Origin of the sequence: Bradyrhizobium murdochi (genome assembly GCF_000472965.1) — a bacterium.
Taxonomy (GTDB): domain Bacteria; phylum Pseudomonadota; class Alphaproteobacteria; order Rhizobiales; family Xanthobacteraceae; genus Bradyrhizobium; species Bradyrhizobium murdochi.
The window spans coordinates 57,672-113,132 of the sequence record NZ_AXAU01000014.1; the positions used below are offsets into that span (position 1 = coordinate 57,672).

Annotated in this window: 54 protein-coding genes, 3 pseudogenes and 1 riboswitch (1 of these 58 cut by a window edge); of the genes and pseudogenes, 19 read left to right on the plus strand and 38 right to left on the minus strand. The window is 63.6% G+C overall.

Annotation, left to right across the window (positions count from 1 at the left end; translation table 11 throughout):
* Window positions 1-50: 50 nt before the first annotated feature.
* The gene (locus YUO_RS0124350; RefSeq protein WP_028349627.1) at window positions 51-623 is read left to right on the plus strand and encodes a histidine phosphatase family protein; all 573 of its coding nucleotides are present in this window, start codon (window positions 51-53) and stop codon (window positions 621-623) included.
* A 10-nt stretch (window positions 624-633) separates the two neighbouring features.
* On the opposite strand, the gene cobT is transcribed toward YUO_RS0124350, so the two are convergent.
* The 8 genes from cobT to YUO_RS0124390 all read right to left on the minus strand — a co-directional run bounded on the left by cobT (window position 634) and on the right by YUO_RS0124390 (window position 7,650).
* Window positions 634-1,686 carry a nicotinate-nucleotide--dimethylbenzimidazole phosphoribosyltransferase gene (cobT, locus tag YUO_RS0124355; protein ID WP_028349628.1) on the minus strand — a complete coding sequence of 351 codons (1,053 nt, stop codon included), beginning with the start codon at window positions 1,684-1,686 and terminating at the stop codon, window positions 634-636.
* A 27-nt stretch (window positions 1,687-1,713) separates the two neighbouring features.
* Complete coding sequence (cobF, locus tag YUO_RS0124360; protein WP_028349629.1) at window positions 1,714-2,463, minus strand: precorrin-6A synthase (deacetylating); 750 nt, start codon at window positions 2,461-2,463, stop codon at window positions 1,714-1,716.
* A gap of 39 nt (window positions 2,464-2,502) precedes the next feature.
* A complete protein-coding gene (locus YUO_RS0124365; protein WP_028349630.1) occupies window positions 2,503-3,186 on the minus strand; it encodes an energy-coupling factor ABC transporter permease in 684 nt (227 codons plus the stop codon).
* Between the two features lie 106 nt (window positions 3,187-3,292).
* Window positions 3,293-4,018 carry a uroporphyrinogen-III C-methyltransferase gene (gene cobA / locus YUO_RS0124370; protein ID WP_028349631.1) on the minus strand — a complete coding sequence of 242 codons (726 nt, stop codon included), beginning with the start codon at window positions 4,016-4,018 and terminating at the stop codon, window positions 3,293-3,295.
* Window positions 4,015-5,325: a cobyrinic acid a,c-diamide synthase CobB gene (locus YUO_RS0124375; RefSeq protein WP_028349632.1), complete on the minus strand. Its 1,311-nt coding sequence runs from the start codon at window positions 5,323-5,325 to the stop codon at window positions 4,015-4,017. Before YUO_RS0124375 ends, cobA begins: the two co-directional genes overlap by 4 nt.
* Window positions 5,325-6,107, minus strand: a complete 783-nt coding sequence (cobM, locus tag YUO_RS0124380) for a precorrin-4 C(11)-methyltransferase (protein ID WP_028349633.1) — start codon at window positions 6,105-6,107, stop codon at window positions 5,325-5,327. Before cobM ends, YUO_RS0124375 begins: the two co-directional genes overlap by 1 nt.
* Window positions 6,104-6,472 carry a cobalamin biosynthesis protein gene (locus YUO_RS0124385; protein ID WP_028349634.1) on the minus strand — a complete coding sequence of 123 codons (369 nt, stop codon included), beginning with the start codon at window positions 6,470-6,472 and terminating at the stop codon, window positions 6,104-6,106. Before YUO_RS0124385 ends, cobM begins: the two co-directional genes overlap by 4 nt.
* Entirely contained in the window at window positions 6,469-7,650 is a 1,182-nt protein-coding gene (locus YUO_RS0124390) for a bifunctional cobalt-precorrin-7 (C(5))-methyltransferase/cobalt-precorrin-6B (C(15))-methyltransferase (protein ID WP_028349635.1), read from the minus strand. Before YUO_RS0124390 ends, YUO_RS0124385 begins: the two co-directional genes overlap by 4 nt.
* Between YUO_RS0124390 and YUO_RS0124395 the strand changes: the two genes are divergently transcribed.
* The gene (locus YUO_RS0124395) at window positions 7,649-8,395 is read left to right on the plus strand and encodes a cobalt-precorrin-6A reductase (RefSeq protein WP_028349636.1); all 747 of its coding nucleotides are present in this window, start codon (window positions 7,649-7,651) and stop codon (window positions 8,393-8,395) included. The genes YUO_RS0124390 and YUO_RS0124395 overlap by 2 nt on opposite strands.
* Here the strand turns inward: YUO_RS0124395 and cobJ are convergent.
* Genes cobJ through YUO_RS0124430 form a run of 7 tightly spaced genes read right to left on the minus strand, consistent with a single transcriptional unit; the run spans window position 8,371 to window position 16,276 of the window.
* Window positions 8,371-9,105 carry a precorrin-3B C(17)-methyltransferase gene (cobJ, locus tag YUO_RS0124400; protein ID WP_028349637.1) on the minus strand — a complete coding sequence of 245 codons (735 nt, stop codon included), beginning with the start codon at window positions 9,103-9,105 and terminating at the stop codon, window positions 8,371-8,373. The genes YUO_RS0124395 and cobJ overlap by 25 nt on opposite strands.
* Window positions 9,102-9,833: a precorrin-2 C(20)-methyltransferase gene (locus YUO_RS0124405; protein ID WP_028349638.1), complete on the minus strand. Its 732-nt coding sequence runs from the start codon at window positions 9,831-9,833 to the stop codon at window positions 9,102-9,104. Before YUO_RS0124405 ends, cobJ begins: the two co-directional genes overlap by 4 nt.
* A 2-nt stretch (window positions 9,834-9,835) precedes the next feature.
* Window positions 9,836-10,465 (minus strand): precorrin-8X methylmutase, encoded by a 630-nt coding sequence (locus YUO_RS0124410; RefSeq protein ID WP_028349639.1) that lies wholly within the window; start codon window positions 10,463-10,465, stop codon window positions 9,836-9,838.
* The gene (cobG, locus tag YUO_RS0124415) at window positions 10,466-11,629 is read right to left on the minus strand and encodes a precorrin-3B synthase (RefSeq protein ID WP_028349640.1); all 1,164 of its coding nucleotides are present in this window, start codon (window positions 11,627-11,629) and stop codon (window positions 10,466-10,468) included. It abuts the gene before it with no gap.
* Window positions 11,626-14,871, minus strand: a complete 3,246-nt coding sequence (gene cobN / locus YUO_RS0124420) for a cobaltochelatase subunit CobN (RefSeq protein WP_028349641.1) — start codon at window positions 14,869-14,871, stop codon at window positions 11,626-11,628. The genes cobG and cobN overlap by 4 nt, the downstream gene beginning before the upstream one ends.
* Window positions 14,871-15,905, minus strand: coding sequence for a cobalamin biosynthesis protein CobW (cobW, locus tag YUO_RS0124425; RefSeq protein ID WP_028349642.1), 1,035 nt, complete (start codon window positions 15,903-15,905; stop codon window positions 14,871-14,873). The genes cobN and cobW overlap by 1 nt, the downstream gene beginning before the upstream one ends.
* Window positions 15,902-16,276: a DUF1636 family protein gene (locus YUO_RS0124430; protein ID WP_028349643.1), complete on the minus strand. Its 375-nt coding sequence runs from the start codon at window positions 16,274-16,276 to the stop codon at window positions 15,902-15,904. The genes cobW and YUO_RS0124430 overlap by 4 nt, the downstream gene beginning before the upstream one ends.
* A gap of 93 nt (window positions 16,277-16,369) precedes the next feature.
* Window positions 16,370-16,587, minus strand: a riboswitch (cobalamin riboswitch).
* A 43-nt stretch (window positions 16,588-16,630) separates the two neighbouring features.
* Between YUO_RS0124430 and cobO the strand changes: the two genes are divergently transcribed.
* Together cobO and YUO_RS0124440 are read left to right on the plus strand one after the other, a co-directional pair.
* Window positions 16,631-17,284: a cob(I)yrinic acid a,c-diamide adenosyltransferase gene (gene cobO, locus YUO_RS0124435; protein WP_035727529.1), complete on the plus strand. Its 654-nt coding sequence runs from the start codon at window positions 16,631-16,633 to the stop codon at window positions 17,282-17,284.
* A 4-nt stretch (window positions 17,285-17,288) separates the two neighbouring features.
* Entirely contained in the window at window positions 17,289-18,737 is a 1,449-nt protein-coding gene (locus YUO_RS0124440; RefSeq protein ID WP_028349645.1) for a cobyric acid synthase, read from the plus strand.
* A 10-nt stretch (window positions 18,738-18,747) separates the two neighbouring features.
* On the opposite strand, the gene cobD is transcribed toward YUO_RS0124440, so the two are convergent.
* Window positions 18,748-19,713 (minus strand): threonine-phosphate decarboxylase CobD, encoded by a 966-nt coding sequence (cobD, locus tag YUO_RS0124445; RefSeq protein ID WP_028349646.1) that lies wholly within the window; start codon window positions 19,711-19,713, stop codon window positions 18,748-18,750.
* A gap of 11 nt (window positions 19,714-19,724) precedes the next feature.
* The gene (gene cbiB, locus YUO_RS0124450; protein ID WP_028349647.1) at window positions 19,725-20,666 is read right to left on the minus strand and encodes an adenosylcobinamide-phosphate synthase CbiB; all 942 of its coding nucleotides are present in this window, start codon (window positions 20,664-20,666) and stop codon (window positions 19,725-19,727) included.
* Window positions 20,667-20,793: 127 nt separating this feature from the next.
* Between cbiB and cobU the strand changes: the two genes are divergently transcribed.
* From cobU to YUO_RS0124480, 5 genes and pseudogenes are all read left to right on the plus strand, one after another.
* Window positions 20,794-21,297, plus strand: coding sequence for a bifunctional adenosylcobinamide kinase/adenosylcobinamide-phosphate guanylyltransferase (gene cobU, locus YUO_RS0124455; RefSeq protein WP_028349648.1), 504 nt, complete (start codon window positions 20,794-20,796; stop codon window positions 21,295-21,297).
* A complete protein-coding gene (gene cobS, locus YUO_RS0124460) occupies window positions 21,294-22,085 on the plus strand; it encodes an adenosylcobinamide-GDP ribazoletransferase (protein WP_028349649.1) in 792 nt (263 codons plus the stop codon). The genes cobU and cobS overlap by 4 nt, the downstream gene beginning before the upstream one ends.
* On the plus strand, window positions 22,085-22,717 hold the full coding sequence (gene bluB, locus YUO_RS0124465; RefSeq protein WP_028349650.1) for a 5,6-dimethylbenzimidazole synthase: 633 nt from the start codon (window positions 22,085-22,087) through the stop codon (window positions 22,715-22,717). The genes cobS and bluB overlap by 1 nt, the downstream gene beginning before the upstream one ends.
* 124 nt (window positions 22,718-22,841) lie before the next feature.
* A pseudogene (locus tag YUO_RS44995) lies at window positions 22,842-23,485 on the plus strand (3'-5' exonuclease); the annotation flags it as partial.
* Window positions 23,486-23,583: 98 nt separating this feature from the next.
* On the plus strand, window positions 23,584-23,850 hold the full coding sequence (locus YUO_RS0124480; RefSeq protein WP_028349653.1) for a hypothetical protein: 267 nt from the start codon (window positions 23,584-23,586) through the stop codon (window positions 23,848-23,850).
* 38 nt (window positions 23,851-23,888) lie between these two features.
* Here YUO_RS0124480 and YUO_RS0124485 read toward each other — a convergent pair whose 3' ends face one another.
* On the minus strand, window positions 23,889-24,071 hold the full coding sequence (locus YUO_RS0124485; protein WP_028349654.1) for a DUF3606 domain-containing protein: 183 nt from the start codon (window positions 24,069-24,071) through the stop codon (window positions 23,889-23,891).
* 110 nt (window positions 24,072-24,181) lie between these two features.
* Between YUO_RS0124485 and ligD (YUO_RS41560) the strand changes: the two are divergent.
* Window positions 24,182-25,104, plus strand: a pseudogene (gene ligD / locus YUO_RS41560) (non-homologous end-joining DNA ligase).
* Complete coding sequence (locus YUO_RS46460) at window positions 25,104-25,271, plus strand: hypothetical protein (RefSeq protein WP_156908750.1); 168 nt, start codon at window positions 25,104-25,106, stop codon at window positions 25,269-25,271. Before ligD (YUO_RS41560) ends, YUO_RS46460 begins: the two are co-directional and overlap by 1 nt.
* 49 nt (window positions 25,272-25,320) lie before the next feature.
* Here YUO_RS46460 and YUO_RS0124500 read toward each other — a convergent pair whose 3' ends face one another.
* A complete protein-coding gene (locus YUO_RS0124500) occupies window positions 25,321-25,935 on the minus strand; it encodes a hypothetical protein (protein ID WP_028349655.1) in 615 nt (204 codons plus the stop codon).
* A 153-nt stretch (window positions 25,936-26,088) separates the two neighbouring features.
* On the opposite strand from YUO_RS0124500, the pseudogene ligD (YUO_RS41565) reads away from it, so the two are divergent.
* A pseudogene (gene ligD / locus YUO_RS41565) lies at window positions 26,089-27,027 on the plus strand (non-homologous end-joining DNA ligase).
* Between the two features lie 36 nt (window positions 27,028-27,063).
* Here the strand turns inward: ligD (YUO_RS41565) and YUO_RS0124510 are convergent.
* Genes YUO_RS0124510 through YUO_RS43925 form a run of 3 tightly spaced genes read right to left on the minus strand, consistent with a single transcriptional unit; the run spans window position 27,064 to window position 28,745 of the window.
* A complete protein-coding gene (locus tag YUO_RS0124510) occupies window positions 27,064-27,576 on the minus strand; it encodes a metallophosphoesterase family protein (protein WP_028349656.1) in 513 nt (170 codons plus the stop codon).
* A complete protein-coding gene (locus YUO_RS45000) occupies window positions 27,573-27,980 on the minus strand; it encodes an NUDIX domain-containing protein (protein WP_083754698.1) in 408 nt (135 codons plus the stop codon). The genes YUO_RS0124510 and YUO_RS45000 overlap by 4 nt, the downstream gene beginning before the upstream one ends.
* Before the next feature lie 48 nt (window positions 27,981-28,028).
* Window positions 28,029-28,745 (minus strand): hypothetical protein, encoded by a 717-nt coding sequence (locus YUO_RS43925; RefSeq protein ID WP_051379614.1) that lies wholly within the window; start codon window positions 28,743-28,745, stop codon window positions 28,029-28,031.
* A gap of 143 nt (window positions 28,746-28,888) precedes the next feature.
* Here YUO_RS43925 and YUO_RS43930 point away from each other — a divergent pair, with 143 nt between their 5' ends.
* Window positions 28,889-29,476, plus strand: a complete 588-nt coding sequence (locus YUO_RS43930; RefSeq protein WP_051379615.1) for a TetR/AcrR family transcriptional regulator — start codon at window positions 28,889-28,891, stop codon at window positions 29,474-29,476.
* Between the two features lie 2 nt (window positions 29,477-29,478).
* On the opposite strand, the gene YUO_RS46465 is transcribed toward YUO_RS43930, so the two are convergent.
* Window positions 29,479-29,622, minus strand: a complete 144-nt coding sequence (locus YUO_RS46465) for a hypothetical protein (RefSeq protein WP_156908751.1) — start codon at window positions 29,620-29,622, stop codon at window positions 29,479-29,481.
* Between the two features lie 391 nt (window positions 29,623-30,013).
* Complete coding sequence (locus YUO_RS0124535) at window positions 30,014-30,616, minus strand: TetR/AcrR family transcriptional regulator (RefSeq protein ID WP_028349658.1); 603 nt, start codon at window positions 30,614-30,616, stop codon at window positions 30,014-30,016.
* Window positions 30,617-30,811: 195 nt separating this feature from the next.
* Here YUO_RS0124535 and YUO_RS0124540 point away from each other — a divergent pair, with 195 nt between their 5' ends.
* Window positions 30,812-32,053 carry an efflux RND transporter periplasmic adaptor subunit gene (locus YUO_RS0124540; RefSeq protein WP_028349659.1) on the plus strand — a complete coding sequence of 414 codons (1,242 nt, stop codon included), beginning with the start codon at window positions 30,812-30,814 and terminating at the stop codon, window positions 32,051-32,053.
* 26 nt (window positions 32,054-32,079) lie between these two features.
* Window positions 32,080-35,268, plus strand: coding sequence for an efflux RND transporter permease subunit (locus YUO_RS0124545; RefSeq protein ID WP_028349660.1), 3,189 nt, complete (start codon window positions 32,080-32,082; stop codon window positions 35,266-35,268).
* A gap of 326 nt (window positions 35,269-35,594) precedes the next feature.
* On the opposite strand, the gene YUO_RS41580 is transcribed toward YUO_RS0124545, so the two are convergent.
* On the minus strand, window positions 35,595-36,596 hold the full coding sequence (locus YUO_RS41580; protein ID WP_051379616.1) for an NmrA/HSCARG family protein: 1,002 nt from the start codon (window positions 36,594-36,596) through the stop codon (window positions 35,595-35,597).
* 119 nt (window positions 36,597-36,715) lie between these two features.
* Here YUO_RS41580 and YUO_RS0124560 point away from each other — a divergent pair, with 119 nt between their 5' ends.
* Complete coding sequence (locus YUO_RS0124560; RefSeq protein ID WP_347335942.1) at window positions 36,716-37,651, plus strand: LysR family transcriptional regulator; 936 nt, start codon at window positions 36,716-36,718, stop codon at window positions 37,649-37,651.
* Between the two features lie 418 nt (window positions 37,652-38,069).
* Here YUO_RS0124560 and YUO_RS47885 read toward each other — a convergent pair whose 3' ends face one another.
* Window positions 38,070-38,417 carry a DUF3313 family protein gene (locus tag YUO_RS47885; RefSeq protein WP_235782815.1) on the minus strand — a complete coding sequence of 116 codons (348 nt, stop codon included), beginning with the start codon at window positions 38,415-38,417 and terminating at the stop codon, window positions 38,070-38,072.
* Window positions 38,418-39,277: 860 nt separating this feature from the next.
* Between YUO_RS47885 and YUO_RS0124570 the strand changes: the two genes are divergently transcribed.
* Both YUO_RS0124570 and YUO_RS0124575 read left to right on the plus strand, forming a co-directional pair.
* Window positions 39,278-39,991, plus strand: a complete 714-nt coding sequence (locus YUO_RS0124570) for a response regulator (protein WP_051379618.1) — start codon at window positions 39,278-39,280, stop codon at window positions 39,989-39,991.
* A gap of 587 nt (window positions 39,992-40,578) precedes the next feature.
* Entirely contained in the window at window positions 40,579-41,427 is an 849-nt protein-coding gene (locus YUO_RS0124575; RefSeq protein WP_035727470.1) for an alpha/beta hydrolase, read from the plus strand.
* Here the strand turns inward: YUO_RS0124575 and YUO_RS45015 are convergent.
* From YUO_RS45015 to YUO_RS0124620, 10 genes are all read right to left on the minus strand, one after another.
* Window positions 41,357-41,755 carry a Rieske (2Fe-2S) protein gene (locus YUO_RS45015; RefSeq protein WP_083754699.1) on the minus strand — a complete coding sequence of 133 codons (399 nt, stop codon included), beginning with the start codon at window positions 41,753-41,755 and terminating at the stop codon, window positions 41,357-41,359. The genes YUO_RS0124575 and YUO_RS45015 overlap by 71 nt on opposite strands.
* A 40-nt stretch (window positions 41,756-41,795) precedes the next feature.
* Complete coding sequence (locus tag YUO_RS0124580) at window positions 41,796-42,500, minus strand: ABC transporter ATP-binding protein (protein WP_028349664.1); 705 nt, start codon at window positions 42,498-42,500, stop codon at window positions 41,796-41,798.
* Window positions 42,493-43,269 carry an ABC transporter ATP-binding protein gene (locus tag YUO_RS0124585; protein WP_035727472.1) on the minus strand — a complete coding sequence of 259 codons (777 nt, stop codon included), beginning with the start codon at window positions 43,267-43,269 and terminating at the stop codon, window positions 42,493-42,495. The genes YUO_RS0124580 and YUO_RS0124585 overlap by 8 nt, the downstream gene beginning before the upstream one ends.
* Window positions 43,269-44,318, minus strand: a complete 1,050-nt coding sequence (locus YUO_RS0124590; protein ID WP_028349666.1) for a branched-chain amino acid ABC transporter permease — start codon at window positions 44,316-44,318, stop codon at window positions 43,269-43,271. The genes YUO_RS0124585 and YUO_RS0124590 overlap by 1 nt, the downstream gene beginning before the upstream one ends.
* On the minus strand, window positions 44,315-45,187 hold the full coding sequence (locus YUO_RS0124595; RefSeq protein ID WP_028349667.1) for a branched-chain amino acid ABC transporter permease: 873 nt from the start codon (window positions 45,185-45,187) through the stop codon (window positions 44,315-44,317). The genes YUO_RS0124590 and YUO_RS0124595 overlap by 4 nt, the downstream gene beginning before the upstream one ends.
* A gap of 74 nt (window positions 45,188-45,261) precedes the next feature.
* On the minus strand, window positions 45,262-46,416 hold the full coding sequence (locus YUO_RS0124600; protein WP_028349668.1) for an ABC transporter substrate-binding protein: 1,155 nt from the start codon (window positions 46,414-46,416) through the stop codon (window positions 45,262-45,264).
* 80 nt (window positions 46,417-46,496) lie between these two features.
* Complete coding sequence (locus tag YUO_RS0124605) at window positions 46,497-47,702, minus strand: xanthine dehydrogenase family Fe-S subunit (protein WP_028349669.1); 1,206 nt, start codon at window positions 47,700-47,702, stop codon at window positions 46,497-46,499.
* Window positions 47,699-48,535: an FAD binding domain-containing protein gene (locus tag YUO_RS0124610; RefSeq protein WP_028349670.1), complete on the minus strand. Its 837-nt coding sequence runs from the start codon at window positions 48,533-48,535 to the stop codon at window positions 47,699-47,701. Before YUO_RS0124610 ends, YUO_RS0124605 begins: the two co-directional genes overlap by 4 nt.
* Window positions 48,532-50,850 carry a xanthine dehydrogenase family protein molybdopterin-binding subunit gene (locus tag YUO_RS0124615; RefSeq protein ID WP_430649561.1) on the minus strand — a complete coding sequence of 773 codons (2,319 nt, stop codon included), beginning with the start codon at window positions 50,848-50,850 and terminating at the stop codon, window positions 48,532-48,534. The genes YUO_RS0124610 and YUO_RS0124615 overlap by 4 nt, the downstream gene beginning before the upstream one ends.
* 99 nt (window positions 50,851-50,949) lie before the next feature.
* Window positions 50,950-52,227 carry an amidohydrolase/deacetylase family metallohydrolase gene (locus YUO_RS0124620; RefSeq protein WP_028349672.1) on the minus strand — a complete coding sequence of 426 codons (1,278 nt, stop codon included), beginning with the start codon at window positions 52,225-52,227 and terminating at the stop codon, window positions 50,950-50,952.
* Here YUO_RS0124620 and YUO_RS41590 point away from each other — a divergent pair.
* Window positions 52,211-52,882, plus strand: coding sequence for a MarR family winged helix-turn-helix transcriptional regulator (locus tag YUO_RS41590; RefSeq protein WP_235782816.1), 672 nt, complete (start codon window positions 52,211-52,213; stop codon window positions 52,880-52,882). The genes YUO_RS0124620 and YUO_RS41590 overlap by 17 nt on opposite strands.
* A 148-nt stretch (window positions 52,883-53,030) precedes the next feature.
* On the opposite strand, the gene nikE is transcribed toward YUO_RS41590, so the two are convergent.
* Both nikE and YUO_RS0124635 read right to left on the minus strand, forming a co-directional pair.
* Complete coding sequence (gene nikE / locus YUO_RS0124630) at window positions 53,031-54,698, minus strand: nickel ABC transporter ATP-binding protein NikE (RefSeq protein WP_028349673.1); 1,668 nt, start codon at window positions 54,696-54,698, stop codon at window positions 53,031-53,033.
* On the minus strand, window positions 54,695-55,461 hold the 3' portion of the coding sequence (locus tag YUO_RS0124635) for an ABC transporter permease (protein WP_028349674.1). Its footprint extends 82 nt past the window's final position; 767 of the gene's 849 nt are visible here — the last part of the coding sequence; its start codon lies off the right edge, out of view; the stop codon is at window positions 54,695-54,697. The genes nikE and YUO_RS0124635 overlap by 4 nt, the downstream gene beginning before the upstream one ends.

Below are 55,461 nucleotides of genomic sequence, written 5' to 3' on the forward strand. Positions count from 1 at the left end.
CACCGGAGCGTGCTATCGCGTTACTGCTCTGACGTAGGTGGAGACGTTGAATGGAAGGGGACACCTTCCTCTGGCTGGTCCGGCATGCGATTGTTAATGGCGTCGCAGGGACGATCCATGCCTCGGACGCCCCCGCGGATCTCAACGACCGGACGCAACTTGAAGCGCTGCGACGGCAACTGCCGCAGGACGCCAGAAGCTACGCAAGCCCGTCGCGACGGACCGTCGACACGGCGCGTGCGCTGGGGCGTGACCCGATTCTGGTGCCCGAATTCCGCGAGCAGGATTTTGGCGACTGGACCGGGCAGCGCCACGACGATCTCGCCGCTGCCGGCGGCGAAAGCTATGCAAAGTTTTGGAGCGATCCGGCTCGCTCCCGGCCGCCGGGCGGCGAAAGCTTTGAGGATCAGATTGTCAGGGTTCGGCAGGGCCTCGATCAGATCGAGACCGGACCGGCAAGCCTCGTCGTCCATTCCGGCACCATCCGCGCTGCGCTGTGCATCGCACTTGACCTCACCCCGCAGGCTGCCCTCCGCTTCGTCATCAACCCGCTTTCCCTCACTCGCATCGATCGGCTGTCGAATGGCTGGCGAGTGCTGTCGGTCAATCAGTGCGTTGCTTGAAGCGCCCTCATCATGCCGGCCGATCCGGCACGTTGGCTTGCGCAAAGGTCGCCATGCCGTTGTGCAGGGCGCATGCGAGCCGCACCAGCGGCAGTGCGATCGCGGCACCCGATCCCTCGCCGAGCCTCAGGTCCAGGCTGACCAGAGGATGGACGTTGAGCGCGCGAAGAACCAGGCGATGTCCCTGCTCCGCCGATTGATGCGAGGGCAAGAGATATGGCTGACACGACGGATTGAGACGCACCGCCGCGAGCGCCGCAGCTGACACGATGAAGCCGTCGATCAGGACAGGAATGCGCCGCTGCGCCGCTGCGATGATCGCACCGCAGACAGCGGCGATCTCGAGACCTCCAACTGCACACAGGATCTTTTCGGCAGAAGCCCCGGCAAGCTTGTGCAGGGCCAGCGCAGCATCAACCAGCCGCGCCTTGCGGGCCCGGCCGGCGGTATCGACACCGGTTCCGCTGCCTGCGATCTCCTCGGCGCTCACGCCGAGCAGGGCCGATGCGATTGCTGCCGAGGTCGTGGTGTTGCCGATTCCCATTTCTCCTAAGATGAGTAGATCAGGATGCCCGGCCTCCGCGCGCAGCACCGCGCGCCAGCCGCATTCAAAAGCGAATGCCAGCTCGCTCGGGTCAAGCGCCGCCTCCACGCTGAAATCGCGGCTGCCGCAGCGCGGCTTGTCGGTGACGACCCCCGCCAGCGGCGCTTCCGCCAACGTGCCGGCGTCGACGACTTCGAGACCCGAACCCAATTCGCGTGCCAAGACCGATATCGCAGCGCCGCCCGCGGCGAAATTCGACAGCATCGCGATCGTCACCTCCTGCGGATAGGCCGACACGCCCTGCGCGACGATGCCGTGATCGCCGGCAAAGACGACGATCGGCACGCGGTCAGCGCGAGGTTGCTCCGTCTGCTGGAGGCCAGCGAGTTCGACCGCAATCTGCTCGAGCCGGCCGAGCGCACCCGTCGGCTTTGTCAGTTGCCCCTGCCGCGCAAGCGCCGCCTCGCGATGGGCGGCCGAGACATCAGGGCATTTCTGGGAGACCCACTCGGGGAGCATGTTGTTCTGCCTCTGCATGCGGCCGCCTCACGGCCTGCGCTTGAGAATGTAGCTGTCCATGATCCAGCCATGCCGTTCGCGCGCCTCTTGCCGCGTCGCGACGATGCGAGGACCAGCCTCGGCAAGCTCACCGGACATGATGATCTGATCGGACATGCCGAGATAGGCGCCCCACCAGATATGCAGGCCTTTCGGCTCCAGCGATTGAAAGGCGGTGCCGCCATCAAGCATCACGACCACGGTGTCGGTGCCGTCAGGCCAGCCGCCTTCGCGCAACCGCCGCCCCGTCGTAACGAGAAAGGGCTCGCCGATGCCGTTGAGCGGCAGCGCATGCGCCGCGCACAGCGCCTGGATCGACGTGATGCCCGGGATCACCTCGATCGCCGGCAAGGGGTCCAGCCTTCGCGCGATGCGCAGGCTGGAATCGTAGAGCGACGGGTCGCCCCAGATCAGCAGGGCCACGCGGCCGTCGCTGCCAAGGTGGCTCGCGATCTCCTGTGACCAAGTTGCAGCGACAGCGTCGTGCCAATCGTCAACGCCCCGGCGGTAATCCGCCTCGCCGGCATTGCGCACGGGCAGATCGAATTCCGCGATACGCGTCTTGTCGCTCGTGAGCACATCAGCGCAAATCGCCTGCCGCAGTTCGGCGAGATCGGACTTCGCCGCGCCCTTGTGCGGGATGAGGACGAGATCGGCAGCGTTGATCGCGCGGATCGCTGCGAGCGTGAGCTGCTCGGGATCGCCGCAGCCGATGCCTATCAGGGAGAGCGTCAGCATAACCTGTGCGAAGGGCGGCCGTGGCGGCCGCCCCTCACATTATCTCTGCGCAGCGTTGTGCAGGCGCGGGGTGACGAAGCCGTCGGCCGTAACGCCACGCAGCGATTTTGCCAGCGCGAGCACAGCAAGATCCGCCAGCGGCTCGATCACAATGACCATCGCATAGGATCCTGCAAACATCGCGATGTTGGCGAGATTCGTCGCGCCAAAGCCCGCACCGTAGAGCGCCCAGAATGCAACCCACGCGACGATGGCGGACTGGTACGCCGTCGAAAGCCCCAGCGCCTGGCGATACTGCAGGTCAACATAGGCGGTGTTGCGGGGAATGATGCGCTGGGCCAGCGCGTGGATCGCGAACAGCGGCACCAGCAGCGTCGTCACGTTCATGCCGTATTGCGGCAGATCCGTCGGCGCGAAGAACAGGCCCTGCAGCAGAAGACCCAATGCGAGTGCGAACGCGGCGGGTGCGGCACCGAACAGCAGGAACAATGTCGAACCGAGGATGAAGTGCACCTCGGAGACTCCGACGCGGAAGTGCGGCAGGATCTCGAAGAACGAGAACACCAGCGCTGTCGTAGCAACCGTGCGCACAGCGAATGAAACGATGCCTTGCTCGCGCACGCTATCGGCCGCGAGCTTGAGGGCGACGCCGCCTGCGGCAATGCCGGTAGCATAGCTCAGCACGAGTTTTGCACCCGTCACAATTCCCGGTTCGATATGCATGGCCTCAAGTCCTTCCTGCCGTCACACCGACGGCTTTGGCGTCAAAAATTGACTCTTTCGAAGAGCACGCGTCAAGGGGCGAGCGAGGGTCGGCGACGGCGTCATCTCACGTCATCTCCGCCAATGCGCCGAACAGGATCACGGCGGCGGTCGTCGCCGCACCGCCTCGCGCGATCTGTTCGGCGAGCTCTGCGATCGTGGTGCGAACCAGCCGCTCATCGGTGCGACCCAAGGATTCGGCAAACAGCGCCGGCGTGCTCGGGGCGAGGCCATGCTCGATCAGTTTCGCGGCCAGGGCCGGGAACGTGCGCCGGCCCATATAGACGACGGTCGTCGCCTCCGGATCGGCCAGCGCCGCCCAGTTCAGGTTCGCGGGCAATTCACCGGTGACATCGGCGCCGGTCACGAACTGGACCCGGCGCGACGTATGCCGTCGGGTCAGGGGAATGCCGGTCTGCGCCGCCGCGACGCAGGCCGCGGTGACGCCTGGAACGATCTCGTAGCCGATGCCTGCCGCGCGGAGCGTCTCGATCTCCTCTTCCAGACGACCGAAGATGCCCGCATCGCCCGATTTCAACCGCACCACGCGTGCGCCCGTTCCCGCGTAATCGACCAGCAACCGGTTGACATGCTGCTGCTTGGTCGAGGGGCGACCGGCGCGTTTTCCCACCGCGACGAGATTGGCGGCTGGACCGGCCAGATCGAGGATCGCCCCCGAGGCGAGATCGTCATAGAGCACCACGTCAGCTTCGCGCAACCGCGCCGCCCCTTTCAGCGTCAGGAGCTCGGGATCGCCGGGACCGGCGGAGATGAAGGAGACGAAGCCGCTCACCGGTCCTCCGCAATCAGATGAAAGAAGGTACCGGAGGTGTTGTCGCGCCGCGAGCCGGTCTCTGCAACCACGACGCCCGTTGCATCACACACGACCGCGAGCGGCGTATCAGGCTGCGCGACGATCGTCGAATAGTGAAACTCATGGCCCCTTAGCCGTGCGCCGGCCTTGTGTCCCGGTATCGGTGCAGCAAGCGCCGCTAGGCGATAGCCCAGATGCATGCGACGCTTGGCATAGCTCGTCTCCAGGCCAAGCAAGCCGACCATCTGGTGGCGTGCGCCTTCGGCATCCGTCAGAGCCGTGCCCAGCACCATATAGCCCCCGCATTCGCCATGCACGGGGCGCGTCTCGGCGAAGGCGCGCAACGCGCCACCAAACCGCGTGTTGCCAGCAAGCCGGCCCGCGTGCAGTTCCGGATAGCCGCCGGGCAACCAGCACACGTCGGCGCTCGCGTCAGGCCCTTCATCGGCAAGCGGCGAGAAGGGCGATATCTCGGCCCCGGCGGCGCGCCAGGCTTCGAGCATGTGCGGATAGATGAAGGAGAACGCCGCGTCGCGCGCCAGCGCAATCCGCTGCCCGGGTGGCGTGACGGCGAGACCGAGCGGGGCCGATGGCGGCAGCCAGGCAGAGGCCGATTGCAGCACGGAGTCGAGATCGACATGCTCGGTGATGAAGCGTGAGGACTCGGCGATCAGCCCGCCGACCTCCGTCTGCTCTTCGGCTTGCACCAGGCCAAGGTGCCGCTTCGGCAAGGAAATCTCGGCATGGCGCGGCAGCGCACCGAATACGGCAATGCCGGCGTCTGCCATGGCGCGGCGCACCAGATCCTCGTGCCGTGGGCTCGCGACGCGATTGAGAACGACGCCTGCAAGCCGGACACCCGCGCGGAAATCGCGCAGTCCGGCGGCAACCGCCGCGGCCGTCTGTGCCTGGCCGGATGGATCGATCACCAGCAGAACCGGCCAGCCCATCATCTCCGCGATGTCGGCCGTCGCGCCGGTGCCCGCCACGCCGCGCGCAGCGACGCCGTCGAACAGGCCCATCGAGCCCTCGGCGAGCACGAGATCGGCGTCCGCGCCGCGGCCGACCAGCCGCGTGATCGTCTCGCGATCCATGGCCCAGCTATCGATATTGACCGAGGCGCGTCCCGTCGCGGCCGCGTGGAAGGCGGGATCGATATAGTCGGGCCCGCTCTTGAAGCACTGCACGGTCAGCCCGCGATCGCGATAGGCGCGCGCGAGCGCCAGCGTCAGCGTCGTCTTGCCAACGCCGGAGGCCGGCGCCGAGATGACGAGGCCTGCCGCCATCACGACGCCTCCGGGAAACGCGGTGCCTGCCCGACCGGGCGGTAACGGCGGTCATAGTCGGCAGCGTAAAGGCGACTCTCGGCGAACTCCTCCGAGCCCAGCGTCTTGCCGACCAGAATGAGCGCGGTCCGCTCGAGCTCGACACCGACTGCGGCGTCGAGCGTGGCAAGCGTGGCGCGCACGATGCGCTGGTCCGGCCAGCTTGCGCGCCAGACAATCGCGACCGGACAGTCCGTGCCGTAATGCTGCGTCAGCTCGGCGATCACCTTGTCCAGGAGATGGATCGACAGATGGATGGCGAGCACCGCACCGGTCGCGGCGAAAGCGGCGAGCTTCTCGCCGTCCGGCATCGTGCTCGCCCGGCCGGGCGTGCGCGTCAACACCACGGACTGGGCAAGGCCCGGCAGCGTCAGCTCGGCCTCGAGCGCCGCGGCGGCGGCGGAGAAGGACGGCACGCCGGGCGTGATCGAATAGGGAATCTTCAGCGCGCGCAGCCGCCGTAGCTGCTCGCCCATCGCTGACCAGATCGAGAGATCACCCGAATGCAGCCGCGCGACGTCCTTGCCTTCCGCATGCGCGGCGGCGATCTCCGCAATGATCTCGTCGAGCGACAGCGGCGCGGTGTTGACGATCCGCACGCCCGGCGGGCAATGCGCAAGCACGCCTTCCGGCACGAGCGAGCCGGCATAGAGGCAGACCGGCGAGGCAGCGATCAGATCGCGCCCGCGCAAGGTCAAGAGATCGGCAGCGCCGGGGCCGGCGCCAATGAAATGTACGGTCATTCGCCGTCTCCTTCGGCAATCGCCGCCGTTACGGTACGGTCTTGCGAAACCACGCGCGTCGCAATCAGGCGCGCGCGACGACCGGCCGCCACCAGTGCGGCGGCTTCCGCGACCGACCCCGTGCCGAATTTTTCCCGGATGAGTTTTGACTGAGTCAGCGTCGCGGCTCCGGCCAGCACGTTGGCTGGAACAGCCTTGATCGGCACGTTGAGCTGGCGCGCCAACGATATCAGCGCGGCGGTCTCCGCCTTGTCGCTAACCGTGGCGACGACCGCGAGGCCTTCGCAGCCGCCGGCCGCGATCAGCGCTTCGCGCAGCGAGGCAAGCGTCGCGGTACGCCTGAAGCCCAAACCTGCGACCTTCATTTGACGGCACTCCATTGCACGACCGGCCGCACCGGCTCCCAGGATCGGTACCGGCCCAACGGGGCGGCATGAGAGATCTCGACCCGCACCAATTCCCCGCCATGGCGCTGATGCAGGTCCGCGAGAAACGCCTCCGTTTCTAGCGTCACGGCATGCGCGACCAATCGCGTCCCCGCTTCACTACGCAGCCAGACGGCATCAAACAGCGTGGCATTGAGCCCCCCGCCGACGAATACGGCATCGGGCGCCTCCAGGTCCGCGAGAGCATCGGGCGCGGCTCCTTCAACGACGGTGATCCGATGTGTCAGACCGAACGCCGCGACATTGCGGCGGATGTTCGCAGCGCGTTCCTCGCGAGCCTCAACCGCAATCGCCGTTCCCCCCGCCAAAGCCCATTCAACGGAGATTGAGCCTGAGCCGGCGCCAATGTCCCACAATCTTTCGCCAGGCCGCGGTGAAAGGGCCGACAGCGCCAGCGCGCGTACCGGCCGCTTGGTGATCCGGCCGTCATGCACAAAGAGATCGTCCGCAAGACCCGAGCTGCGCGCGATGCCCTGCGATCCCCTCGCCTCCAGCGCCAGCGCGACGAGATTGTCGCGGGGCTCGGCCGAGTAACTGTCGGCACGATGTTGTCTGACGCGTTCGCCGGGGCCACCAAGGGCCGCAAGGCTCCAGATCAACGACCCGCCCCAGCCGCGTTCCGTGAGCCATTTTGCGAGATCGCCGCCTGCCTTGCCGTCGCGCACCAGGCAAACGATCCGCGCGCCGTGCGCCAGATGCGGGACCAGGCGCTCGAAAGGCGCGGCGTGGAGCCCGAGACAGATGACGGATTCGAGGCGCCAGCCCAATCGCGCCACGGCGAGCGAGAAGGTCGAAGGCGCGGAGTGGACAACCCATTCGCCTGCCTCGAGCTTCTCAGCAAGACTTCCGCCGACGCCATGCCAGAACGGATCACCCGAGGCGAGCACCGCCGTCGGGCGGCCGCGCCGGGTCAGCACAATGTCCGCATCGAACGGTACCGGCCACGGACGGCCGCGGTTGCCAACCTCCGCAAGCGTGAGATGGCGTTCGCCGCCAAAGACGGTTTCCGCCAGGGCAATCGCCTTTCGGCTTGCCTCGGAGAGGCCGGCAAGGCCATCTTCGCCGATGCCAATGATGGTCAACCAGGGATCAGCCATGATGCGCGCCCTCGTTCTGGGCGGAACGGCCGACGCCAATCTGCTTGCAGAGAGCCTCGCACGCGCGGGACTCGATGCGACCTATTCCTACGGCGGGCGCACCCGGGCGCCCGCGAACCAGCCGCTGCCGACTCGTATCGGCGGCTTCGGCGGCGTGAGCGGTCTTGCCGAACACATTCGTCAGGAAGGCATCACGCATGTGGTTGACGCAACGCATCCCTTTGCGGCCGAGATGAGCCGCAACGCGGTTGCGGCGTGCGTGGAAACCGGCACGGCGCTGATGGCGCTGGAACGCGCACCCTGGGCCAGAACGCCCGGCGACAACTGGATCGAGGTGGCCGATATTGCCTCCGCCGTCGCGGCCTTGCCAGAACACCGCGCCCGGGTGTTTCTTGCGATCGGCCGGCAGCATATCGCGCCCTTCGCCAGCAGGCCGCAGCACGCCTACACGCTGAGATTCGTTGATCCGCCCGGCGACGCCTTGCCGTTCGATGCCGACGTCATCGTGTCGCGCGGTCCGTTCACGCTCGATGGTGAACTGGAGATGATGCGTGCGCGTAGCATCGAATGGATTGTCGCCCGCAATTCCGGCGGAGACGGCGCGCGCGCCAAGATCGACGCTGCGCGCGCGCTGGGTCTTCCCGTCATCATGCTTGTGCGCCCGCAACTGCCTGACAGGCCGCGGGTGGAAAGCGTCGCCGAAGTCCTGCAATGGCTTGGTCATCGTGTCTGCCTCGGTGCATAGACCCAGCGGCCGACGCGACGCGTCGCCGAATTGCTGACGATCACGAGCGTGCGCATGTCGGCCATCTCCGGCTTGGCGTCCCTCACTCTGACTGCTTCGATCCACTCATCGGGTGTAGTAACTGCGCGCGCGAAGATGACGATCCGGTCACCACATCCAGCCTCGTTCAGAATGTCCAGCGCGCGGCCAAAACCGTCGGGCCGGCTCGCCGAGCGCGGATTGTACATCGCAATCGCGAAATCAGCTTCGGCGGCGAGCCGCAGGCGCTTCTCGATCACCGGCCACGGTTTGAGATTGTCGGAGAGATTGATCGCGCAAAAATCATGTCCGAGCGGTGCGCCGGCACGCGCGGCGGCTGCCAACATCGCCGTCACGCCAGGCAACACGCGGATGGGAATCCCCTGCCATTGCGGCTGGTCCTCAAGCGCCTCGAACACGGTAGAGGCCATCGCAAAGACACCGGGATCGCCGGAGGACACCACGACAACCTGATGGCCTTCGGATGCGAGCCGCAAGGCTTCGTTCGCGCGCTGCAACTCGACGCGGTTATCGGAGGGGTGCAACGTGAGGCCTTCGCGCGGAGCCACGCGCGCAACATAGGGCGCATAGCCCACGATGTCGGTCGCGGCCGCGAGTGCGGCGGAGACTTCCGGCGTGACCAGTGCGTCGTCGCCCGGCCCAAGCCCCGCGATGGTCAGCGTGCCCGTCATTCGACCGACACCCGGCGTCGCCCCTGCCCGTGGACTAGCACGATCGCGAAATAAGGACAGTCGGCTTCCTCGACATCGATCAGCCGAGCGACACGCTCACTCGGCATGGTCCCGCGCTCGACCAGCCACGCGTCCGCCAGTCGGCCGACGGACACAAGCGCGCGGCGCACTTTTGTCAGATTGCGGCCGGTCTTCATGATGACGAGCGCGTCGGAATTGCGCATCCGGCGCTCCAGCTCGTCCTCCGCGAGCGTGCCCATCAAAACCGTCGTCACGTCGTCGCCGAGCGCGATCGGCCGGCCGACAGAGTTCCAGCAGCCGGCCATTCCGGGGATGCCTGCGATCACCTCGATCTCGACCCGCCCGTGCAAGCGCGCATGCAGATGCATGAAGGAGCCGTAGAAGTAAGGATCGCCCTCGCAGAGCACAACGACGTCGACCACCCGCGCAAGCCGCGCCAGACGCTCCGCCCATTCGTCATAGAATCCGGTAAGCAGACGGACATACTCCGGACTGTCGAAGGCGATCTCCGTCGTGACCGGATATTCCATTGGATATTCCAAGACGTCCGCCGCCAACATCCCCTCGACGATCCGCCGCGCCTGGCCGGGACGTCCCTTCTTGCGGAAATAGGCGACGTGCTTCGCCGCGCGCACCTCACGGTCGGCACGCACGCTCATCAAGTCCGGATCGCCTGGCCCGAGGCCGCAGCAGATGATGCGCCCCATCCCTATTCGCTCCGGCTTGCCAGCGCATTCACGGCGGCAACGGTGATTGCCGAACCGCCAAGGCGACCCGCGACCGTCAGCGCCGGCGCGGGTGAATCGGCCATCAATGCGGCCTTGGATTCAGCAGCGCCGACGAAACCGACGGGGCAGCCAATGATCGCCGCCGGTCTTGGGCAATCGCGGTCCTCCAGCATGTTGAGGAGATGAAACAACGCGGTCGGCGCATTGCCGATCGCGACGATCGCTCCCTCAAGGCACGGTCGCCACAGTTCCAGCGCCGCCGCGGAACGGGTATTGCGCATGGACTGCGCGAGCGCGGGAACGGCGGGGTCACTGAGCGTGCAGATGACGGCATTGCCGGCCGGCAGCCGCGCGCGCGTAATGCCCTCCGACACCATGCGCGCGTCGCAGAGAATGGGCGCGCCCTTCTGCAGCGCCGCGCGCGCGATCGCCGCCATGCCGGGTGTGAAGCGGATATGAGCCTCGAGACCCACCATGCCCGCAGCATGAATCATGCGCACGACCACCGGTTCCTCGTCAGGCGCGAACCGGCCGAGGTCGGCCTCGGTCCGGATGGTGGAAAAGGATCGCCGGTAGATCGCCGCGCCATCGGTTTCGTAGATGTGCGGCATTCAGCATGCTCCCACCAGAATGGAGGGATCTTTGACGAGGCTTGCGCCGCTCAGGCCGCGCCTGACAGGCCTATCCCGTGTCGAACCGTCACGAACGAGATCAAACCCGTCACCGGTCCCAACCAATGTGATCGACGCAGGGCCGGAATGGGCGCAGCCCTTGGCGCAGCCGGATACGTGAAGCCGCGCGCCAGCCGCAATTTGCGGCGCCAGCGCAGCCGCCAGCCCACGTGTATCGGCGTGCGCCTCGCGGCAGCGCGGCGCGCCGCTGCACGCAATTGCACGGAGCGCGGGATCGTCGGCCCGTGTGATGAGGTCCGGCGTACGGGGCAGCTCATGTAGCCCCTCCGCCAGCATCATGCGCCACGGCGTCATGCGCAGTGCCGGCGTGCAGCCGGCGAGATGGCGGAGCGCCGAATGGGACAGTTGCCCGAAGGCCGCACCGATCAACGCACCATGCAGATCGAGGCCCGGAGCCGGTGCGGCCATGCCGCGTGCAGGCTCGGCATCCCCCCGCAAAGCTTCAGGCAGCCGCGCGCCGGCGCGGACATGGGCCGCTATGCGCCCTCGCCCGTCTCTGGCTCCGCCTGATGCCAGGAACCATTCGGCGAGCGCGAGCGCGACCCTCACAGCTTCGCTTCGTGCAACAGAGCGGCCTAACTCGGCTCCGTCGGCGCGCACGATCAGTGTGCCCGAAGGATCGCGCTCGATGCGCACGTCCGCCGACGCCGCGGCGAGCGCGCGCTCCTTCCCGTCATCGACTGCAAAGCCAAACTTGGTCGGGAGATCTAAAGAGCTACGGACCAGTGCATGCTCAAGCTCGGTGGCAAGCGAACACGTGTCATCGCCAGCGCTCCAGAACGGCGTGACCAGAATGTTGCGCCGTCGCTCGGTCTCTGGATCGGGGTCGACCAATCCAAGCTGCGCGAGCCCGTCGAGCAGAGCCGGATGTCCTTCATCACTGACGCCACGGATCTGAAGATTGGCGCGGCTGGTGAGGTCGATCAAACCGTTGCCGTAACGTTCGGCGAGGTCCGTTATTCCTGCCGCCTGCCTCGCATCAAGCCGCCCTCCATACGGACGCACGCGCACGACCAGCCCGTCGCCTGACAGCATCGGCCGCAGCGCGCCCGGGCACCAGCCCTTGATCGCGACCGCGCTCATGAGGCCTCCCGCAGCGCCGCCGCAATCGAATTGCGGCGCGTCTTCCACAGCGAGACCTCATGCAGTCGGGTAAAGCAGGTTTCCATTACAGCGAGCGCCGTGGGATTTTCGCACGCCATGAAGCCGCGGACGTCGTCGTTGCCGAGCGTTGCGTCGTAGTAGAGATCGAACAGATGCGGCGGCACGGCATCCGCAAGATGAGCGAAGGCGGCCATGTGCTCCAGCGTCGCGGCGATTTCAGCCGCCCCGCGAAAGCCGTGCCGCTTCATGCCGGCGATCCACTCAGGATTTGCGGCACGCGTGCGGACCACGCGTGAAATTTCCTCAGTCAGCTCGCGGGCACGTGGCTGATCGGGCCGCGAGGTGTCGAGGTGATAGAGCGAAGGGATGCTCGTGCCCAATCGCGCCGCTGCGGCCGCGACACCCGCCTCATGGGCGGCATAGTCCGCGGCGAGCAGCAGGTCTGTCTCAGGCAGGTCCTGAGTATGGACAAAGGCGTCGGCGGCGGCGAGCTTCGCCTCGATGCCAGCGCGGTCGGGCTGCATCGCACCATCGGACGAAAACGCCCAGGACGATGCCGACAACCAAGCCTCGCCGGCCGCCTCCCGCGATTGCGGCGTGAAGACATCGGGTAGCGATGCAAAGCCGACGCCATATTGTCCGGGACGCGGCCCGAACACGCGCGATGCGCGATGGCGATAGGGATTTTCCTCGCCTTCGCCTTCGCGCTCGGAGAGCGCTTCGGCTGCTGCCTCGAACAATTGAGCGAGACCGGAGAACACGTCGCGAAACAGCCCGGACACGCGAAGCGTGACGTCGATGCGGGGCCGGCCGAGCTCGGCCGGCGCGATGATGTCGTAACCCGTCACGCGTCCCGAACCATGATCCCAGCGCGGCGCAATGCCGGCGAGATGCAGGGCCATCGCAAAATCCTCGCCTGCGGTGCGCATAGTCGAAGAGCCCCAGAGATCGACCACGAGCCCCTCCGGCCAGTCACCGTGATCCTGCAAGTGACGGCGCAGCAATTCCTCCGCGAGTTTGATGCCTTGCGCATGCGCCGACGGCGTCGGCACGGCACGAGGATCGATGGCAAACAGATTGCGTCCGGTAGGCAATACGTCCTGACGCCCGCGATAGGGCGAGCCCGCCGGCCCCGGTGTGACGTGCCGGCCCGCGAGTGCGTCGAGCAGCGAGCCCTTCTCCGCCTCTCCGCAATCGCCGCGACCGAACACATGCAGCCCGTCGCCGAACTGGCTTTCCTTGATATCGCAGACAAAGCGATCGATCCGCGGAATCGCTTCCGCCGGGGCGGCCGATGCAGTGAGGCCCAGATCGTCATCCAGACCGGCGGCCCGGGCCTCATCGCGGATTGCCGCAATCAGGCGCTGGCGACGCGCGGGATCGAGGCCGTCGGCCGTCGAATATTCGTCGAGCAGTCGCTCGAGCCGGCGTAGGCCCTCGGGCACCACGGCCTTCGCCAACGGCGGCGGTAGATGCCCGATGGTGACGGCGCCGATTCGCCGCTTGGCCTGCGCCGCTTCGCCGGGATCATTGACGATAAAAGGATAGATCACCGGCAGATCGTCGATCAGCGCTTCCGGCCAGCAGGAGGACGACAGCGCGACGGACTTGCCGGGCAGCCATTCGAGCGTGCCATGCGCGCCCATGTGGACGACAGCGTCGATCGCCTCGCGCCGGAGCCACAGATGGAAGGCAACATAGGCGTGACAAGGCGTGCGAGAGAGATCGTGATAGTCCACGTCGCGATGCCCAACCTCACCTCGTTCCGGCTGGACTGCGATGATCGCCTTACCGCATCGAATAGCAGAGAAACGAAGTTCGCCGGATTTGCAGTTTGGATCATCTTCCGGTGCGCCCCAAGCGCGCGCGAGGTCATCCTGCAACTGGCGTGGAAGGCGGGATAGCTCCGTGCGATATTCGGCGACGCTCCACGTCAGTTGCCCTCGCATCAGAACATCGCCAAGCGACGTGGCCATCCCGACATCAAAACCAGCTCGGCCAAGATCGGACAGCAACGCTTCGACAGAGGCGAGCGCGTCGAGTCCAACCGCATGCGCGATCTGGTGCGGACGGCCCGGATAATTCGAGAGCACGATTGCCAGCCGCTTCTCGCCGGCCGACTTGTCAGCAAGTTGTCGCCAGGCCGCGACCCGCGCGGCAACAGCGCTCACGCGTTCGTGCTCGGCTCTATGCGCAAGATGGGTGAATTGCAGATAGGGATCGCACTCGCTCGCCGACTTGAAACTCACCACGCCCGCGAACAGCCGGCCGTCAACCTCGGGCAATACCACATGCATTGCGAGGTCTCCCGGCGAGAGGCCGCGCAGCGACTCCGCCCAGACGTCGCGCCGCGCCGTGGACAGCGCGACCTGAAACACGGGGCACGACGCAGCATCGAACGGCGTCGTGCCGTCCTCGCCGACCGCAGAAAACGCAGTCGCATTGACAATGGCGGCCGGCGCGCGCCGCGCGAAATGCGCACGCAGCCAATCCGCAACGCCCGGCGCCTTCAGCGAGGTGATGAACACGCCGAAGGCATCAAAGCCCTTCTGCCGCAACGCTACGATCAGGGCGTCGACCGGATCCGTGTCGGCGGCCGTAAGATAGGACCGATAGAACGTAACCACCGCGCTGGGCCGCCCATCGGCGGTCGGCGCAGCCACGACACCACGCCCGGGGTCATAGAACCCGATCTCGGGAATATCGATCGCTCCGACAACAGGTCCCGCATAGAGTCCAGATGCGAGCGCGAGCTGCGCGATCGCTGCCTGCGCCGCAACCGGCCCGCCCTTGTCGCAGAGCACCTTGAGCCGCCGGAGCGTCGAAACCGGCAATGTGGAGAACGCGTCCAGTCGCAGATCGTCACGACCGTCCGCCGGCAGCACGGCCAGCGCGATGCCGCGATCCCTGGCGAGCTGATGCAGCGCCGTGAGCCCATACGACCAGTAGGACTCGCCGCCGATCAGGCGCACGAGGATGCCGCGTGCTTGCGACAGCGTTCGCTCGACATAGGTGTCGACCGACAGAGGATGACGCAGCTCGGCAAGATTGGCGAGCCTCAGCGACGGCAGGCTGGCCCGCCCTCGCCACCAGCCCGACGCGAAGGCGGCAAGATCGCTATCCGAAAACGAAAGCACCACGAGATCGGCCGGATCCTGGCCGATGTCCCGTGGCGTCGCGGTCTCCTCCAGACCACGGCTCTCGCGGAAGACGACGTGCATCAGATGCCAAGTCCCGTCCTGATCGCGGCCTCATCGATATCGCCGTGCTCACCGATCACGACCAGCTTTGACTGCCGTGGCTTAGCGCCCCAGGGCCTGTCGAACTGATGCCGCACGCGCGCGCCGACCGATTGCAGCAACAACCGCATAGGCTTGCCTTCAACGGCGACATAGCCCTTGGCGCGCAGCACATTCTGGTCACGCGCCAGCCGCTGGACCGATGCAATGAGCGCATCGATATCGGTGATTTCCGGAAGATCGATGACGACAGAGGTAAAGTCATTGTGCTCGTGCTCGTCCTCGCCGTCATGATGCGACGGGCGCGCGGCGAGATCATCTTCCGCCGCCGCTTCAAGACCCAGGATCACGCGCGCATCGACCGCGCCGTCCACGACGGGCAGCATCGGCACGCGGCGCGGCATTTCGGCCTCGATCGCCGCCTTCGCTGCTTCAAGGCCGGCCGAGCCGGCAAGGTCCGCCTTGGTCAGCAGCACGATATCGGCGCAGGCGATCTGGTCCTCGAACACTTCCGACAGCGGCGTCTCGTGATCGAGATTGTCATCGGCCGCACGCTGCGCTTCCACCGCGTCTAGATCCGGCGCGAAGCGGCCTGCGGCTACCGCCTCGGCGTCGGCCAGCGCGATCACGCCGTCGACCGTGATCCGCGACCGGATCTCCGGCCAGTCGAACGCCTTGAGCAGCGGTTTTGGCAAGGCCAATCCGGATGTCTCGATCAAAATATGATCCGGCTTCACGTTGCGTGCGAGCAACTGCTCCATGGCCGGAATGAAATCGTCGGCCACGGTGCAGCAGATGCAGCCATTGGCGAGCTCGACGATGTTTTCGGCCGGACAGTTAGCATCGGCGCAGGACTTCAGGATTTCACCATCGACGCCCTCGCTGCCGAACTCGTTGACGAGCACGGCAAGCTTCTTTCCATTGGCATTGGTAATCAGATGCTGGATCAGCGTCGTCTTGCCCGATCCGAGAAAGCCGGTGACGACGGTGACGGGGACTTTTGCGAGCGAGTTCATTCAGCGGCCTCCGGCACGACGGCAATGGGTGGAATGCGGGCGAGCGATTGCTTGCGAAAGATCTCCGGACGGCTGCGCCACGGCACGATGCCGTCGGACGCAGCCGCATAGGCTGACGCGCCGGCGATCACATCGCGGACATTGGCATCGGACAGGCGGCCGTAGACATAGGACCATCGTCCCGGCGCGCTGAGCGCGACCGAGCAGCCCTGACTGCACGCGGACAGGCATTCGACCGGAACTACGCTGACGCCATCAGGCACACCGGCATCGAGAATGGCGGCATGCAGGCGCTTACCGGGCGTGATCTCGCCCTCGCCGAGCGTCTGACCGGCACGGCAGGTAATGCAGACGTGAAGTGTGACAGTCATCGCCCCTTCCAGGATAGACAGCGGGAGCGATGAGGTGCGCGAATCCATCCGAAGGAAGGCTCGCTTCCCCGTCGCGGAACACCCCGTCCGCCGGTCTAAAACGTTGCGCTGGCAGGTCTCCCGGCTTGCGGAGCAGGATTTTTTCCTTCGATGCCCGCCTTCCCGACCCCGTTCGGGGCAGTGGCTTCGGGCATCTCTCCGGTCACGGTCGCGGGGGCGGCTGCTCTTCGAGCCCAAATCTCTCGATTTAGGCCCTATCGCATTCCCTCTTCGCCTGTCGTAGGACAGGAACCAACGCAGGCCCACCATTTGCCTATCCCTGCGACTTGTCAAGCCGAAGGAACACGTCAGATGATGTCTGAACAGGATGCCGCCGAGGACGAGAATGTCGTCGCCTCCGAGGCTTCGGTGGACACCCGCCATGCAACGAAAATGGCCAAGAAGAAGATCGCCCGTGACAAGATCATGGCGACCAAGAGCGGCGAGAAGGGACTGATCATCGTCCATACCGGCGCGGGTAAGGGAAAATCATCCTCCGCCTTCGGCATGATCGTCCGCTGTGTCGCACATGGCTTTCAATGCGCGGTCGTGCAGTTCATCAAGGGCGCCTGGGACACCGGCGAGCGCCGCCTGCTCACCGGGCATTTCGGCGATCTCTGCCAGTTCCATGCGATGGGCGAGGGCTTTACCTGGGAAACCCAGGACCGCGCCCGCGATATCGTCGCCGCAAAGGCAGGCTGGGACAAGGCGAAGCAACTGATTCTGGATTCCCGCTTGCGCATGGTCGTGCTCGACGAGATCAACATCGCGCTTCGATATGACTACCTGGACATCGCTGAGGTCGTCGATTTCCTGAAGACCTCCAAGCCGCCGATGACGCATGTCGTTCTCACCGGACGCAATGCCAAGGAGGAGTTGATCGAGATCGCCGACCTCGTCACCGAGATGACACTGGTGAAACATCCGTTCCGTTCTGGCGTCAAGGCGCAGCCGGGCGTCGAGTTCTAATTCGATGGCGCGCGCATTGATGATCCAGGGAGCCGGCTCGGACGTGGGCAAATCGCTCATCGTCGCGGGTCTCGCGCGTGCCGCCAAGCGACGGGGCTATCGCGTGCTCCCATTCAAGCCGCAGAACATGTCGAACAATGCAGCCGTGACTGTCGATGGCGGCGAGATCGGCCGCGCGCAGGCGTTGCAGGCGTTGGCCGCCGGCGTCGAGCCGCATACCGATATGAACCCGGTCCTCTTGAAGCCGGAAACCGATGTCGGCGCCCAGATCATCGTGCATGGCAAGCGCATCGCCACGGCCCGGGCGCGCGAATACGCGTCCCTGAAGCCGTCGCTGATGGATGCGGTGCTGGAGAGCTTTGCGCGGCTGAAAGATCGCGCCGATCTCGTGCTCGTCGAAGGCGCCGGCAGCCCGGCCGAAGTGAACTTGCGCAAATCAGACATCGCCAATATGGGCTTTGCCCGGAGAGCCGACGTTCCCGTGGTGCTGATTGGCGATATCGACCGCGGCGGCGTCATCGCGCAGCTCGTCGGCATCAAGACCGTGATCGACGCGGACGATGCCGCGATGGTCCAGGGTTTTCTGATCAACAAATTCCGCGGCGATCCCACGCTGTTTGACGACGGCTATCGGCTGATCGAAGCCCGGACATCCTGGCGCGGCTTTGGGGTTCTGCCCTACTTCACCCGGGCCGGCGAACTGCCGGCCGAAGATGCGCTAGGGCTCGGTGAGGCGCGAAAACCCGGTCAATGCAAGATCGCGTTTCTCGCGCTGTCGCGGATCGCCAATTTCGATGATCTCGATCCGCTCAAGCTCGAGCCCGGCGTCGACCTCGTGATGGTCCGCCCCGGAGAGGCCATTCCCGGCGACGTCAGGCTCGTGATCATTCCCGGCTCAAAATCGACGCGCGGCGATCTTGCCTTCCTGCGCGCGCAGGGCTGGGACATCGATCTGCTTGCGCATCACCGCCGCGGCGGCCACGTGCTCGGCGTCTGCGGCGGCTACCAGATGCTTGGGCGGAGCGTGGCCGATCCAGAAGGGATCGAGGGCCCGGCTGGCGAAACGCCAGGCCTCGGCCTTCTGAACGTGACGACGGTGATGACGGAGCAGAAGACGCTCAACCGCGTGACCGCGCAGCACGCGGAAACGAGGCACCCAATCGACGCCTACGAGATTCATATCGGTCAGACGGACGGGCCGGACCGTGCACGTCCATTCGCTCTGCTTCATGGCGCGCCGGAAGGCGCGGTCTCAAGCGACGGACGTGTCTGCGGCAGCTATCTGCACGGCCTGTTTGCGTCCGACAGTTTCCGCAGCTCGTTTCTCGGGCAATTGGATATTCCGGTTGCCGACCAGCGGTATCATGGACGGGTGGAGAGCGCGCTCGATGCGCTGGCCGATCACATCGAGGCCCATCTCGATGTCGAAGGGCTGCTCGCGCTCGCACGTTGAGCGCCAAACGTCAGCGCGATAGAGCCTCGGCCAGCCGCGCCCATTCCGACTCATCGCCCGGCAACCCCAGCCGCAACCAGCCCGGCCTTTGCTCGAAGATCCGTGACCAGATGCGCGCACCGGCCAGCCGCGCCTGCGCGGCGCGCCCGTCGCCGGTCTCGTATAGACGGAACAGCGGCGTGCCACCGACAAGGCTCCACCCCTGCGATTTCACGGCGGCATCGAGCCGCAGGCAATCGGCTTCCAGACGGGTCGCGGTCGCCCTGGCCCAATCGCGATCGCGCAAGGCGCGCCCTCCGACCGCAATCGCGGCACCGGACACCGGCCACGGGCCCGCCATTGCCGATAGCGCGGCGATGTCCCCTTCCGCGCCGAGCACAAAGCCAAGGCGCAACCCCGCGAGGCCATAGAACTTTCCGAACGAGCGCAGAGTCAGGAGACCAGGTCGTCCCGCCTCCGCCGCCAGCGATAGCTCTGGCATGGCGTCGGCAAAGCTTTCGTCGATGACGAGACGACCGACGCGCGGCAAGAGCGCGAGCAACTCAGCCTTGTCATAGCGGCGCCCGTCGGGATTGTTGGGATTGACGGCCACGGCAAGATCGGCGCGCGCCAACGCGTCAAGACTGGCGACTTCGGCAACATCCCAGCCGGCGGCCGACAAGACAACGGCGTATTCATTGTACGTCGGCGCGAGTACGCGCGCTCGTCCGCACGGAGCAAGCCGCGGCAGGAGCTGGATCGCGGCCTGCGCGCCGCCCATCGCCAGAATCGGCGCCTTGGTCGCATAGGCCTGCCGTGCGGCTTCATGTAGCGATTCAAGATCTGATCGCGATGGCAAGGCGTTCCAGAAATGCGGCTCGATCTCGCCGACCGGATAGGGCTGACGATTGATGCCGGTCGACAGATCAATCCAGTCCTGCATGCGTCCACCGAAGCGTTGGACGGCCTGATCGAGATTGCCACCATGCTCGCGCATCGCCGCCCTGGTCATGCCAACGCCAGTGCGACGAGCAACCCGCCGAGGAGCAGCATCGCGCGGATGTAGAGCATCAAGCCCTGCCGGACGTCGGCAGCGAGCGGATCGCGCGCGCCATCGTTCAGCCAGGGCTCGTTTGTCACGCTGCCATGATAGCTGCGTGGGCCGCTCAGGCGGACGCCGAGCGCGCCCGCCATCGCCGCTTCCGGCCAGCCGGCATTGACCGAACGATGGCGGTTCGCGTCCCGCACCATGCAGGACAGCGCATCCGGGACGCGCAAGGAGACCAGCGCGAACAGGAAGCCGGTGAGACGCGCCGGAATGAAGTTGGCGATATCGTCGATGCGCGCGGCCGCCCAGCCAAAATACAGATGACGCTCGGAACGATGGCCGATCATGGAGTCCAGCGTGTTGACGGCCTTGTAGCCGACGATGCCGGGCAGGCCGAACAATGCGCCCCAGAACACCGGCGCCACGACGCCGTCAGATGCATTCTCTGCGAGACTCTCGATGGCCGCGCGCGCAATTCCAGCTTCGTCAAGAGTTGCTGGATCGCGTCCCACGATCTGCGCGACCGCCAGACGCGCAGCCTTCAAGTCGCCCGATTGCAGCGGCTGCGCCACCGCAACAACATGGTCGTAAAGCGAGCGCAGCGCGACCATCGGCCATGCGAGTATCCCCAGAAGAACGACGCGGCTCCAACCTGGAACCAGCGCGGCCTCCATGATCCAGCCAATCCCCACGCAAACCCCGATCACCAGCAAAGCGGCGGTCACGCCCGCCACGCGCCGGATCGACGGCGCATCGGTGGACCTGTTCCAATTGCGATCGAGAATACTGATCAGCCTGCCGATCCAGGTCACGGGGTGGCCGATGCGTGCGAACAGTGGGCCGGGCCACCCCAACAGGGCGTCCACCGTCATCGCCACCGCCATTGCCCCGGCAAAACTCAAATCCCGTCTCCTGTCACGCCTGCCCTGATGCGCAAGAATTGCATCGAAGCGCAAGCCCCTCTGGAATGAATTCGGCTTTGTCTTTGCCAGCGATTGGTGGTTAGTGCGGGTCTGAGCGGAGGGTTTGATGGCCATTGTCTTGATCACGGGAGGCGCACGGTCCGGGAAAAGCCGGCGCGCCGAGGCGCGCGCCCACGCCTGCCCCGGCCGACCGGTCTACATCGCCACGGCAGAAGCGCTCGATTTGGAGATGGAGGAGCGGATCGCCCGCCACCGCGCGCGCCGCGGCAATGACTGGGTTGAGCGAGAGGCCCCGCTCGATCTGGTGCAGGCACTGACTGAAACGGACCATGGCGGCGCCCGGCTCGTCGATTGCCTGACGCTGTGGCTGTCCAACCTCCTCCATGCCGAGCGCAACTGGTCGGACGAAGCCGCCCTGCTAACCGCTGCGCTCGGCCGACAACGCAGCCCCGTGATCCTTGTGACCAACGAGGTCGGCCTCGGGATTGTGCCGGATAACGCGCTTGCGCGTACCTTTCGCGATGCCGCCGGCCTGTTGAACCAGAACGTGGCCGCGGTGGCCGACGAGGTCGAGTTCGTGGTGGCGGGACTGCCGATGAAGGTCAAGTGATGCTTCAGCTCGAGCAGCTCCGAACCATCGTCACCGATTTGAGGATCGGCATTTCGTTCGCCACGATTCTTCCCTTCGGCCCGTCCACGGCCGTGGGCGATGGCGAAGTCACGCGCGCAAGCTGGTCGCTTCCGGTCACGGGCTTGCTGGTGGGGCTCGTTGGATCTGCTGTCTACGGCGTCGCTTACGCGGTTGGCCTGACATCGGGGCCGGCCGCGATGCTGGCGCTTGCAAGTACGGTCATCGTCACCGGCGCGCTGCACGAGGACGGACTTGCCGACGCTGCGGACGGATTGGGCGGCGGCCGGACGCGCGAGCGCAAGCTCGAGATCATGCGCGACAGCCGGATCGGCACGTATGGGGCCTGCGCGCTCTTCATCTCGCTGATCCTGCGCTGGAGCGCGCTGGCAGCGATCGCCGCGCCGCGATCGGTCATGATCGCACTCCTGCTTGCACATGCCGCTGCGCGCGCGGGCATGCCTACCTTCATGGCGTTTGTGCCGCCGGCACGGCCAGACGGACTTTCGGCTCGCGCCGGACAGCCGACGCCTCAAGGCGCCGCCATTGCGCTTGGCTTGGGCGCCCTGATCCTCACCCTCGGCTTCGGGCCGGGCAAGGCGATCCTGGCCGTGGCCCTGCTCGCCTTGATCGCGCTGATGACGGCTCGCCTGGCGATCAAGCAGATCGGCGGGCAGACCGGCGATATATTGGGCGCATTCGAACAGCTTGGCGAAACCGCCATCCTGCTGATAGCGGCCTCTCTCTTTCACTCCAGCCTGCCACTCTGATGGTCGCTTTCGACGATCAATTTTGCCGCCAGTTGCGCGAGCTCTTCATCTGGCGGCGCGACGTGCGGCGCTTCAGGACCGATCCGCTGCCCCAAGGCACGCTGGAGCGGTTGATCGACATCGCTTGCCTGTCCCCGTCGGTCGGGCTGAGCCAGCCCTGGCGGTTCGTCATCGTCGAGAACGGGGCAAGACGCCGAGCCGTGATCGATGACTTCAAGGCCTGCAATGCCGATGCCCTGGCGTCCTATTCGGGCGAGCGCGCAGCGCGATATGCAGCGCTCAAGCTCTCGGGCCTCGAGGAGGCACCGGGTCACGTGGCCGTCTTCGCAGACAAGGCCAGCGATGTCGGCCACGGCCTTGGACGCGCCACGATGCCGGAAACGATCGAATATTCCGTCGTTGCGGCGATCTGCGCGATGTGGCTTGCCGCGCGCGCGGAAGGCATTGGGCTCGGCTGGGTGTCGATCCTGACGCCGGCCCGCATCCACGAGATCCTCGACGTTCCCCAATCCTGGAAATTCATCGGTTACTTCTGCGTTGGGTATCCCCAGGCAGAGTTCGATCGCCCCGCACTTGAGAGAGCCAACTGGGAATATCGGCGGACGCCGAAGGAATTTACGCTTCGACGCTAGCTGTTGCGCCGAAGCGATCGGTCAAGACGAGAGCTTTTAGGAATTGATGGAGCGACGTAGTACCGGGGAGCGACTCGGACCATCATTCGGATTCTTTGTTCGTACACTCAACCAGCAGCTCACTTGGACCACCTTCGTCGAGACGATCGGAAATCTTCGATATTCGGAATGGCCATCGGATCTGGAGCGTGCCCGCCTCTGGTACGAACCACATCTCGAGCGCATTCACGAAGACGCCGAAGTCCGGCGGGCCGACCTCGTTCAACTCGAACAGATAGCCAGCGGATATCCTTCGCGCGAACGCTTCCTGACGGACTCACCCTGGACCCGCCGGATGCGATCAGCGACCAGGCGGGTGTCCCGTTGCTAGACGAGGACTACCTGATCCTATCGACCATCCACTCGTCCAAGGGCCAGGAATGGAAGTCGGTATACGTCCTCAACGTGGTCGACGGCTGCATGCCGTCCGACGTGGGAGCCGGCACTTCGGCCGAGCTTGAGGAGGAGCGCCGCCTTCTCTACGTTGCGATGACGCGGGCGAAGGACGATCTTCATCTGGTAGTGCCGCAGTGTTTCTTCACGCACAGTCAGCATTCGCACGGTGACCGCCACGTTTATGCCTCGCGAACCCGCTTCATCCCCGAGAAGCTGCTCGGCCTGTTCGACCGCACGAACTGGCCAACTGCGTCCGTAGACGGGGTTACACGCGGCCCAAGCCAGGGGCCGCGAATCGACATCGGAGCTCGCATGCGAGGGATGTGGCGCTAGAGCTTCGTGGATAAGCCCTACGATTTCGAATCCCTGCTCTGCGAGAGGGACGAGGAACGAACCGCCGGCCGTGGGGATTCCCCGGCAGGAGAACCCCAATGCTTATGACGAAAGAGCGCCGAACTGCGATCCGGACGCTGCGGGGCTGGGCGATCTCGGTGCTGCAGGAAGCGGGCGCAATCCGCGAGCGCGAGGAGCACGGCTGGATGCAAGATCGCGCCGACCCGCATGCCCACAAGCGTGCCTTAGACATCGCCCGTCAGGATCCGCCGGATGGATTCTCCGTGGCAGAGGCGGTCGCAGAAATCGAGGATATATTGGCCTCGATCGGCGACACTTGCCCTGAATGCCCGCCGGACTGCTAGAGGCCCAGCGCCTGGAAATCGACGCCTGGCAAGTTGGCCTAGCGTCCGAGCCGCTTCTCGACCCGCTTTCGGTTGTTGCCGACCTTCTTGACGGCCTTTTTCACGGCGGCCGCCGAGCGCCCGGTCTTTTTCGATTCGTATTGTAGCTCGTGCTTCTGCCGCCCCGCTACCCGGGCCCTGTCCTGCTTCCGCCCACGGGCCGTCTTCTTCCCTGTCGCCATTGGCTCTTCTCCTTTGTGACGAGACGACCATGCAACGCGGCGAAGGATTCCCCGGTTCCGGAACGATCGAACTGTGCGACTTTCAATCACCTGTAGCGTGGAGTTCGCGAGTGGCGTTTCAACGTCAAAAACCGGCGGCAATTGGCGTCAAGGCACCGTTGCCTGGCTTCATCGAACCGGCCTTGGCCAGTTCGGTCGAGAAGGTGCCGAGCGGGTCCCGCTGGATTCACGAAATCAAGTTCGACGGCTACCGCGTTCAGGTCCATCTCGCAAAACGAAGCCGTGAGGGTCTTCACCCGGCGCGGAAATGACTGGACCAAGCGCTTCCGGAAGATCGCCGATGACGCCTGGCACATCAAGGCCGGCTCGGCGATCATCGAGGGCCAGGTCGTCGTTCCGGCCGCCAACGGTGCGACCGATTTCTCAGTGCTGCAGAACGAGCTCAAGGGCAAATCAACCAGGATCGTACTGATCGCCTTCGACCTGCTCTACCTGAACGGCAGAGACATCCGAAAGCTGCCGCTCTTTGAGCGCAAGGCCGAACTGAAGAAGGTCATCGCCGGCACCGACGTGCAGTTCAGCGAAAGCTTCGAGATCGAGGGACGCGAGATGTTCGCGCACGCCTGCAAGCTCGGTCTCGAAGGCGTCGTGTCTAAAGTTCGCGACAGCGCGTATTCGAGCGGCAGAGGAAAAAACTGGGTCAAAAAGACCTGCGCGCAACGCGAGACTCTGACCATTGCCGGATATGCTATCGATAAAGGCAAGTGGGATGGCATCTACGTTGGCCGCAGAGAGGGTGCCGATCCCGATCTACGCCGGGAAAGTGGACCATGGATTCGACAAGGTGTCCGCCGCCGACCTGCAGAAGCGGCTGAAGCCGCTGATCCGCAAGACGCAGCCCTATGCAAAGCGGATCGCACACAAGGGAATCTGGGTCGAGCCAAAGCTGCTGGCCGAGATCGAGTACCGCGCGAAGTCGGCGGAGGGCAAAGTCCGCCATCCCTTCTTCAAGGGACTTCGGGAGGATCTGTGATGGACGCTTCTGACCGCTTCTGGCAGTGGGCCACCAAGCCCTTGGAAAGTCAGCTGACGATTCCGGCCGAGCTGCATCGAGCGGTCATGGAGCTTGCCCCTGAGGCTCGACGAGACCGCGCCGCGGTGAACCAAGCCGCAGCACGCGTGCTGGAGCCCGAACGATGAACGCTTGAAGGGGACCGCTGGCTTTCACGCGTGGGTGCCGCCACAGAAACTAACCCCGCGCGCGCCGCAAGGCGGCTTGCAATCGTTCTTTCTCCTTATCCCAGCGGGCTTCTTCGGTTTGCGATCTCTTCTCAAGGGCCTCGACCTCAGCCTGGATGGCGGCCGACCGCTTCGCGTGATTCTGCTCGGCCTTGTCCAACGCCGCCTGTGCCTTGTCGACCGCCTGCTGACGGCGTTCACGCTCCTTCTGCCTCGCGGCCTCCTCCCTCGCCCGTTCAACATCGCGGCGCTTCTGTTCCCGTTCGTAGGCGAGAGCGGCCTTTCGCTCCGCAGCCTCGTCGACAGCGCGAGAGGAAGGCTTCTTCGCCTTTGGGCCTTTCGACTTGCGGGCGGCTTTCGTTGATCCGCCGCCACCAAGGTTGGTGGGCAGTTCAGCATGCTCGCTAAAAGTCCGGTCGGATCCGACGGGGCGCCTGAGAACGACGCCGGGCTTTGCCATGCTAGCGGCGATGATATCCGGATCGTGGCTCTCCTTTGCAGCGCCTTGGTGGAAGAGATTGCTGTCTGCGCCCCACGCTTCCAGAGCCGCTTTCATGGACGGAGCGGCGATCGCCAAATCGAAGAAACCTAGCGAAGTCTGGTAGGTCTTGAGTTTTCTGGCCATGGGTCTGATCAGCCCTTCCCGTTCGATAGTCAACGTCGCGCACTCTGGGATTTGCCGCGGCGTCTGACGGAACATGCCATGGCTTTGAGCGTTCCTTCATTCTTGAAGGACGTCCATGCATTACGCAACGCGCTCTGAAGGATTGGCCCTTGAATGAGCCGGACGTCAACCCTGCCCAAGCGCTTACAGCCGATGCTCGCCACGCTCACCGACGCGCCGTTCGACGACCCCGGCTGGGTTTTCGAGGACAAGTACGATGGCTTCCGGATGGTCGCGGAAATCCGACGGGGCAAGGTTGCGCTCTACAGCCGCAACGGCAAGATCATCAGCCGCAGCTATATCGAGGTCGCCAAAGCGCTGGAGGGCGTGAAGGGGCCGTGATCGACGGCGAGCTCGTCGCGATCGGAAAGGACGGCGTCTCGCATTTCCAGCTGCTGCAAAACGCGCTGCGCCATGAAGCGAAGCTTCTGTATTGCGCCTTCGATCTCTTGTTTCAGAACGCAGCGGATTTGCGCAAACAGCCTCCTCTCGAGCGCAAGGAGCGGCTGAAGGCGATCCTGCCGCGCCACCGGCTGATCGCCTTCAGCCGTCACCGCAAAGCGAACGGCACGAAATTCTTCGCCGAGGCCGAGCGGAAGGGTCTGGAAGGCATCATGGCGAAGCGCGCCGACAGCGCGTATACGTCCGGAAGCCGGACGGCGGATTGGCTGAAGATCAAGACGGCACAGCGGCAGGAAGTGGTGATCGCGGGCTTCACGGTGCCCAGGCGCACTAGGCCGTTCTTCGGCGCCCTGGTCCTCGCCGTGCGGGAAGACGACGCATGGCGCTACATCGGACATGTCGGCACTGGCTTCAGCCACAAGGTCCGGGAAGAGCTCCATGCGAAGCTCATGAAGCTGACGACCCCTAAATCACCCTTCCCTGCCAAAGTGAAGGACGAGGCCGCCACGACGTGGGTCAGGCCTTCGCTGGTTGCCGAGGTCAAATTCGCGGAGTGGACGAGTAAGGGCGAACTGCGCCAGCCTGTCTACCTCGGGCTCCGACAAGCGGGCGAAGGATGTCGTGCGCGAGCGAGAACGTCCGCGCAAATAGCGCTTCCCTTCGGGCGTAACCGGCAAACGGAACGAATTAACGCATTCGCCTCCTCCGCTGTGAACTCCCTGCGCGGTGGTGCACGCTGTCGCCTCCAAGGTCGTGGATTTCCGGTCGCACGCCCGCGCGCGTGACTTCGAGCGTCGCAAGCGTGATCGGCAGCTTGAAACGCCGGGGTCCCGCGCTGCCGGGATTCAGGTAGAGAACGCCACCGATCGTGTCGATCTTCGGCACGTGGGAATGCCCGGAGACGATGACGTCGATGCCGGCGCCGGGATCGACCTGCAGGGTCTTCAGGTCGTGCAGAACGTAGATCGACTTTCCCGCCAGGCGCACGAGATTCGTGTCGGGGTAGTCGCGGGCCCACTCGCCACTGTCCACGTTTCCACGGATGGCCGTGACGGGCGCGATCCGGCGAAGCGCGTCGACGATCTCGGGGCGCCCGATGTCGCCGGCATGGATGATGTGATCGACGCCCGTCAGACCTCGTTCCGCCTCGGGCCTCAACAGGCCGTGCGTGTCCGAAATGATTCCAATCCTGAACATCATTTCCCGGCGCTCTCAACCGCGATTGCCAAAAGACGATCGAGAAACTCTACCTGAGCCGACAGCATCTTGGTCCGCGCGAGCTCGATATCAAACCATTCCGCGCGGTCGACTTCAGGAAAGCTCTCCCGTCGACCGCTTCGGGGCGGCCATTCAATATCGAAGGTATTACTGGTCAGCGCCACCGGATCAAAGTGGCCCTCTCCGGCGAATGCGATGACACGCTTCCCTCCTCGCTGTCGGACCTCCCCCAGGGCCTGGAGTGGATCAATCGAAGCGCTCGGGCCGAGTTCTTCGGCAAACTCGCGCAGCGCGACGTGCTCCGGAGCATCTGCTGCATCGATCTCGTCAGCAAGCGATCCTCTGCGGCGACGAGCAGACCCGATTGCCGTTTTGCTCGCTCTAATATCCTATTCTACGATGGGCACGTAATCGACCTGTACCATCGCGCACGCTCAACCAGCCATCGCCATCGCCCCGAGCACACGAGGGGCAGACCTGAGCTTGGTCATGATCACAACGTGGACCAGGAGATCGGCCGGAACCAGCATCGCGGGCACGAAGATCCAGGGCAGCGTCCCCATGACGAGCGTGCCCGGCCCTTCCGTGAACACGCGGAATGGCGTGCCCGGGACCGACAACATCGCAAGAGTGAGTGCGGTAAGCAGATCGAGCAGTCCGAACGCGTTCCAAGCGCCGAGCCATAGCTTCGGCATTTTGACCCCAAGTACCAACAACGGCACGAGCAGGAGCGCTACCGCGCCCGTAATGATATCGCCAATAGCGGCGACCGGCGCGAACGGTGCCGACAGTCGCCCGTCGAAATAGAGAAGCAAGAAGAACACGCCGGCGACACGGCCGGCATGCACCGCCACCAGAGCTGGCATTGGAACCGACAGCAGTGCGTCGCGCGCCTGCGGGATCAGCACCCAGGCTCCAAACAGGATCGCAAGAAAAAGGGTAAAAGGCACAAGATTGACCGGAAACGGGCCAAGAACCCCAGGCGAGAGGACCCCCAGCCCATAGACTGCGACGACGGCTGCGAGCCACACCGCCGTCGCAGCAAAAAGGGCAATCTTGGTTGCTCCGCGAAGGAACGCAGGGCCAATCAACAGACCCGCCTGGGCCGCGCAATACGCGGTGGCAAAAATCGCCGCGACGATATCGAGCATAGTGACCTCCCGAAGCGTTTGCTGCTGCGCCTCAACCGAACCCGGCGTATGATAATGAACACCGTGTTCGGAACAACAGACAGCCTGTGGCCTGCCGTTCGTTACCGAACGATCGACGGCACCAGTCTGGAAAAAGGTGAGGAATGGAAGAGATCGACCGGCGCGTCGCGCGCACGCGGCGAACGCTTCACGAGGCACTGATCCGACTGATCATGCGCAAGGGCTACGATACCCTAACCGTGCAGGAGATCATCGACGAGGCCGATATTGGCCGCGCAACTTTCTACGCCCACTACCGCAGTAAGGACGCTCTCCTCCGCGGCGGCTTCGAGCGGCTTCGCAGCGAGTTGAAAGCCGCACGACAAGATGTGCGGCATGGCGGCGAGCGGGATCCGCCCCTGACATTCAGCTTTGCGATGTTCGAGCATGCTTGCGCCTACCGGGATGTTTATCGCGCCATGTTGGGAGGACAGGGCAGCATCATCGCCGTCAACGAAATCCGCCGCGTCCTTTCCGAACTGGTGAAAGAGGAATTGCCGACGCTTGGCGACGATGACGTGGTGCCGCGCGAGCTGATGCTGCAATTCGTCGTGGGAACGTTTCTGACAACACTGACATGGTGTCTCGAGAAGCGGCCGAAGCTGGCGCCTTCCGAGGCGAACGCCATTTTCCGTCATCTGGTGATGCAAGGCATTGGGTGGGCCATCGTCTCGGACGGCCGCCAACGGTAGGATCAATGCTTTGCGGCGATGGCTGCGTCGATCGACACCCGCCTCGCCAGTACCTGCAACACGATGCCAAAGGGCGCCTCGATCAGCGATGCCGGGCGGCGTCGCCTTGACGTCGGGTAGATTGCGGGAATGACCACGAGCGTCATGCCGGTCCGCCCCTGTGCCATGACTGAACATGATTGCAGCAACGCGCTGCGTAACGATTCAGTCAGCCGTTACGCCGATGGCGAAATTGCAGCACGGCGCCAATTGCGCACACGTGGCCAGCTACTAAGCAGTACGAGCTCAGCGTTGTCGGATTCTCGGCTCACGAAGCCTTGCTATGTCCCATTGTGCCGACTGTCGGGAGGTTCGAGTTAGGGGAGCGCTACTGTTTTTGCCAACACCAACCGAACCTGCGATATCTTGTACAATCCTTCATGAGGCAGTTCATGCGCGTTCAGGTTACGGCCTTTGAGATGTACGAAGGACACGAACTGCCATAGAGCATGTCGGAACCACCGCCGCGCAGCGGGGCTGCAGCTGAACTGCGGATCATCAACGTTTCGTCGACTGTTCCTCGAAAACTTTGACGGATACGTTCGCCACTTGGCGCAGTGCTTCGCGATCGGCGCCCGATGATGCCATCACGCCCATGCCGGCGGACACCGCCGAAAGATAGCGCGCCAGCGCGGCAGCGTCGGCGGTCTGCTTCAGATCGCCCTCTTTCTTCGCCCTGACGAAGCGTTCGCGCAGCTGATCCTCGGTCAGTGCACGGCGCGCTGCGAGTTCGAAGGGAACGTTCTCCGAACCGGTACCACAAGCAAGGCCGCCTTGCACGAGCAGGCAACCGGGCGGATTGTCGGGATCGGTTTGGCTGTCTGCGGTACCCATGAGCATCCGCTCCGCGACGTCGCGGGCTGTCGGCGCGTTTAAAACGCCCTCCATCCAGGCCGCACGTTTGGCCGTGTACCGGTCGAGGGCAGCTTTCAGAAGACCTTCCTTATTTCCAAATGCCGCATAGAGGCTCGGCGGGTTAATGCCCATCGCCTCGGTAAGCTGGGCAATCGTCGCGCCCTCATAGCCATGTCTCCAGAAGACTTCCATCGCCTGATCCAATGCGGCATCGGCGTCGAATTCTCTCGGGCGTCCCATGGCCATTCGCGTTACTCCCTTGAAGCCGACGCCGTTTTCCGCTCGGCGTTCTAACCTTCTGATTTATCGTGGTTCTTTTATTTGATTTCCAGTCTTGCGGCTTGCGACATAAGATTTTCGTAGTGTACAGTACATAAGTATCTTGCGGACCGTCGTCCAGCTCCATATCTGTAGCGAACACTACATTTATGGAGCGCGCAAATGCCCCCATCTGTCAATACCTCCCGTTCCGGCCGATTCCGACGCGTTGTCGGCGGCGTTGCCATCATCGGCGTCCTCGCGGCGGCCGGTTCGATCGCGAGCGGCCGCTATTTTCATGCAGCCCAAGCGACCACAGGGACCGCACCCGAGCAGGCGGTCTCGGTCACGATCGCCGTGGTCGAGCCGCGTCGGACGGCGCTGTGGGATGATTTCTCCGGACGTCTCGAAGCCGTCAACCGCGTCGAGCTGCGCCCACGCGTCGCTGGCGCGATCCTGTCGGCCAACTTTGCCGAAGGCGCGCTGGTGAAAGCTGGCGATGTCCTGTTCAAGATTGATCCCGCGCCCTATGCCGCCGAAGTGGATAAGGCGAGCGCGCAGCTCGAGGCGGCAAAAGCGCGTGCGATCTTCACTGCGAGCGAAGTCGAGCGCGGTGCGCAGCTCGTCGGCAACGCCGTCGTCACGCGGCGCGATTTCGATCAGCGCGACAACGCCAATCGCGAAGCGATCGCCAATGTGAAGGCCGCCGAGGCGACGCTGCAGACTGCAAAGCTCAATCTCGACTACACCGAAGTCCGCGCACCCGTCGATGGCCGCGTCGGCAAGATCGAGGTGACCGTCGGAAATCTCGTGGCCGCGGGGACTGCCTCCCCGGTCCTGACCTCTCTGGTCTCTGTCAACCCGATCTATGCGAGTTTCGATGCGGACGAAGAGATCGTGCTGCGGGCGCTGAACTCCATTGCAGATCATTCGGGCAAGCGCGGCAATCTTGATCAAATACCCGTCGAGATGAACACCTCCGGCGGCACATCGGCCAAAGGCCATATCCAGTTGATCGACAACCAGGTCAATGGCCAGAGCGGCACGATACGCGTCCGCGCGGTATTCCAGAACGAGGATGGACGCCTCATCCCCGGACAGTTCGCGCGGGTGCGGATGGGCCAGCCTCAGCAACAGACACTGGTGATGATCGACGAGCGAGCCATCGGTACCGATCAGGATAAGAAGTTCGTTATGGTGGTCAGCGACGACAACCGCGCGGTCTATCGCGGAATAACGCTCGGCGGCGCCGTCGACGGGCTCCGCATCGTGACGGGTGGCCTAAAATCCGGTGACCGCATCGTCGTGAACGGCCTACAGCGGGTACGCCCGGGCGCGCTCCTGAAGACCGAAATTGCGGAGATGGGCTCGCGCAGACCGCAGCAAGCATCGAACGCCGGCAGCCGGCAAATCGTGCAGCGCTAACCACCGTCAGCGCCTGGGGCATAGCAATGAATCTCTCAAAGTTCTTCATCGATCGGCCGATTTTTGCCGGCGTGCTTTCGATCGTGATCTTCCTGGCCGGCCTGATCTCGCTCTTTGCCATGCCGATCTCGGAGTATCCGGACGTCGTGCCGCCCTCCGTCGTGGTGCGCGCGACCTACCCCGGCGCCAATCCGAAGGTGATCGCGGAGACAGTGGCAACGCCGATCGAGGAGCAGATCAACGGCGTCGAGAACATGCTCTACATGAGCAGCCAGGCAACCACCGACGGAGCGATGACGCTGACAGTGACGTTCCGCCTCGGCACCGATCCTGACAAGGCGACACAGCTGGTGCAGAACCGCGTCCAGCAGGCCGAGCCACGCCTCCCGGCGGTGGTGCGCCAGCTCGGCATCATCACCAAGAAGAGCTCGCCCGACCTTACCATGGTCGTGCATCTGCTGTCGCCAAACAACCGCTACGACATGACGTATCTCCGCAACTTCGCGGTGCTGAACGTCAAGGACCGCCTTGCGCGGATCGACGGCGTCGGTGATGTCCAGCTCTACGGTGCCGGCGACTACTCGATGCGCGTCTGGGTCGACCCGCAGAAGGCCGCCGAGCACGGCCTGACCGCAAGCGACATCGTGAGGGCGATCCAGGCGCAGAACGTCGAGGCCGCCGCCGGCGTGGTCGGCTCCTCGCCGAGCGTCAAGGGCATCGACCTTCAGATGTCGGTCAACGCCGAAGGTCGGCTCGCGAGTGAAGAACAGTTCGGCGACATCGTGGTCAAGACCGGTTCGCGTGGCGAGGTGGTGCGGCTGCGCGACGTCGCGCGCATCGAATTAGGTGCGTCCGAATACGGCCTGCGCTCGCTGCTCGACAACAAACAGGCAGTGGCGATCCCGATCTTCCAGGCGCCGGGCTCCAACGCGCTCCAGATCTCCGACCAAGTCCGCGCCACCATGGCCGAGATCAAGAAGAACATGCCCGAGGGCGTGTCCTACCAGATCGTCTACGACCCCACGCAGTTCGTGCGCTCGTCGATCGAGGCGGTGATCCATACACTGCTGGAAGCGATCGCGCTGGTGGTCCTGGTGGTCATCCTGTTCCTCCAAACCTGGCGGGCTTCCATCATTCCGCTCCTGGCCGTGCCGGTTTCGATCGTCGGCACATTCGCCGTGATGCACGTGTTCGGCTTCTCCATCAATGCGCTCAGCCTGTTCGGCCTGGTGCTCGCGATCGGCATCGTCGTCGACGACGCTATCGTCGTGGTCGAGAACGTCGAGCGCAACATCGAGGCCGGGCTGTCGCCGCGAGACGCCACCTACCAGGCAATGCGGGAGGTCTCCGGCCCCATCATCGCGATCGCTCTGGTCTTGATTGCCGTATTCGTTCCCCTCGCCTTCATCTCCGGCCTCACCGGGCAATTCTACAAGCAGTTCGCGCTGACGATCGCGATCTCGACCGTGATCTCGGCAATCAACTCCCTGACGCTGTCGCCGGCATTATCGGCGTTGCTGCTCAAGGGCCACAACGAGCCCAAGGACAGGCTGACCCTCATTCTGGAAAAAGGGCTCGGCTGGTTCTTCCGCGGCTTCAACCGCGCCTTCGCGCGCGCCTCGGAGAATTATAGCGGCAGCGTGTCCAAAGTGATCTCCCGCAAGGCGGCGGTGATGGGCGCCTATGTGCTCCTGATTGGCCTGACCGCCCTGCTCTTCCAGCAGGTGCCGAGCGGCTTCGTCCCGGGCCAGGACAAGCAGTACCTCGTCGGCTTCGCACGCCTGCCTGACGGCGCCACGCTCGACCGCACCGAAGAGGTCATCCGCAAGATGAGCGACATTGCGCTGACGCAGCCCGGCGTCGAGAGCTCGGTGGCGTTTCCCGGCCTGTCGATCTCCGGTTTCACCAACTCCTCCAACGCCGGAATCGTGTTCTCTACGTTGAAGCCGTTCGACGAGCGCAAGGATCCCGCGCTGAGTGGCCCTGCAATCGCGGCCGAGCTGAACAAGAAATATGCCGGGATCCAGGAAGCCTTCATCGCCATGTTCCCGCCGCCGCCGGTCAACGGGCTCGGCACCATCGGCGGCTTCAAGCTCCAGATCGAGGACCGCGCCGGCCTCGGCTATGACGCGCTGAACGAGGCGACCAAGGCGTTCATGGCCGCGATGCAGAAGGCACCGGAAATCGCCGGCGTCTTCTCGAGCTTCCAGGTAAACGTGCCACAGTTGTTCGCCGATATTGACCGCACCAAGGCCTTGCAGCTCGGCGTGCCCGTGACAGAGGTCTTCAACACGCTGCAGATCTATCTGGGCTCGTACTACGTCAACGACTTCAACAAGTTTGGCCGCACCTATTCGGTCCGTGTGCAGGCCGACGCGCCGTTCCGCGCGCGGGCCGACGACATCAGGCAATTGAAGGTGCGCTCTGCGTCCGGCGACATGATCCCGCTCTCGGCACTCCTGAAGATTCGCCAGAGCGCCGGGCCTGAGCGCGCGATCCGTTACAACGGGTTCTTGTCCTCCGACATCAACGCCGCGGCAGCGCCCGGCTATTCCTCCGGCCAGGCCCAGGAAGCGGCCACGCGCATCGCCGCCGAAGTGCTGCCGCCTGGCTTCGCCTTTGAATGGACCGACCTGACCTATCAGGAGTTCATCGCCGGCAACTCCGGCATCTGGGTTTTCCCACTCGCGATCCTCCTCGTGTTCCTGGTGCTGGCTGCGCTCTATGAGAGCCTGACCCTGCCCCTGTCGATCATCATGATCGTGCCAATGGGGTTGCTTGCCGCGATGTTCGGCGTCTGGATGTCGAAGGGCGACAATAACGTCTTCACCCAGATCGGGTTGATCGTGCTGGTGGGATTGTCTGCCAAGAACGCGATCCTTATCGTCGAATTCGCGCGCGAACTGGAGTTCGCAGGTCGTTCGCCGATCCGGGCAGCGATCGAGGCAAGCCGCCTGCGGCTGCGTCCGATCCTGATGACCTCGATGGCATTCATCATGGGCGTCTTGCCCCTAGTGCTCTCGACCGGTGCCGGTTCGGAAATGCGCCGAGCTATGGGCGTCGCCGTCTTCTCTGGCATGATCGGCGTCACGGTGTTTGGCCTGTTCCTGACACCCGTGTTCTATGTTCTGTTGCGCACCGTCACGGGACTGAAGCCACTGACCAACCATTCCGCCAGTGTAGCGACCGGTCATGCGCCGGAGCCCGGGCGCTAACAGTGGTTGGCCGCGGTCAAGCGTCGAGCGCCCGTAGGCCGCGGAACACTTGCGAGCCGCGGCCCTTCGGCGAGGAGCAGAACGAGCCGCGCACGATCGACGAATAGATCAATCTCGACAAGTACGATCCGCCTTGTGTGCGCGAGTAGGCTTGCGACTGCACCGGCGCTTTTTATTGGCGTTATGGACCAGTGAATTTCTTGCTGGTCTGAGCGCTATTCTCAAATCGCTAAAGCTTTTGGCTACCATCCATCTCATGGATAGCAGGCGTTGCTGGTAAGGCGGCCGCCGCCGCCTGCACCTCAGTCAGCCGGCGGCAGCCGTTCTCACATCGGTGCAAGTTGGGCGTGATCGGGCTCAGGAGCGGCGCCATAAGACAGCAAGTCGCCTTGCCAATGACTGCGTTTCAGGAATTGCTCCCAGGTCAACGCATGCGGATCGATTTTCCGGCTCCACGTCAGGTCGCGCTCGGGGGCGAAGTAGCCATACTCGACGGCGTATTCGACCATGCCCACCAACTCGCGGACGAGATGCTCATCGGCGGCAAAACCCGGAAAGTGACGCAACAAATCTTCACGCGAATAAGCGGAGGCGTAGCGCGCCCGCTGCCCGCTGACGCGCACAAACGTGTCCACCATGTCCTGCGCCGAGAGAAACTCACCGATAACCGGCAGGGTTTGGCCGGCGTATTGCGTCGGGTGATCGAAAATCTCGCGCACCGCCGGCCCAGCCGCAGTGAGCGGATCACAGAACGGCATGGGGATGTGCGGCGGCAAGTAGATGGCAAACGTGATGCCGTCCTTCCCGCGCTGCGGCACATAATATTCAAGGAAGTTGGTGTAGAAGAACGCCAGGTACACGAACGAGCTGCGAATGGGCAGGCTGCGAATATAGTCTACTACCTTCGCCTTGTCAGTAAAGTGCGGCGCCCACTTGGTGCCGCCGGTGCGCGCTTCGACGTTTTCGAGCCCGCTGAAAACCACATGTCCGACGCCAGCGGCCACCGCCGCATCGGCCAATTCCTTGCCGAGAGTAAACTCAAGTTCAGCGGGCGGCACTTTGACGATGGGTGGCGTCATCAAAAACGCCCCTGCCGAGCCGCGCATAGCCGCGGTCAGTTCAGCCTGCTTGCCGGGTTCAAGCGGCGCGACCACGACTTCGGCGCCCTTCTCCGCCAGGATTTGCGCGGGCTGGCTGTCGCGGCGCCGAGTCAGGGCACGCACCCGGTAGCGCCCGCTGTCGAGCAAGGCCTCGGCGACGCTTCGACCTTGCTTACTCGAGGCACCGACTACGGTTATCAAAGGTTTGGAGGTATCGGCTTGGATCATGCTATTTCTCCTTTTCTCGAGGGCGTGAAACGCTGCCGCCCGATCTCACCATGGCCTCGCAGGTGAGCGCGGCGCGGGTCTGCCCTGGTGCACGAAGTCTCGACTGATCCGAGCTATATTTGAAATCGAAGAAATGTTCGGCTACTATCCATCCAATGGATAGCAAGCGCCTCGATCTCAATCTGTTGGTCACTCTCGAGACGCTGCTGGTGGAGCAGAACGTCACGAAGGCGGCGGCCCGCCTGCATCTGAGCCAACCAGCGGTAAGCGCGCAGCTACACCGCCTCAGGCATGAACTCGATGACCAATTGCTCATTCCTGCACAGCGAGGGATGACACCGACCGCCAAGGCAATCGAACTGCTCGACCCGTTGCGCCAGGCGCTCGACCAGGTTCGCGCCACCGTCGCCACGCACAGGAACTTCGATCCCGCCAAGGCCAAGCTAACCGTCGCCATAGCCTGCACAGACTATTTGCAGGCAGCGGTGATCAAGCCGCTCGTCGTGGAACTCAGAACACGGGCACCCGGGGTGCGTGTGGCGCTGCGCAATCTGGATCTGCCGCAGCTGGAGGCGCAGATGGCGCGCGGTGAAGTCGACCTAGTGCTGATGACACCACAGGATGCGCGGCCCAGTCTTCGTACCAGGCATCTGTTCGACGAACGCTATGTGCTTATCGGCCGCTGCAAGCATCCGCGACTACGGAAAGGGATCACGGTCGAAGAATTTGCCAGGCTGGAGCACGTAGTCGTGTCCCTTGGTGGCGGCGGCTTCGTGACACCGGTGGACAGCGCTTTGGCTGCTCTCGGATACAAGCGCAATGCGGTGCTATCTGCCGCTTCATTCTTGTTCGTTCCTGAAATCGTGTCCGACTCGGACTTCGTGGCTCTGGTGCCGGAAAGGCTGGTACGCGACCGTTCCAACACGCTCAAGGTGATGGACTGTCCGTTCCCCGTGGAAGGCTTCGCCGTCGGGATGGTGTGGCACGAGCGCAGTCAGGGACACAGCGGACAACGCTGGATCCGAGAGGCGATCGCCTCACTGATCAATACTTAACGACTCTGCAACGTGATAACCCTTATTGGCCTTGCAGTCGGGCAAGCACTTTTCTCGATCGCCAACACCGCTTTATCTGAACCCACCGTTCTAACCAGGCGATAAAGGTCCCATGACGATTTCGATTCCGCCGGTTCTTTACCTGAAACAAATGGAAATTACGAGCGAGAAGGCCGTCTGAGACTAACCGGGTTACGCAGAAATACGTTGTACTGACGCACGCACGTCACGTAGCTCGTTGGCAGCATATCCGCGAGCGGCAGATTCAGATCGGGCACCCAGAGATCGGTCGCCCTGCGGTCTTCTCCGGCACAGCGCCGCGGCACAGCCATCATTTCGTTTCGTCAATGCGGCGAATGCCTGGCTCTCGCAACGGTCAACAATCACCGACATTCGGGTCGTTATGTGCTCATTGCCTTTATAGAAGACCGATGCCGGCACCTTCGAAAGGGCTCTCACCCTTGCTGAGCAGTTTTGCGAAGTCATCGCCGAATGCCCCCGCCAAGTCGTACGCGTCACTCGCTTTCGATGCCCTGGGTGTGCTGAAAAAGGCGGTGGCACCTCTACCCCAGACCATGGCCGCCTGCTGTCGGCCCGAGCGGTCGACTGCTTCAGCCTCGATGGAGAGATCTCCCAAGCCGATCGGAATGCGCGGGATCGGGATCGGAACACTGGTATCCACAAAACTTGCACCTATTGAGGTCGCGGCCGAGATGCCCGCTGCGACCTCGTCTGTCTCTGTTGCACGGGTAACGGCGGCGCGCACGGTGAGGTCCGCTGGGACGTCCGGCGTCACAACCTTGAAGCGATCGCTGAGGCTTACACAGGGCGCGGTTCACGGCGTTCGCCACCAGCACCCGCTGCTCGTTCGATAGCGTTGGTGCGACGTTAGGAGAGAAGGCCGTCGGTGCTATGTTGATGGTCTTCGCCGCCGCCAGTTGCTCCTTTTTTGCGTGAAGGCGCGACTTCGTGACCTTGCCATCGGATGGCTTCAGTCCATCGTAGGACGATAAACCGCCACCTTGCACAAGCGGGGCAGTCGCGCAGCCTGGCAGCAAGCTAACAAGGGCCAACATCGCGGCAAACTTCGAATAATGCGGCCGACGGGCGTCGATTCCATTCCATGGCTGGTAGCTTGATACGGAGTGGCGCCCGATCTCGCAGCGCGGCCTCCGCTTCGATGGCGACCTTGATGGCCCCGCGGCGAGAAGGACCTGAACAAGCGTCGCTGCCGAACTTCCACCCGCAAAATGTGCTAAGCGTATTGCCGCAACCAACATCAAGGCCATCACACCCGATAACTGCTGACATGTGCTTAAAAAACACCTCCTCCGTAGAAGCCGGATCAAGCGCGACATGCGATACCTGACCCGACATGGGCTGCAGAAAGGAAAAGCCTCATAGGACCTGGATCGATTGATTGTGGCGGTGGAGCGCATTCAGACCCCCTGGTGGTTGAACCTTGGGCCCTTGATAGCCGGCTCACATGTCTTGGAATCTGGCCGCACATGACCGAATGTTGCTGATCCACCGCCCTTTGTGTCGAAAGATGTCCAAGTGAGTTGAGGACAACCTTTGTTACAAAACCCGCCCCAACCTGCCTCGATGTGACTGGACTGAATGCCGATGCACATACCGCAAATTCTCGTTGTCGATGATGACCTTGAAATTCGAAAGCTTCTGGCGCGCTACATGAAGGAGCAAGGATTTCGTGTGCAACTCGCTTCGAAGTGTGCAGAAGTGCGGGAGCGGATTGCGACCAGCCAGATCGATCTCATCGTCCTCGATGTCATGCTGCCCGATGGATCCGGGCTCGATCTTTGTCGCGATCTTCGCTCGGAGCGGTCGAATGTCCCGATCATTCTGCTCACTGCGCTGAAGGAAGACGTAGACCGGATCATCGGTCTCGAGATCGGCGCCGACGACTACCTCGGAAAGCCGTTCAATCCGCGCGAGCTTGTCGCTCGCATCCGCGCAGTCCTTCGTCGCGGTCAAGATGACCGTTTCACGCGGAACGGGAGGGTTCGCTATCTTTTTGAAGGCTTCGTAGCCGATCCGTTTGCCCGTTCGGTGGTCGATCCGGACGGTGGCAACATTGAGCTAACGGGCGCCGAGTTTGATCTGCTTCTCACTCGTCCCGGCCGCGTGCTCTCACGGGACCAATTGCTCGATCTGACAAGGGGGCGCGATGAAGACGTCCTGGACCGCTCGATTGATGTGCTGGTCAGCCGCCTGCGACGTAAACTTGCACTCGGCGGCACAGCTCAAATTTTCAAGACTGTCCGTAATGGCGGTTACCAGTTTGCCGCCAAGGTCACTCATTTGGATGAACGGATATAAACACTCCTCGTGCCAAGGCGGTCCGCGTCCAGCGTCGACCATCACTGCTCCAGCTTTGATCACGCCTGCGTCAGAACCGCTACCATCTGCAATACACGATCGCAGTAAATCGTCGTCTCGCGTGCGAAATCGCGGTCCCTGGTAGCGGGGAAAACTCTTCTCGCACCAACCAAACCTACGATATCTCATCCAATCCATCGCGCGAGGTCGTCCATCGGCATCTGCCAGATGGGTAGCGTCCCGGTGCAACGGGACAGATTCAACGGCACCGCTCCTCACCTCTGGTACCGATGCACCATCTCGACGATGCGTCTCGCCGCAGCCACTGCTGCGGGACGCTCTTGAGAGAAATTCAGCCTGATACTGTTCGGATAAGGACCCGAACTCAGTGCCTGGCGTTACGATGACGTCTGCCTGATGGCGCAGCAAGCGCACGAAAAACTGTGACGCTAACGAGTTTGCCAAGGTGTACCAATATGTAAAGCACAGCACTTGCCGATCTTTCGATTGCCGGCACGGGCCGCGCGAATATACTGGCCCCAAGAACACGTAGTACTGCTGCAGGAGCAATTTGTGTGAACGATACCATGGCGACAAAGGATAGGCCTTCAGATCCCCGGCTGAACTGGGCTGCGCTTTCCCAAGCCGAGCGCGACGCTGCCTATGACAACAATGCGGCGGTAAAGAACAGCGCAGCGCTGATCGCCGAAAGAAACCAGATGTCCGAAACGCTGCGCGCCAGCCGCAAGTCCTTTCTTGATGTTCCCTATGGCGACCGCGAAAGGACGAAGGTCGATCTTTATCCGGCCGCCGACAAGACAGCACCCTGCCTGGTCTTTCTGCACGGCGGTTACTGGCAGCGCAATTCGCGTGAAGTATTTGCAATGCTGGTCGAAGGCGTCGCGGCCCATGGCTGGTCGGTTGCCATTCCCGGATATTCGCTGGCGCCCGACGTTTCGTTGACGGACATCGTAGCGGAGATATCCCAGTCGCTCGATTGGTTGGCCAAAAACGGAGAGGCGCACGACATCTCCGGGCCCGTCGTGCTTTCGGGCTGGTCGGCTGGCGCCCACCTCGTTGCAATGGCACTTGATCATCCGCGCGTCGCCGCAGGACTGGCGATTTCCGGCGTGTACGATCTTGGGCCCATCCGCGATACTGGCCTTAACAATGCGCTGAAGCTAACCAGCGCGGAAGTCGCGGCATTATCGCCGCTTCGCCTCCCCGCCGTCCACAAGCGCCTCGACATCGCCTATGGCACGGCCGAACTACCGGCGCTAGTTTTCGATTCAATCAAGCTTCATGAAATGCGTATCGCCGCTGGCGGGCCCGGCAAGCTCTTCCCGATCGAAGGCGCGGACCATTTCAGCATCCTCGCAGAACTGCGACGCCCCGACGGCGCGCTTGTCGATATCGCCCGCAAGCTCGTCCTATAGCACTTGCCTGGATTATTGGCGTCTTGATCGCGCCTGCGTCCATCCAGACTTGGTCGTCCCTGATCTGGATCGGGTATAGCCGCAACGGCCGGCTCGGCCAGCCGTAGGAAATCCGGCCATTACGGAGATCGAACGAAGCCGCGTGACGGGGACAGAACAAGCGCCCTCCCGACAAGTGTCCGAGACTGAGGTCGGCCTGTTCGTGCGGACACATCCGTTCGCAGGCGACCGCGCGTCCTTCGCTCCAGACCAGGATCAAATCGACGCCGGTCACGCGGACACAGACGATCGTTTCCGAAATCAGCCGGCTGAACCCGCAGACCGGCATCCATTGCCCATCGCCTGACAATGCCGCCGTTTCGGGCCGCTCATCCGCCAAGATAGGCCTTTCGCACGTGCTCGTTCTCGATCATCTCCGCACCAGCCCCGGAAAGAACAATACGGCCGCCTTCCAGCAGATAGGCGTGGTCGCACATCTCGAGCGCCGCAAACGCGTTCTGCTCCACCAGCAGGACCGTCGTTCCGGCATCGCGGATGCCGCGGATGATGGCAAAAGTTCGCTCGACGATGTTGGGCGCGAGCCCAAGGGAAGGCTCGTCGAACATGATCAGGCGTGGACGTGACATCAGCGCCCGGCCAATCGCCAGCATCTGCTGCTCCCCGCCTGACAAGGTGCCGGCGGCCTGCCGCTTGCGGTCGGCCAGGCGCGGAAATTCGGCATAGATCCGATCGCGGTCCGCCGCGATCTCGGCACCACTGCTGCGCAGATAGGCCCCCATGTCGAGATTTTCCTCGACCGTCATGTGCGGAAATACCCGCCGTCCTTCCGGACAATGCGCGATCCCGCTCGCCACCACGCGCGGCGGCTTGGCGCCCGCGATGTCCCTGCCTTCGAACAGCATCGATCCCGAATGCGGTGCAACGAGCCCGGAGATCGCGCGCAGCGTGGTGCTCTTGCCGGCGCCGTTGGCACCGATCAGGGCGACGAGCTGCCCGGCCTTGACCTCCAGCGAAATGCCGCGAAGAGCGGTTACACCGCCATAGCCACACACCATGTCGCGGATCTCAAGCACGTGTCGCTCCCTGCCCGAGATAGGCCTCGATGACAGCCGGATCGTTCCGGATCACGTCCGGCGGTCCCTCGGCAATGATCCGGCCGTAGTTCAGCACCACAATTCTATCAGAGACGCTCATCACCATCGGCATGTCGTGCTCGACGAGCAGGATGGTGACGCCGCGATCCCGGATGTTGCGAACCAACTGCACGAAGGTGTGGGTTTCCGAGGCGTTCATGCCGGAGACCGGCTCGTCGAGCAGCAGCATCGACGGCTCGGCGGCCAGTGCCAGCGCCACACCGACAAGACGCTGCTCGCCATAGGACAGCGAGCCCGCAAGATCGTAGGCGCGGCGTTCGAGCCCAACCCATTCGATCAATTCGCTGGCGCGCTCCCGCAAACGGCGCTCCGAAGACCGCGCGCGCGGCAGCCCCAGAATGGCTGCGAGAAGGCTGACTCTCCCCTGACGGTGCAGCCCGACCAGCAGATTGTCGTAAACGGTGTCGTTCGGAAAAACGCTGGTGCGCTGGAAAGTGCGGGCCAAACCGAGATCAGCGATCTGATGCGGCTTCAATCCATTGAGCGCGGTTCCACGATAGCTCACGGCACCGCGGGTTGGGTCAAGAAAGCCCGTAACGACGTTGAAAGCCGTCGTCTTGCCGGCGCCGTTAGGCCCGATCAGGCTTACAATCTCACCCTCGCCTACCGTGAAGTTCATGTCCGAGAGCGCAACGAGCCCCCCGAAGTGCACAGCGACCTTCTCGACCTTCAAGGCGGTCGCTATCATCACGCGTGCTCCTTGGCGTCGCGTTCGGAGAATGCAACCGGAGCAACAACCGTCTCGACCCGGCTCCGCGGTTTCGCAAATCGCAACGCCAGCGACGGCACGATGCCGCGCGGCAATACGAACAGGATAACGATCAGCACACCGCCATACGCGATCCATTGCGCCTCCGGCGCCATGATCGGCCGCAGAAACACAGGCAACAGCCCAAAGATCATGCCACCGACGATGGGCCCCGCCAGCGAGCCCTTGCCGCCGGTGATGACCATGATCACCATCGTCACCGTGTTGATGAAAGCAAACACTTCGGGATCGATGATCCGGATGTAGTGTGCGTAGAGACTGCCGGCCGCGCCTGCGATCCCTGCCGAGATCACCGCTGCCAAAGTCAGCGTCTTTGTCACGTCGATGCCGACGGATACCGCCAGCGTTTCGTTTTCCATCAACCCGCGCATGGCGCGGCCGAAATGCGAATGGACCAGGCGCGAGATCAGAACATAGGTGACGACCGCGACGGCAAGCACGAGGTAATAGTTCTGCAGTTTGTTGCGGAGGGTCAGATAACCAAGACCCGGCAATCCGATCGTAATCGAAGGAATGTTGGTCAACGCCAGCGGGCCCTGCGTCAGCTCAACCCAATTCAGCGCCACCAGCCGGACCACTTCGGCAAAGGAAATCGTCACGATCACGAAGTAAGCGCCGCGCACGCGAAACGACAACAGCCCCACGAGATATCCGCACAATCCCGCAACGACGATGGCCAACACGAAGCCGACGATTGGCGGCCAGGGGGTGTGAACGACGCGAAAGCCGAAGGGCAACCCGACATCGAAGCCAAGCGACGTCAATGCGCTGACATAAGCGCCAATGCCGAAGAACGCGATGTGACCGAGGCTGAGCTGACCGGTAAACCCAAGCAGCAGATTGAGGCTCATCGCTCCAATGATGAAGATGCCGGTCGTGATCAGCGCGTTCATGAGATACGGATCGCGCAGCCAGAGCGGCACCGATGCGAACGCGAGGATCGTGAGAATGGCGACCCCTGACTTCATCCGACGCGCTCCGAGCGGGCGAAAAGTCCGGTCGGCTTGAAGATCAGAACCGCGATAATGATCAAAAAGCCCATGGCGTCGCGATATCCCGAGGAAACGTAGCCGGCGCCGAGTTCTTCGGCGAGCGCCAGGATGAAACCGCCAATCACCGCGCCGGTGATGTTGCCGAGCCCGCCAAGGATCACGATCGCGAATGCCTTGACGGCGGCGAGATCGCCCATCTGCGGGAAGATGACGTAGACCGGACCGAGCAGTGCGCCTGCCGCGGCGGCAAGGCTGGAACCGATTGCGAAGGTCGAGGTGTAGATCAGGTCGACGTTAACGCCCATCAGCGATGCGGTGTCCTGATCCTGAAAGGTCGCCCGCATCGCACAGCCGAGTTTTGTCCTGTTGATCAGGAGATAGGTGACGACGATCAGCATCGCCGCTGCGGCAAGGACAAACAGTCGCAACCAGGACACCGAGACCGGTCCCAGCACCAGTGGCGCCTCGGGGAACGGCGTGGCCACCGATTTCGCCACGCCGCCCCATATCCACAAGGCGCCGGACTGCATCGCGATCCAGGCGCCGATCATGACCAGCATGGTCGTGTCGATGTCGGAGCCGCGCAGCGGCCGCAGCAAGGTCAATTCGATCGCCGCCCCAAGAAGCCAGCCGGCGACAACGGCGAGGGGCAGCGCAAGGAAGAAATTAATTCCGAGCTGATGCACCACGATGAACATGATGTAGGCGCCGAACGTATATAGCACCCCGTGCGTGAAGTTCACGACGTTCATGATGCCGAAGATCAAGGTGAGACCGATGCCCAGCAGGGCATAGGTGCCGCCGAGCACCAGCATGTTGATCAGATGTTGCAGAAACTCGCTCAAGGTGGCTCCCAGATATCCAGATGCCGGCGAGGGCCGCGGATTCGCCGCCGTCCTCGCCGACCAGCAGCGTGACGTCAGAGCGTCTTCATGCCGATCTTGCCATCGGTGATTTCGATCAGATACACGTTGGGCTGGCTCTGGCCGCTTTCCTTGCCTTCGGGACCGGACTTGCGGAACACGATATCGCCGTTCAGACCCTTCACCTTGATGTCCCAAAGTGCCGCCTTGATCGCCGCAGGCTCCGCCTTGCCGGCCTTCTCGATCGCCGCCGCCGCGGTGCGGATGCCGTCATAGCCACGGAAGCTTTCGGTGCAGCCCGCGAAGTCGTAACCGCGCTTCTTCCATTCGGCGATGAAGTAGCTGGTCGCCTCCGGGTTCGGCGTCTTCTCGGGGAACCAGGGCAGGAAGGTCGTCAGATGCATGGTGCCATTCGCGGCGGCACCCGCCTGAGCGATGATCTGATCCGGATTCTGTGAGCCGCCGGTGGTGATGATGCGCTTCTTGAGGCCGAGTGCGGCGGCCTGCTTGAAGATCAGCGTGAGCTGGTCCACCGCCGTCGTCACGATGATGGTCTCGGAATCAGTGCCCTTCAGCTTGGAAAGCTGCGCGCTCATATCCTGGGCGCCCTGATCCATGGTTTCGACGGCTCCGACCGCGATACCCTTCTCCTTCATCATCTTGCTGAAGTCTTCGGCGGTGCCGCGACCCCAGTCATTGTTGATGACGAGGAAATCGACCTTCTTCAGTTCGAGCTTGTCGACGATTCCCTTGAACGCCGCGGCCTCGATCGCCGACGGCGGCGAGATGCGGAAGATGTAGGGATTGCCGGTCGTGGTGATCTTGCCCGACGAGGAGGTCTCGACCACCATCGGCGTCTCGTATTCCATCAGCTTGGGCATCACGGCAAGCGTGAGGCTCGAGCCCCATGCTCCCATCAGCACCGGCACCTTGTCGCTCGTGATCAGCTTTTCAGCGACTGCGGCTGCTTCCGTAGGATTGCTCTTGTTGTCCTCGATGACGAGTTCGAGCTTTTTGCCTAGAATGCCGCCCTTTGCGTTGATCTCATCGGCAGCGATCTTGGCGCCGTTGACAACGTAGGTGCCGGACGCGGCGAACGCCCCCGTCAGGGGCTCATTGACGCCGATCTTGATGGTTTGAGCGTTGGCGACACTACCCAGCAAGGCGAACGCCAGCGCAACCGTCGGAACAAGTCTGAAAGTCCGTATCATGTGGTTCTCCAATCTCACGCTGTTCATCTATCCGCAGTCCAACCCTCGTGGTTTCCGCGCCGCGCGGAGACGTCGATTCATCACGTCGCTCCATCATTCTTGGATAAGAAACGGCCAACCCAACCCGCGACCCGCGCGCGCAAGAGGCCGAAAACCAGCGCCATTCCGTTCAGCTCGGCCGCCGTAGCAACGCCCGGTGACGCGCCCGAGAGGCGGCGGTCGAGATTGCCGGCAAACTCCGCGATCAATCGCGCCGCGAGATCGCGTACCAGCCCTGGTCTTCCGACCTGCGCCAGCATGCCCGTAAGCGTGTAGCCGATGGAAAGTTCGACACGTGTCCCCTGCTCGATCGGCACCAGCCGATAACGAATTTCGCCCTGCGTCGACGACCGGCTGCGCCGGTCGTTGCCGACGCCGACGATGCGGCCGGACATATCGGCGGGGTTTCGCTCGACGCGTGCGGCCCCCTGGAATGTCGCGGCGATCGGGCCAATCCTGACCCGGATCGCACCTTCGACGTGGTCCGGCTTCGGCGGCGCCGTCAGCGATGCGCCGGGCAGGCAGGCCGCGACGGCCGCGATGTCGTCGAACATCGCAAAGACCTGCTCAGGCGGGTGCGCAACGCTGAACTGCTGCTCCAGGACGGTGGCCGGGATGAAATCCGGGATCGAAGGGGCCGGACCGACCGCTTCGGGCGACGTTTGTTCGCTTGCTGCCGGCCGAATGCGTTCGGCCCGGTCGGCACCGTCGTGCACGCTTCGACCTGAGCCAACAGGACCCAGGATCTTTCGCCCTCCATCCCGCATCGGCGCGATATCGCGGGCACGCCGCGCTTCGATTACCGATTGCACCGCCCGCACGATGCCGACATAGCCGGTGCACCGGCACAGATTGCCGCTCAAACCAACGCGGATCAGGCGCTCGTCGGCTTGCGGCAGACGCATCACCAAATCGCGCGCCGAGACCAGCATTCCCGGTGTGCAGTAACCGCACTGCAGCGCATGCTCGCGGGTGAAGGCCGCGCGCAGTTCTGTCGTAACCTCGTCCTCATCGAGTCCTTCGATCGTGGTGACCTCTGCCCCTTCGCAGGCCACCGCATAGGTGATGCACGAACGCGCCGGCACCCCGTCGAGCAACACGGTGCACGCCCCGCAGACGCCGTGCTCGCAACCGAGATGGGTCCCGGTCAGATCCAGCTTCTCGCGAACGAAATCTGCGAGGTGGGTGCGCGGCTCCGCAAGAGCCCGCACCGCGCGTTGGTTCACGGTGAGTGCAATCATGTTCATGCGGCGGCCTCGCTGACCGCTCGCTTGAGCACGTTCACATGAATATGGCGATGCGCGGCATTCGAGACGCCCGCTTTTGCCAGCAGGACATCAGCGACACGCGCATCGAAGCGATCCTTATAATCGCCGGCAATGCGTCCGCCGAACAGCTCTGCCGCACTCGTGATGACGATCGGCGCCGAGTCGATCGCACCGATCACGACGCGGGCGGTTGCAGCGCTCGGATCGATCAGGATTGCGCCGATCGCATGCGCGAATTCACCTGTCTTGCGGCAACTCTTGCCATAACCCCAGTGCGCCGTTGCCGGGATCGCCGGGACATGAATGGTTTCGACGATCTCGCCATCGCGCAGCGCCGATTCGAGCGCACCGACGATGAAGTTCTCCATCGCCACCATCCGCGCGCCTGAAAGGCTTCGCAGCGTCAATCTCGCACCCAGCGCCGACAGCGCGGATACCCAGTCTGCCGCGGGATCGGCATGGCTGAGAGATCCGCCGACCGTGCCGCGATTGCGGACCGCGCGGTAGGCGATGTTGCCGGCGACGCCCTGCATGGCGCCGCGCGTGACGTCCGGAATGCGTCCATCCTCAATGTCCGCATGGGTGACACAGGCCCCGAGCACGAGTTCGTCGCCACGACGCTCAACCTGCTTGAGTTCGGCAAGACCGGTGATGTCGACGATCAACTGCGGTTCCACCAGCCGCAGATTGAGCATGGGACCAAGCGACTGGCCGCCGGCAATGATCTTGGCGGAAGTTTTGGCCTCGCCGAGCACGGCAAGTGCCGCCTGCAAGTCGCGTGGACGTTCGTAGCCGAAAGGCGCCGGTTTCATGCCGCCGGCCTTTCTGCGTCGCGCGCGGCCAGAATCGCCTCGACGACGCGATATGGCGTAATCGGCGACTGCATCAGTTCAGCGCCGAGCGGCCGCAGCGCGTCGTTGACGGCGTTGGCGATCGCGGCGGGCGGAGCGATGGCGCCGCCCTCGCCGATGCCCTTCACGCCGAACTGCGTGTAAGGCGATGGCGTCTCCATGTGATCGAGACGTGGCGCCGGCACTTCGGTCGGCCCGGGCAACAGATAATCCGCAAGCGTCGTCGCCAGCGGCTGGCCGGCTGCATCGAACGGCATCTCCTCGTACAGCGCAGTGCCGATGCCCTGGGCGAGACCACCATAGATCTGGCCGTCCACGACCATCGGATTGACGAGAACGCCGCCGTCTTCGACGATGACGTAATCGAGGATCTCGACTGCTCCGAGATCCGGATCGACGGCGACGACCGCGGCATGCGCGGCATAGCTGAAGGTCCCGGTATCGCGCTGCGGCTTGTAGCCTGCCGTGACCTCCAGTCCGCCGGGATCGACGTCAGCAGGCAGATCCTGCGGTCGGCGATACCAAGTATGGGCGATCTCCTTCAAGGTGACACTGCCGTTGATGCCGCGAACTTCGCCGTTCTGCAGCACCACCGCAGCCGGTTCGTGCTGCAACAGCTTGGCGCCGATGCGTCTGGCGCGCTCGCCCAGTTCGCGGCACGCGGTTGCGACCGCGCCGCCTGCCATTACCATCGAACGCGATCCCCAGGTGCCGGTCGAATATGGCGTCATCGCCGTGTCGCCGAGGATCAGGCGTACCTTGGCGACATCGACGCCCAGCATCTCGTGCGCGACCTGGGCCAGCGTCGTCTCCATGCCCTGCCCATGCGAATGCACGCCGACCCTGACTTCGAGGCCGCCGTCCGGTGTCAAGCGCGCCGACGCCTGTTCATGGCCGGGCACCATCGGAATGCCCCAGCCGGAATAGACCGAGGTCCCATGCGCGGCCTGCTCGCAATAGATGGAGAGGCCGACGCCGATTCGGCGTCCATCTGCCTCGCCGTTGCGCTGGCGTTCACGCACGCCTTCGATGTCGATAGCTGCCAGGGCGCGTCGCATCGCCTCGGGATAATCGCCGCTGTCGAAGTGCTTATTGGTGATATTGTCGAACGGCATCTGCTCGGGCTGCACCAGATTGCGCAGGCGCACTTCGCCCGGTTCCAGCCCGGCTTCTGCCGCGACCAGATCGAGCATCAGTTCCAGCGCGAAGCAAACGCCGGTACGCGCCACGCCGCGATACGGCAAGATCGGACACTTGTTGGTCGCGACCGAAAACGTCCGGCAGCGATAGGCCGGCATCAAATAAGGTCCCGGCAGGATGCTGGCGATCTGCGCCGCCTCAAGGCACGCCGAGAACGGATAGGACGAGTAAGCGCCGGAATCGACGGTCGCTTCGCAGTCGATGCCGCGCAGCCGACCGTCACGATCGGCATAGACGGTGATCTTGTAATGGTGCTCGCGGCAGTTCGAGCTGGCGGTGAGATGCTCGCGGCGATCCTCGGTCCAGCGTACCGGATGGCTGCGACGCATCGTCAGCCAGGAAAGGCAGACTTCCTCCGGCAGAAGGATTCCCTTGTGGCCAAAACCGCCACCGACATCAGGCGAAACGATGCGTATCTGACCCTGCTCGATGCCGAGGCATTCGGCAAGGCCGCTCCGCGTGATGTGCGGCATCTGGGCCGAGGAATAGAGCGTGATTTGATCAAGGCGGTGATCGAAGGTCGCGACCACGCCTCGCCCCTCGAGCGGCGCCATGCATTGCCGCGCGGTCGATATCTCGCGCGACACCTTGATCGGCGCATCGAACGCCTTGGAGATGTCGACCTCGAAATTGGTTTCGAGAAAGACGTTATCGCCCCAATGCTCATGCACCAGCGCCGAACCCGGCTCACGCGCCTTCCGCATGTCATAGACGGCAGGAAGCTCTTCGAGATCGAGCGTCACCGCCGCCGCGATGTCCTCGGCTTCGGCACGCGTGTGCGCTACGCACATGGCGACGAGTTCGCCGACCTGGCGCACCTTGCCGGTGGCAAGCACCGGCTGCTCGGAAATCTTGAATCCCGGCAACCCTGAAACCGCGCGGATCGGATTGACGCCGGCCAGATCCGCCGCGGTAAAAACGTTGGCGCAATAACGCTCCGGCACGTCTATGCCGCGGATCAGCGCATGCGCCAAAGGGCTGCGCACAAACGCGACGTCCTGCAACCCGGCAAGGCGGATGTCGGCCACGAACTGGCCGCGGCCTCGCATCAGCCGATCGTCTTCCTTTCGCGGCATCCGAGCGCCGACGCCTTGTCCGGCGCCCGCTCCACCTGCGAAAGGAAACTCGCGCTCATTGCGCACGGTGACGTTCTCCTCGATCGAACTGACGCTCCCTTACGCCGCAACGGCCTGCGGCAGAATTGGCGCCACTGCGTCGTATCGCGCGCCGGCGCGCAGACAGAACTCAGGCTGCAGCAGACGCTCGGCGATGACTTCATTGTTCTCGTTGTCGCGAAGGACAAATCGTCCGGTTCGCTCTCCGACCACCGAGATGTCGGCGTCCCTGCCAATCTTGAGGGCGCCGATTTCGTCAGCACGGCCGAGCATCCTCGCCGGATTGGATGTGACCATCGGCACGACCTGTTCCAGCGCGAGGCCGAGCGCCATCATCGAACTCATCGCCTGGACCAGACTGAACTTGGCCTGGCCGGCGAACGGATGATTCTCGTCGTCCTCATGCTGGTCGGGCGTGCCGGCGGGCGCAGGCACGTGGGTGTTGTAGCCGTGAATGTCCGCGCCGAGCGTGGTCGGAATGATACCGGCGGCAATCGCTTTTTTGGCGAGACGATAGGAGAAATGGCTGCCGTGACCGACGTCGACCTTCAGGCCGCGATCGAGCGCCGCCTGAATCACTGGGTGCACTTCTCCCTCACGATTGACGAAGCCTCCGGGATGGCGCGTGAACGGATGCGCCAGCACATCGCCTTCGCGCAGCAAGGGAATCACGCGCGCCAAAATCGTATCGACGTCTTCACCGTTGGTGCCGCTTTCGGGCAGGCCCCAGAGCTGACCGAAATGCACATAGACCGGCAGATCGGCGCGGCGTCCGATCTCGGCCGCCATTTCGATGACGCGAATGCCCCAGCGCGCGAAACCGCCGATTTCCGCATGGGCCTTGATGCCGCGAACAATATCGAGATTGGCGGTCGCCGCCTTCACCGTGGCGTCGATATCGACACCTTCAGGACTATAGAGTTGCGGATAGTAGTGGCCCTCGAGCCCGCCCACCAGGTAAGCCGACAGGAATGCATAAACGCGCGACTTCGCAGGCGCGGCGACGAAGTGCCGGAAACCCGGCAACGTCATGCATGACGGACCGCCCTGATCGACCAATGTCGTCACGCCGGACTGGACGCCCACCATGTCGGCATTCATGCCGAAGCGACCGGTAACATACTGATAGACATGCGCGTGGGTATCGATCAGGCCGGGCAATACCAGCTTGCCGGTTACGTCGATCACCTCTCTGGCGCTGGTCGGCAAAATGTCACTCTGCACCGCCGCGATCTTGCCGTTGCGGATGGCGACGTCCCTGATCCCATCAATGCCGGAGGCCGGGCAGATCACACGGCCGCCGCGCAGAAGCTGGTCGAAGGTGGCGCTGATCGGCATGAACAATCTCCCCTGTATTCGCTGGCGGCGTCACCCCGCCTCCGGCAGAATACGAAGCATACTTCGTATTTTACAAGAGCAAACTTCATGCCATGATCTTCGTGGCGAAGCCCATCGAATCGAGCTAATCGCATCGATGTTCCGAGGCTGGGAGAGTGCGTTGCGGAAAGCAAAAAAGCGTCCTGGCGAGACCAGACATCGCCCCTGGCCGCTGTCAGAACGACCGGGCTTTCTGATCCGGCGGCTGCACCAGATCCATGTCGCGCTATTTCAGGAAGCATGCGGTGAATTCGAGATCACACCGTTGCAATACAGCCTGCTTTCGGCGCTTGCGGTGCGGAAAACCGCCGATCAGACCACATTGGCGGCCGATATTGCGCTGGACAGGACGACGACGACCGGAGCGCTCAAGCGACTGGCCGCCCGCAATTTCGTCGAGAGAGCCGTGGATGATGAGGACCGCCGCGCGCGGCTCTGTAAATTGACGCCGGCGGGAGCGACGCTTCTGGCAAAAATCGAGGCCTCGGCGCGCGCCGCGCACCGCGCCACGCTCGAAAATTTAAGTGAAAGGGAGCAAGCCGTGTTCATCGACATGATGCAGCGCATCGTCGCAGCGCATTCCAATCGCGACAGCGCTACTGCCCTATTCGATTGAGCGCCACGGCGTCATCTGCCGCCTTTTTAAGTCGATCTGCATAATTTGTAGCCACCCGAGACTTGGCGCTGTATTCCATCGGACGCGGCAGAGCGCCGATCCAACCGATCGAGCGAGCTCCTTGCGGGCGTCGTGCCCGTCAATGATTTCAGGTCGCGAACGCGGCCAGCCCTGGCTCGATATGCGGCACCGCATCGACCAGCTCGCGTGTGTAAGCGGTCTTCGGATTGTCGAACATCGTCCGGCTCTCGCCCTGTTCGACGATGCGGCCGTTTTGCAGAACGATGGTCCGATCGCACATCATGCGAACGACGTTGAGGTCGTGGCTGACAAAGAGGAAGGCCAAGTCATCCTCGCGCCGCAACCGGTCGAGCAGTTGCAGCACCACCGCCTGCACAGAGACGTCGAGCGCTGCCGTCGGCTCGTCCAGCACCAACAGCCGCGGCCGGCAGGCGATAGCGCGAGCGATGCCGATGCGGGCCTTCTGGCCGCCTGAAAGCTGATGCGGGAAGCGCGTCAGCAATTCGATCCCCAGTCCCACGCGCTGCGCGCACTCCTCCACCCGCTGCCGCAACGCGTCGCCCGGGCGCATGCCGCCAAGCCGCAGCAGCGGATGGGCGATACAGTCAAAGGCGGTGAACCGCGGGTTGAGGCTGTCATTCGGATCCTGAAAGACGATCTGGATATCCTTGCGAAACAGCGACCGGTGAAAATCGCGGGCCGGGATATGGCCGATCGACTGTCCCTCGAACGCGATCTCGCCCTCGCTCGGATCGATCAGCCGGCAGATGATGCGCGACGTCGTGCTCTTGCCGGAGCCTGATTCGCCGACCAGACCGACGCTCTCGCCGGCGCTGATCGTCATGGAAAAGTCTGCCACCGCCGCGGCGCCTTGATCGAACCGCTTGGCGAGTTTCTGCACCTCCAGCAACGGCGGCGTACCCGGCGCCGGCTGCGGCCGGGGCGCGACGGGCGCCGCAAATTGCCGCCCCCTTTCCTCTTCCGGTACCAGATCCGCGATACGCGAGCTCGCCGTGGGCGAAGCTGCTACCAGGCGTTTGGTGTAAGGGTGCTGCGGCGCGTGGAAGAGAGTCTTCGGTTCGGCCTCCTCGACCAGTCGGCCCTGCTCCATCACCACGACGCGACGACAGTAACGGGCAGCGAGACCGAGATCATGGGTGATCAGGATGGTCGCCATGCCACGCTCGGCCGCGATCCCGGTGAGAAGATCCATCACGACCTTCTGCGTCGTGACGTCGAGGCCGGTGGTCGGCTCGTCGGCGATCAGCAGCGCCGGGTTGCAGGAAATCGCCATGGCGATCATGACGCGCTGGCACATGCCGCCGGAGAGTTCGTGCGGGTAAGCGGCCATCCGCTTTTCGGCATCACGGATTTGCACGGCACGCAGCAGCTCCAGCGCCTGCGCGCGTGCTTGATCTCGCGGCATTCGCTTATGGGCCGTAATCGCATCGGCGATCTGGTCGCCGACGGCACGAATCGGGTTGAGCGCGGCACGCGGGTTCTGGAAGATCATCGCCATCGCCGCGCCATGCAGATGGCGGAAATCGCCCGCCGAGATCCGCGTGATCTCCTGCCCGCGAAACCGGATGTCGCCTGCCGTGACCCGCCCGGCCGCATCGAGCAACCGCGTGATCGCAAAGCCAGTGACGGACTTGCCCGAACCGCTCTCACCGACGAGGCCGAGCATCTCACCCTCGCCAAGCGACAGCGTGACACCACGCACCGCCTCGACAAGGCCACGCCGCGTCGAGAAAGTGACGTGCAGGTCGTTTAATGCCAGCAGCGACTGGGTCATGTTCGCATGCGGGGGTCGAGAATATCGCGCACCCCGTCGCCGAGCAGGTTGAAACACAGCACGGTCAGCATCAACGCCAGGCCCGGAAAGGCGACCAGCCACCATTTGCCGGTGGAAATGAAGCGCGCCCCCTCCGCAACCATGATGCCCCATTCCGGCGTCGGCGGCTTGACGCCGAGACCGATAAAGGAAAGTCCGGCAGCGTTGAGAATCGCCCAGCCCAGATTGAGCGATATCTGTACCGCCATGGCCGGCAGCACGTTCGGCAGCAGGAAGCGCAGCACGACCGAAAGGTGGCTGTCGCCGCAGGCGCGCGCCGCTTCGACCCAGCCGACATTGCGACGGACATTCACCTCCGCCCGCGCAAAGCGGATGTAAAATGGCAGATTGATGATGGCGGTCGCGATAACGATGTTCTCCACCCGGTTGCCGAGTGCCGCGACCATCGCCATTGCCAGCACGAAAAGCGGAAAGGCCATCACGACGTCGACGAAGCGGCCGACGCCGCGGTCGAGCCGGCCACCGGTATAGCCGCAGATCGCGCCGATCACGGCGCCAATGGCAAAGGAGATTCCGACTGCAGAGACGGCGATGGCGAGATCGAGCCGGGCGGCGACGATAAGGCGGCTGAACACATCGCGGCCGAGCTGATCGGTGCCGGCGATGTGCGCCGCGCTCGGCGGCATCAGGGCCTGCGACACGTTCGATGCGATCGGATCATACGGTACGATCCACGGCCCGAAAATGGCGATCAGCGCAAGCA

Coding starts and splice junctions, on each gene's coding strand:
- cobD (WP_028349646.1), bottom strand. CDS start 19,713: ATGCGCGAGCATGGTGGCAATCTCGATCAGGCCGTCCAACGCTTCGGT.
- YUO_RS0124605 (WP_028349669.1), bottom strand. CDS start 47,702: ATGAACATGATTGCACTCACCGTGAACCAACGCGCGGTGCGGGCTCTT.
- YUO_RS0124410 (WP_028349639.1), bottom strand. CDS start 10,465: ATGCCGCACATCTACGAAACCGATGGCGCGGCGATCTACCGGCGATCC.
- YUO_RS0124590 (WP_028349666.1), bottom strand. CDS start 44,318: ATGAAGTCAGGGGTCGCCATTCTCACGATCCTCGCGTTCGCATCGGTG.
- cobO (WP_035727529.1), top strand. CDS start 16,631: ATGTCTGAACAGGATGCCGCCGAGGACGAGAATGTCGTCGCCTCCGAG.
- YUO_RS43925 (WP_051379614.1), bottom strand. CDS start 28,745: ATGCTCGATATCGTCGCGGCGATTTTTGCCACCGCGTATTGCGCGGCC.
- YUO_RS0124430 (WP_028349643.1), bottom strand. CDS start 16,276: ATGACTGTCACACTTCACGTCTGCATTACCTGCCGTGCCGGTCAGACG.
- YUO_RS0124535 (WP_028349658.1), bottom strand. CDS start 30,616: ATGGCCATGGGACGCCCGAGAGAATTCGACGCCGATGCCGCATTGGAT.
- cobF (WP_028349629.1), bottom strand. CDS start 2,463: ATGCTGACGCTCTCCCTGATAGGCATCGGCTGCGGCGATCCCGAGCAG.
- YUO_RS0124480 (WP_028349653.1), top strand. CDS start 23,584: ATGCTTATGACGAAAGAGCGCCGAACTGCGATCCGGACGCTGCGGGGC.
- bluB (WP_028349650.1), top strand. CDS start 22,085: ATGGTCGCTTTCGACGATCAATTTTGCCGCCAGTTGCGCGAGCTCTTC.
- YUO_RS0124385 (WP_028349634.1), bottom strand. CDS start 6,472: ATGAAGGTCGCAGGTTTGGGCTTCAGGCGTACCGCGACGCTTGCCTCG.
- cobG (WP_028349640.1), bottom strand. CDS start 11,629: ATGAGCGCGGTCGCGATCAAGGGCTGGTGCCCGGGCGCGCTGCGGCCG.
- YUO_RS43930 (WP_051379615.1), top strand. CDS start 28,889: ATGGAAGAGATCGACCGGCGCGTCGCGCGCACGCGGCGAACGCTTCAC.
- YUO_RS0124510 (WP_028349656.1), bottom strand. CDS start 27,576: ATGATGTTCAGGATTGGAATCATTTCGGACACGCACGGCCTGTTGAGG.
- YUO_RS0124575 (WP_035727470.1), top strand. CDS start 40,579: ATGGCGACAAAGGATAGGCCTTCAGATCCCCGGCTGAACTGGGCTGCG.
- YUO_RS0124570 (WP_051379618.1), top strand. CDS start 39,278: ATGCACATACCGCAAATTCTCGTTGTCGATGATGACCTTGAAATTCGA.
- cobU (WP_028349648.1), top strand. CDS start 20,794: ATGGCCATTGTCTTGATCACGGGAGGCGCACGGTCCGGGAAAAGCCGG.
- YUO_RS0124350 (WP_028349627.1), top strand. CDS start 51: ATGGAAGGGGACACCTTCCTCTGGCTGGTCCGGCATGCGATTGTTAAT.
- YUO_RS0124620 (WP_028349672.1), bottom strand. CDS start 52,227: ATGCCGATCAGCGCCACCTTCGACCAGCTTCTGCGCGGCGGCCGTGTG.
- nikE (WP_028349673.1), bottom strand. CDS start 54,698: ATGACCCAGTCGCTGCTGGCATTAAACGACCTGCACGTCACTTTCTCG.
- YUO_RS0124600 (WP_028349668.1), bottom strand. CDS start 46,416: ATGATACGGACTTTCAGACTTGTTCCGACGGTTGCGCTGGCGTTCGCC.
- cobN (WP_028349641.1), bottom strand. CDS start 14,871: ATGCACGTCGTCTTCCGCGAGAGCCGTGGTCTGGAGGAGACCGCGACG.
- YUO_RS0124610 (WP_028349670.1), bottom strand. CDS start 48,535: ATGAAACCGGCGCCTTTCGGCTACGAACGTCCACGCGACTTGCAGGCG.
- YUO_RS46465 (WP_156908751.1), bottom strand. CDS start 29,622: ATGACGCTCGTGGTCATTCCCGCAATCTACCCGACGTCAAGGCGACGC.
- YUO_RS0124440 (WP_028349645.1), top strand. CDS start 17,289: ATGGCGCGCGCATTGATGATCCAGGGAGCCGGCTCGGACGTGGGCAAA.
- YUO_RS0124615 (WP_430649561.1), bottom strand. CDS start 50,850: ATGCCGCGAAAGGAAGACGATCGGCTGATGCGAGGCCGCGGCCAGTTC.
- cobM (WP_028349633.1), bottom strand. CDS start 6,107: ATGACCGTACATTTCATTGGCGCCGGCCCCGGCGCTGCCGATCTCTTG.
- YUO_RS0124405 (WP_028349638.1), bottom strand. CDS start 9,833: ATGGGGCGCATCATCTGCTGCGGCCTCGGGCCAGGCGATCCGGACTTG.
- YUO_RS0124585 (WP_035727472.1), bottom strand. CDS start 43,269: ATGATAGCGACCGCCTTGAAGGTCGAGAAGGTCGCTGTGCACTTCGGG.
- YUO_RS0124375 (WP_028349632.1), bottom strand. CDS start 5,325: ATGGCGGCAGGCCTCGTCATCTCGGCGCCGGCCTCCGGCGTTGGCAAG.
- cobW (WP_028349642.1), bottom strand. CDS start 15,905: ATGAACTCGCTCGCAAAAGTCCCCGTCACCGTCGTCACCGGCTTTCTC.
- YUO_RS0124390 (WP_028349635.1), bottom strand. CDS start 7,650: ATGGCTGATCCCTGGTTGACCATCATTGGCATCGGCGAAGATGGCCTT.
- cobT (WP_028349628.1), bottom strand. CDS start 1,686: ATGCTCCCCGAGTGGGTCTCCCAGAAATGCCCTGATGTCTCGGCCGCC.
- YUO_RS46460 (WP_156908750.1), top strand. CDS start 25,104: ATGGACGCTTCTGACCGCTTCTGGCAGTGGGCCACCAAGCCCTTGGAA.
- YUO_RS45015 (WP_083754699.1), bottom strand. CDS start 41,755: ATGCCGGTCTGCGGGTTCAGCCGGCTGATTTCGGAAACGATCGTCTGT.
- YUO_RS0124485 (WP_028349654.1), bottom strand. CDS start 24,071: ATGGCGACAGGGAAGAAGACGGCCCGTGGGCGGAAGCAGGACAGGGCC.
- YUO_RS0124545 (WP_028349660.1), top strand. CDS start 32,080: ATGAATCTCTCAAAGTTCTTCATCGATCGGCCGATTTTTGCCGGCGTG.
- YUO_RS41580 (WP_051379616.1), bottom strand. CDS start 36,596: ATGATCCAAGCCGATACCTCCAAACCTTTGATAACCGTAGTCGGTGCC.
- YUO_RS0124365 (WP_028349630.1), bottom strand. CDS start 3,186: ATGCATATCGAACCGGGAATTGTGACGGGTGCAAAACTCGTGCTGAGC.
- YUO_RS0124540 (WP_028349659.1), top strand. CDS start 30,812: ATGCCCCCATCTGTCAATACCTCCCGTTCCGGCCGATTCCGACGCGTT.
- cobJ (WP_028349637.1), bottom strand. CDS start 9,105: ATGACGGGCACGCTGACCATCGCGGGGCTTGGGCCGGGCGACGACGCA.
- YUO_RS0124500 (WP_028349655.1), bottom strand. CDS start 25,935: ATGGCCAGAAAACTCAAGACCTACCAGACTTCGCTAGGTTTCTTCGAT.
- YUO_RS0124395 (WP_028349636.1), top strand. CDS start 7,649: ATGATGCGCGCCCTCGTTCTGGGCGGAACGGCCGACGCCAATCTGCTT.